Source organism: Pseudoalteromonas rubra (genome assembly GCF_005887095.1).
Taxonomy (GTDB): domain Bacteria; phylum Pseudomonadota; class Gammaproteobacteria; order Enterobacterales; family Alteromonadaceae; genus Pseudoalteromonas; species Pseudoalteromonas rubra_E.
Genome location: NZ_PNCI01000044.1, coordinates 1 through 57,671, shown reverse-complemented (window position 1 = coordinate 57,671; position 57,671 = coordinate 1). Strand labels below are relative to the sequence as shown.

Genomic DNA, 57,671 nt, shown 5'->3' with positions numbered 1-57,671 from the left:
ACCCGAGACCACATAACCTACGGAGCCAAACAGCGCAATCACGATACCACTGACTGCGGCACAACCAATTGCCTTGCGCATATCGACAGAAAAATAACTGAGCAGCGGCACAATTAACACGCCCCCGCCGATGCCAATCATGGCAGACAATGCCCCCATTAAGGTCGTGATGCTTGCCAAAACAGGGCCGGACGGCAAACTGCGCAGCTTTTCTGGCGCATGTGATTGTGAACTGAATACCATTTTAGCGGCGATTAACAACACAGAAATGACAAACGTCCATTTTACCCAATGTACCGGAATAAGGGCGACCATAAAGCCACTGATCAAAGCCCCCACCGCGACGCCTGCCATCACCCAGGGGGCGATGTCCCAGGGCACATTGTGATTACGATGATGTGCCAGTGCAGAAGAGGTTGAGGTAAACAAAATTGAAGCCAGCGAAGTCGCAATCGCGACAACAATCACATAGTCACTTTCCAGCACGTTGAAGTACAACAGAATAGCCGACAATACAGGTACAATGATCAGCCCTCCGCCAATACCGAGTAGCCCAGCCAGAAAGCCAACAACACAGCCAAGTAAGGCACAGCATAGAATGAGTAACACACTGATTGTCATATAGACACTCTTATTATTATGGGCGCGTTATAGTAGCGTATCTGCGCACGCGCCTCCAGTCGCTGTTCAGGCTGTATCGCTTTTGGTATAAAGTAGCTCGCTCAGCCCATGCGCTATCAGAAACTCACGCAACAGGCGATGAACCTGCTTGGCACTGGATGCCATGAGGCATTGATTCAATAAGGCTTCCATATCTTTGACGGCCAGGCGGCGTAAGGTCCATTTTATTTTGTTTAGAGATGAAATGTTCATACTGAGGCGGCGAAATCCCATCGCAACAAGTAAAATAGCGCCTTCCGGCTCTCCCCCAAGCTCCCCGCATAGACTAAAGGGCAGCTCCAACTGCTGACAGTCATCGGCTATTTTTTTTAGCACGCGCAAGACACTCGGATGATAGGGCTCAAACAGTTCCGCTACCTGCGCATTGGCGCGGTCTACAGCCAACAGATATTGGGTCAGGTCGTTGCTACCCACCGAGCAAAAGTCGACCTTTTCGGCCCACTCCGGCAGTAAAAAGATACTCGATGGCACTTCCAACATCACACCGATGTCGGGCTTATCTATAGTATAAAACTGATCGGCCCACTCTTCTTGCAGCTCAAAGTATGCCTGCTCCAGCAGCGCCAGCGCTTCATCGACCTCTTCAGTGTGACTGACCATGGGCAACATAATTCTCAGGTTACCTAACCCCGCATTGGCTTTGAGCATGGCTTTAAGCTGATCTAAAAACAACTCTGGATGGTCCAGAGTGACTCTGATCCCTCGCCAGCCCAAAAACGGGTTGTCTTCACTGATATTAAAGTAGTCCAGTACTTTATCACCACCAATATCCAGCGTACGCATAATCACAGGTTCAGGGTGATAGCGGGCCAGTACGTCCCGATACCAACTCTCCTGCTCCGCCTGTGAAGGAAATTGCCCTCGCTGCATAAACCAGGCTTCAGTTCGGTACAAACCGACACCATCACAGTATTTGGCACTGAGGTGCTCGGTAGACAGATCCAGGCCCGCATTCAGCAACAGGCTTATCCGCTCACCATCCGCGGTAACTGAAGACAAATGATGCTCGGCTTCAAATTTATCGTGCAGCTGGCCCTCTTTGAGTTTCAGTGCTGAGTATTCATTGCGCAGCACATCAGAAGGCGAAATATAGACACGCCCGGCATAGGCATCGAGGATCATGTCTTTGCCATCGAATTGCAGCAAGGGAATGTCTTCAATCCCCCAGATAGCCGGAATGCCCATTGCCCGAGTCAGAATCGAGGCATGTGAATTCGCCGAGCCATGGACGCTGATCACCCCTTTGAGCTTGTCTTTGGGTACTTCGGCCAGCATCGCCGGTGTCAGCTCATTGGCAATTAAAATGGTATTGTCAGGGTAGCTTTTTACCATGCTTTCTGTGCTGACCAAATGATGCAAAACCCTGAGCCCCAGATCTCTGACATCCACCGCCCGCTCCCGAATATATGGATCGGACATAGCTTCAAATTGTGTCACCAGCTCAATAATCACATGCTTTAACGCCGATTTTGCATTCCAGCCTTGCTCCAGCTGTTGCTCTACGCGCTGCCCCAGGCTTCGTGCATCCAATAGTTGCTGATACACCTCAAAGACAGCCAGGGCTTCTTTGGGCAATGAATCACTAAGGGTGTTTTTTAGGACATGAAATTCTTGTCGAGTGGCGGCCACCGCCTGCTGAAATAATTGCCGTTGCTGATGGACTTGTTCACATTGCTGAGATTCAATACTGGCAAAATCTAGCTTGGGGATCACCACAAAGGCTTCACCCAGTGCAATACCTGGCGCACTAGCCACGCCTTTGAGTACCGATGTTTTGTGGCTGGATGCATCCTGCTTAAGCACCGACTGTAACTCGACCTGTGCAAGCTGAGAAGCCAACTGAGCGGACAGTGTAATTAAAAAAGACTCTTCATCGTGACTAAAGACCCGCTCTTCACGTTGCTGAACAACAATCACACCCAGTACTTTGCGTTGGTGCACAACCGGCACTGACAAAAAGGCGTTGTAGCCTTCCTCATGCACTTCGGCATGCAGTTTAAACCTGGGATGACTTTGTGCATGGGCAATATTGATGGGCTCTTCTCGCTGAGCGACCAACCCAACAAGCCCCTCTGTAAAGCCAACCCGAAAGTGCCCGACGGCATCCGGGTTGAGGCCATCGCTGGCCATCAGTACAAAGTTGTCCTGGCTATAATCGGCAAAATAAACGGAACAACACTCGGTGTGCATTGCGTCCTTTACCATCATCACAAAGCGAGATAAAGCCGTTTCGAGATTATCCTGCTGTGAGACCACCTCTGCGATAGTCCGTAATGTTGCTAACACACCTGACTCCTAAATTGGTAGAAATCGCTCTGTACTGCTCATTTACTCTTTCTGTCTTTTCGACCCTTTATACTGCCCAGGTACGTACTTTTCACTTGTTACTTAACGACGTCGCCAGTGATCTTTATGCGAATGCTCTTTGCGGTTAAACGGCATAGCAAACGGCGCAAACTCTTTCATTACCCGGCGATACACATCGCGCTTGAACGAGACCACCTGACGTACAGGATACCAGTAGCTGACCCAGCGCCAGTCATCAAATTCAGGATGATGAGTACGCATCAAGTCTACATCTTCATCTTTGCACTTGAGTTTCAGTAGAAACCACTTTTGCTTTTGGCCAATACAGACAGGGCTCGAATCTTTGCGGATCAGCCGCTTTGGCAGTTTGTAGCGTAACCAATGTTTTGAGCTTGCAACGATTTCTACATCTTCCGGCCGCAATCCAACTTCTTCATGCAGTTCTCGGTACATGGTTTGTTCTGGCGTTTCTCCTTCATCCACACCACCTTGTGGAAACTGCCATGAATGCTGGCCATAGCGGCGCGCCCAAAATACCTGCCCCTGATTGTTACAAATAACAATACCTACATTGGCACGAAATCCTTCGGCATCAATCACCTTAAGTGCCTCGTATACTTTTTTATATGAATTTGATTGTTCCACAACTCTGGGCACTGGGCAAATTTAATTCCTGCTTTTACGCAACTTACCCACAACTTGTGCATAAGTTTGATTATTCATGATGATTTTACAAACAAATCCACAATATGATGGTGAATTTAGTATTTTCTCCACAGAATCTGTGGATAATTGTGTTTATATACTTGTATTTATCCAAAGCATGACTGTTTTTACGTCAAAAGCATATTGATTGAAATTTGAAAAACTTATATAAATCATGACATTAATTAGATAAAGCCAGAATATCACAGCCTAAAGAGTAACCCACAACGAAGGCGTTCAAAAAACGCACAAAGATATTTTAATCCACATCGATGATTTGATTTTGGTACCATACACCAACACCACAACAAAGTGAGCCAGACCGTGCAAAAACCCACTCCCCCACGCTCAATTGCTGAACTCATGACTCGTGTTGATGCCATTGCCGGACAAACTCTGGGAGAGGTAGCCGCGCAGTTTCATTTTAAGACCCCTCAGGATTTAAACCGCGAAAAAGGCTGGCCAGGTCAGCTGATTGAATATGTGCTTGGCGCCAGCGCAGGCTCGAAACCCGTGCCTGACTTTGAGTTTATTGGTGTCGAGCTAAAGACTTTACCCATTGGGTATAACGGAAAACCACTCGAAACCACTTATGTGTCTGTGGTACCACTGACTAACCTGACTGGATTACGCTGGCAGGACAGTACCGTTAAGAAAAAACTGAATCATGTCTTATGGCTACCTATTTTGGCCGAGCGGGATATTCCCCCTGTGAATAGAACTATCGGCACGGGATTTCTCTGGCAACCCAATAAACTCCAGGAATACCAGTTACAGCGTGACTGGGAAGAGCAGATCGAATTGATCGCACTTGGCCGTGTAGATGAGATCAGTGGTAAGCTAGGCGAGGTCATGCAAATCCGGCCGAAAGCCGCCAACAGTAAAGCCCTGACCGATGCCATTGGCCCACAAGGCAAACTCATTAAAACCCTGCCCCGCGGGTTTTATCTGAAAATGCAGTTTACCCAGGGGATCCTGGCTGAACAGTTTGTGGGGTGAGCCTGGTTAAAAACGCCAGGCTCAGCAACTACCTTTTCAAACTGAAATGATAGAACCCGTGATCTTCAAAGGTCACCCAGCTTCCTTTGTTACAATTTGCTGATGTCCCCTTGCTGAAATAAACTACCACCTCTTTTTGCGCACTTAGCGCAACTAACAAGCTACTGTAAACCGCATGACAGAACTTGCCTTTTTCAGAATCATTTAGAAAGCAGATCCCGCCATTACTTACAACACCGTCTATGGAAGCATACAATCGACTATTTTCTCTCAGCGATACTGAGCTGACTTTTCCTTTACATGAGTAATTTGCAAATACAGGAGTGCTCACGCTTGCAGCAATTAGCGAGAAAGAAGCAATAAGTTTTTTAAATGTCACGATGACGTCCTTCAGTCATTTTTAACGAGGCGGGTATAATACAGAAACATATTGCGTGTCGCACACAAAAAAGCCGCGTAAATTACGCGGCTTTTCAGTCAGTTAATATGAATTACTGACCTTTGATCTCGCTGCGACCTTTGTAGACAGCCTTGTCGCCCAGCGCTTCTTCGATACGTAGCAACTGGTTGTATTTAGCAACACGGTCAGAGCGGCACAGTGAGCCAGTCTTAATTTGGCCAGCAGCAGTACCCACAGCTAAATCAGCGATGGTTGCGTCTTCTGTTTCGCCTGAGCGGTGAGAGATAACCGCAGTGAAGCCTGCGTCCTGTGCCATCTTGATTGCGTCCAGTGTTTCAGACAGTGAACCAATCTGGTTAAACTTGATCAGGATAGAGTTACCGATCTGCTCATCGATACCACGCTTAAGGATCTTAGTGTTGGTTACAAACAGGTCATCACCTACCAGCTGTACTTTGTCACCGATCTTATCAGTCAGGATCTTCCAGCCTGTCCAGTCGCTTTCGTCCAGACCGTCTTCGATAGACACGATTGGGTAACGTGCCGCTAAGTCTGCCAGGAAGCCAGCGAAACCTTCTGAGTCAAACGCTTTACCTTCGCCTTGCAGGTCGTATTTACCATCTTTGTAGAACTCAGAAGCCGCACAGTCCAGTGCCAGTGTCACGTCTTTGTTCATTTCATAGCCCGCAGCTGCAACCGCTTCAACGATCACTTCCAGTGCTTCTTCGTTTGATTTAAGGTCTGGTGCAAAACCACCTTCATCACCTACCGCAGTATTCAGACCACGTGATTTCAATACTTTCTTCAGGCTGTGGAAGATTTCCGCACCCATGCGCAGTGCTTCACGGAAGCTTTTTGCTCCCACAGGCTGAACCATGAACTCCTGGATATCAACGTTGTTGTCAGCGTGCTCGCCGCCGTTCAGGATATTCATCATAGGTACTGGCATAGAGTACTGGCCTGCTGTGCCGTTGATGTCTGCAATATGCTCGTACAGCGCCACGCCTTTTTCTTGTGCCGCCGCTTTAGCCGTTGCTAAAGACACAGCCAGAATCGCGTTTGCACCCAGCTTTTCTTTGTTTTCAGTGCCGTCTAAGTCCAGCATAAGCTGGTCAATTGCGCGTTGTTCCAGGGCATTGTGTCCGTTCAGGGCTGCTGCGATTTCGTTGTTAACATAGTTTACCGCGGTCAGTACACCTTTACCCAGGTAACGAGCTTTATCACCGTCACGTAATTCAAGTGCTTCGCGAGTTCCTGTTGATGCACCTGATGGTGCACATGCGCGGCCCCATGCGCCCGACTCTAAATGAACATCGGCTTCAACGGTAGGGTTACCACGTGAGTCCATAACTTCACGGCCAATCACTTTTACGATTTTTGACATCTTGATTCCTCTTTTCCCAAAGTGGTGAGTGTGTTGTGTGTCTGCTTTCGCATTGCTATATACCCGCTTGTGCAGTTGCATAGCAATGCGCTACTTATCTTTGTGGCGATTAAAAAAGCCGTGCACTAAGGCACGGCTTTTCATTATTAAGAATCAGCTTTTTGATAGCTGAACGCTGCTGCAACGAACCCTTCAAATAGAGGGTGGCCGTCACGCGGCGTTGAAGTAAACTCAGGGTGGAACTGAGCCGCAATAAACCAGGGGTGATCTTTATTTTCGATGATCTCAACCAGTTTTTTGTCTTCCGACAGACCAGTGAATGCCAGGCCTGCCTGCTCGAGGCGCTCAACGTAGTGGTTGTTTACCTCGTAGCGGTGGCGGTGACGCTCAGTGATCTCGGCATTGCCGTATACGTCGCGTACTTTTGAGCCTTCTTTAAGATGACACAGCTGCGCACCCAGGCGCATCGTACCACCCAGATCTGACTCTTCAGTACGGGTCTCAACGTTACCATCAGCATCTAACCACTCAGTGATCAGACCAACAACCGGATGAGGCGATTTAGCATCAAACTCAGTTGAGTTAGCACCTTCCAGACCTGCCACGTTGCGCGCGTATTCAATCAGCGCAACCTGCATACCTAAACAGATCCCCAGGTAAGGCACTTTGTTTTCACGGGCGTATTTGGCCGCCAAAATCTTACCTTCAACACCCCGGTTACCAAAACCGCCCGGTACCAAAATGGCGTCCAGGTGGTCCAGTAATTCAGTGCCTTTGCTCTCGATATCCTGTGAATCAACATATTCGATATTCACAGTTACTCGATTCTTCAGGCCGGCATGCTTAAGCGCTTCGTTTACTGACTTGTAGGCGTCTGGCAATTCAATGTATTTGCCAACCATACCAATGGTCACTTCACCTGTTGGGTTTGATTCCTGATATAACACCTGTTCCCACTCAGCCAAGTCTGCTTCAGGTACATCCAGATAGAAACGACGACAAACCAGGTCATCCAGTTCCTGTGACTTAAGCAGTGCCGGGATTTTGTAGATGCTGTCTACATCCTGCAATGAGATTACCGCTTTCTCTTCCACGTTAGTGAACAGCGCAATCTTGGCACGCTCATTAGCAGGCAGCTTGCAGTTTGAACGACACACCAGGATATCCGGCTGAATACCAATTGAACGCAGCTCTTTCACTGAATGCTGAGTTGGCTTGGTTTTTACTTCGCCTGCAGCGCCCAGGAAAGGCACTAAGGTCAGGTGCATAAATAAGGCATGCTCACGGCCCAGCTCTGTGCCCAGCTGGCGAATGGCTTCAAGGAAAGGCTGTGATTCGATGTCGCCCACAGTACCACCAATCTCAACGATGGCGATATCATGGCCTTCAGCACCTTCCAGTACACGACGTTTAATGTCGTTCGTGATGTGTGGGATCACCTGAATGGTCGCGCCCAGGTATTCACCTTTACGCTCGCGACGCAGTACATCTTCAAAAACACGACCCTGCGTGAAGTTGTTGCGGCTGGTCATTTTGGTGCGGATGAAACGCTCGTAGTGACCTAAGTCCAGATCAGTTTCTGCGCCGTCTTCCGTTACAAAGACTTCACCATGTTGGATCGGGCTCATTGTGCCAGGGTCAACATTGATATAAGGATCCAGCTTAAGGATAGTGACGTTTAAACCACGCGCTTCTAATATCGCAGCCAATGAAGCAGCTGCAATACCTTTACCCAAGGAGGAAACAACTCCGCCCGTTACGAAGATAAATTTTGTACTCATGCGAACCCTAGAATATCAGGAAAAATGGAATTTAAATAAGAATCAAGACGGGGCAATAGTATAGCAAAAGTGCAAGGGGCAATCCAGCGAAAAATCGCCCCCTTTAATTATTCTCACCTGAACGCTGACGTCGTTTGACTTCTTCCCAGGCCTCATCCATTTGCGCCAGGCTGGCGTCCGACAAGGCAATTTCCCGCTCCGCCAGAATGCCCTCGATGGCACTAAAGCGGGCGATAAATTTGTCACTGGCGCGGCGTAGCAACTGCTCCGGGTCGCGTTTGATGTGGCGCGCCACATTCACCGTAGCAAACAGCAGGTCGCCGAGCTCCTCCGCACTGTGCTCGGAGTCAGGGTCGTGACTGAGTGCCTCACTGACTTCGGCCACTTCCTCGGCCACTTTGTCCAATGCGCCCTGATAGGTGGGCCAGTCAAATCCCAAAGACGCAGCGCGCTTTTGAATTTTCGCAGCGCGCGATAAGGCGGGCAGATTTAAAGGTACATCATCGCCAAACCGGGTAGGCTTTGCTCCGCGCTCCTTATCTTTGATCGCCTGCCACTGCGCATGTAATTCAGCATCGCTCAAAGTGCTATCCGGAGTCTCAAAGACATGAGGGTGGCGGCGCACCAGCTTATCATTCAGTCCTTTCACTATGTCTTCAAACTCAAAGAGCCCGGCTTCTTTGCCCAACTGAGCATAAAAAATCACCTGAAACAGTAAATCACCCAGCTCATCTTTTAGCCCGACAAAGTCTTGTTGCTCTATGCTGTCAGCCACTTCGTAGGCTTCTTCCAGTGTGTGAGGCACTATGGTTTCAAAGCTTTGTTGTTGATCCCAGGCGCAACCCTTTTGCGGGTCGCGCAGGGTCGCCATAATCTCCAGTAATTGCTGCAATGAGGCACTCATACTCAGTGTTGCCTCCGGGCTTCAAACACCCCTTCTATTTGCATCAGCTTGGTCAGCAAACGGTTCATTGCGGATAAGTCTCCCACTTCGAGTTTCATAGTGAAAATGGCAATGTGCTTATCATCCTGCGTGTTGACGTTCATATTCATCACATTGAGCTTTTCGTTGGCCAGCACCGAACTGATATCGCGGATCAGGCCGTGGCGGTCATTGGCCTCAATATGTAAGGTAACCGCATAACAGGCACGTACATCATCTGACCAGCTGACGGCAATTTCCCGCTCCGGATGCTGCTCACAAATGTGGGCAAAGGAATCACAATCGGCACGATGCACGGCAATGCCCCGCCCCTGTGTGATATAACCGACGATCTCATCCCCCGGAACCGGCTGACAACACTTGGCAACATGGCTCATCAGGTTGCCAACACCTTCGACCACAATGCCATTGCTATCGCCTTTGTGCTTTTTCGGCGTACTCATTTTGAGCTTGGGCATTGGGTCCGGCTTGTCCTGAACATAATTCAGGAACTGGTTGATGCGAATATCTCCGGCACCAATGGCCACCATTAAATCGTCAAGCTCTTTAAAATTAAAGCGCTCAATGGCTGAGTCCAGGTCTTTGTATGTTAAATCCAGCTTTTGCAGATGGCCATCGAGGATCTCTTTACCCGCCTGCAGGTTTTTATCTCTGTCTTGCTGCTTAAACCAGTGGTGGATCTTGCTGCGCGCTCTGGATGAGTGCACATAACCCAGCGACGGGCTGAGCCAGTCTCGACTTGGCGAGGGGTTTTTCTGGGTCAGTATCTCGACCTGATCGCCGGTTGATAACTTATGGGTAAAGGGCACGATTTTGCCAAATACCTTAGCACCGATGCAGCGGTGGCCAACATTGGAATGAATGTAGTAGGCAAAATCCAGTGGCGTAGCACCCAGTGGCAAGTCAAAAATATCGCCTTTGGGCGTAAAAACATACACCCTGTCTTCTACAACCTGGTTTTTAAGCTCTTCGGCCAGCTCGCTGCCATCAACGACCTCTTCTTGCCATTGCAGCAGTTTTCTCAGCCAGCTGATCTTCTGCTCATATCCCGAACCACGGCCCGGCAAAGCCCCTTCTTTATACATCCAGTGTGCCGCCACGCCCAGCTCGGCATCCTGGTGCATTGCCTGGGTACGGATCTGGATCTCAACGGTTTTGCCTTCAGGACCAAATACCACAGTATGGATAGACTGATAACCGTTCTGCTTTGGTGTGGCAACATAGTCGTCAAATTCTTTATGCAGATGACGCCAGTTGGTGTGCACTATGCCCAGCGCGCCGTAACAGTCCTGAATTTCATTGACCACCACCCGCATCGCGCGGATATCAAAGAGCTGATCGAATTCATAATTCTTCTGCATCATTTTTTTATAGATGCTGTAAATGTGTTTGGGTCGGCCATACACTTCAGCCTCAATGCCCGCTTCCTTAAGCTTACTCTGGACCAGGTCGACCATATTGGTCATATAGGCTTCACGATCAAGGCGTTTATCCGACAGCTGCTTGGCGATGCTCTTATAAGTTTTCGGGTGTAAATAGCGAAATGAGAGATCTTCTAGCTCCCACTTAAGCTGCCCGATCCCCAACCGGTTCGCCAGTGGCGCAAAAATATTGGCTGTGGCTTTAGCTGCCACCACCCGCTCTTCCTCAGAGGCATTTTTAACGGCCCGCAGGTAACAGATCTGCTCTGCCAGCTTGATCACCACAGCACGAACATCTTCCACCATGGCCAATAACATGCGCCGGATTTTGTCTATTTGCAGGCTGCCTTTGCTCTGATGTGCCAGGGTGCTGATTGAGGCCATCTGCTCAACCCCTCTGAGCAATAAGGCAACATTTTCGCCTTGTGCTTGTTCTATCGCATCTATTTCAACCTGGCCGGATAAAAAGTAGGGCGTCAGGAATGCGCCGGCCAGTGACTCTGAATCGAAATTCAGTTCCGCCAGGATCTCTACCATCTCAATGGCTTTGGCCAGGGTCGTTGTCGCTTCTTCTTCCGGACACAAGGCATAGACCTGATCCAGCCTGTCTCGCTTTTCCTGCGATAAGTTGAGCAGTGCAAGCCGGGCATGAAAGTCTGCCGGAAGACCGGATTGATGAGACTGGCGAGTCGCAACCATATGACTACCTCCTTTGAAACAACGCCATGGTTTCTATATGTCCAGTGTGCGGGAACATATTCATTAAACACACTTTATCGACCACAAAGCCAGCTTCCAGTAACAGCGCCGCATCTCTGGCCATAGTCACCGGATCGCAGGACACATATAAAACCTGTTTAAATTGCGTCAATGGTAACTGACGTAATATCTCATATGCCCCGGTACGTGAAGGGTCCAGTACTAATACATCCAGCGACGAGTGAAACCAGTCGGCTTCAGTCAGTGGCTGGGTGAGGTCGAACTGATGAAAGCTAACCGTGTCGATGTGGTTAGTGTGCGCATTTTGGCGTGCCATTGCAACCGAGGCTGCGACCCCTTCTACTGCGACCACTTCGTTTGCATGTTTTGCCAGCAATAAAGAGAAATTACCAATTCCACAGAACAGGTCCAATACTTGTTCGTCGCCAGTAAGTTCAAGCCACTCTAACGCCCTGTGAAGCATTTGCTCATTGATATCGCGGTTAACCTGAATAAAGTTATCGAGTTTAAATTCAAACGTCACCCCGGCACTTTCATAGGCAGGTAATAACGCATACTCAGGTTGCGACTTTCCATCATCCCAGACAAACTCCCAGTTCTGAACAGCAAGACGCTCTGCAAATTGTGCTTTCACCTGAGCGCTGATTGAACGGGTATGACGCAACAACACAAATGCACCATTATCTGCTGCACAAAACTGGATATGGCTGACACTACGCAGCTCCGGATGCGCATTTAAACTCTGGCGTAATGCTTCAAAGCCACCAGCAAAGACATCGACCATGACCGCGCAGTGATCAATTTCTACAATCTTCTTTGACCCGGCAGCACGAAATCCCAGTTTGAGCTGGTTATTTTGTTTGTCATATATGCAGGCAATGCGCCCGGCGCGGCGATAATGGTGAACAGGCCCTGTCAGTGGTGGTAGCCAGGGCAACTCAGTTGCTTTGGCGAATTTGTCAAATAAGGCCGAAACCGCCTGCTGTTTGTGCACCAACTGAGCACTGGCATTCAGGTGTTGTAATGAACAGCCACCACATTGCTGATAGTATTCACAAAACGGCGTAACCCGCTCCTCACTTGGTTCAAGCACTTTCATGGTATACGCTTCGAAAACACGACTTTTTTGTGCCTTGATACGTGCTTTAACCCGCTCTGAGGCCAGTGCGCCGTCCACAAAGCCGACTTTCCCCTGATGCCTGCACACGCCCCGCCCCTGATGATCCAGCGAGTCGATTGTCAGCTCAACTGTTTCTGCTTGTTTACTGCGTTGTTTAGAAGATTTTCCAGCACGAAATATTTGTGCCATATTGCCGCCCCTATAAGATTGCTAAACACCTGTTAACTCGATACTCTAGGACTCAGACTACTTACTGTTTTACATCCAATTTATGTCTAAATTGAGTTTGCGCGACAGCGTATTAGTGTTGACCCTGATCCCAACGGTGTTAATCGGCCTGGTACTTGGCGGCTATTTTACTATAAATCGCTACGTTGAGCTTGAACAAATCCTCAAGCAACAAGGCACCAGCCTGGCCAACACCCTGGCAATGACGGTGGAGCAACCTCTGGCAGAACGAGATAAAGCCAGGTTACATCGGGTGATCACCACCACCCACAATCAACATGGCAACTTCGTCAATAGCATCGCGCTGTTCAATGAAGACAATCAACTGCTGCTAACCAGTAATTATCACAACGATTTTGACCAACTGCATTATCGTGGCAATGTGACAGAGCTACACGCCACGGAAATTGTGCAGTATCTCGACAGATACATCATTTTTGCGCCGGTTAAACTACAGCAACAACCCGCCGCTGACTGGCAAAATGCCCACACTCGCACCACCGCAGTACTCATGATTGAGCTCAGTAAAGACCAGGCCATCATTGGTCAGCAACAAGCTCTGCTGTTCAGTGGTGCCATCATTATGGTGGCCTTGTTACTCAGTGCCTTTGTGTCGACCCGACTCAGCCGGATGTTCTCCACCCCCCTTTCTCATCTGTTACTGGCAACAGATAAACTGCTTGAGGGCAAAACTAAAATTGGCGTAGATCAGCCCATGCAAGGGGAGTTTGACTTGCTCCGTGAAGGGTTGATCACCATTAGCGAAAAAATGGTGCTGCAGCGGGATGAAATGCAAAAACACATAGATCAGGCCACCTGCGATTACCGTGAAACCCTGGAACAGTACGAAACCCAGAACATTCAGCTTAATATCGCCAAAAAAGAAGCACAGGTAGCCAACCGGGTTAAGTCTGATTTCCTCGCCAAGATGAGTCATGAATTGAGAACCCCGCTAAATGGCGTGATTGGGTTCACCCGACAGCTCTATAAAACGCCCCTTAACAAACACCAGAAAGACTACCTTGATACCATTGAGCTATCGGCTAACAGCTTGCTGACCATCATCAGTGACATTCTCGACTTTTCGAAACTCGAAGCCGGTGCCATGGAGCTTGAAAGTATTCAGTTCCAGCTCAGGGATGCAGTAAATGAAGTGATGACCCTGCTTGCCCCCAGTGCTTATGAGAAGCAACTGGAGCTGTCGATTGCCATAAATCGTCAGGTCCCGGACAATCTGGTTGGCGACCCCACACGCTTTAAGCAGGTGCTGATCAACCTGATCAGTAATGCCATCAAGTTCACTGAGAAGGGCTCGGTTAAAGTCGATATCAGCCACAGATTAAAGGGCGACAGTCAGACATCGCTGCTTATTTCCGTCAGTGATACCGGGCTGGGCATTGCACAGGAAAAGCAGGACACTCTGTTTACCCCGTTTGCTCAGGCTGATTCCAGCATTACCCGCAAATTTGGCGGCACAGGCCTTGGCTTAATCATCACCAAACATATTGTCGAAGCCATGAGTGGCCGCATTACGCTAAACTCTGCGCCGGGCAATGGTTCGTGCTTTACCTTTAACGCCATTTTTAATCTGCCAAGCCGATTGTTCGACGACGACCTGCCAACCAAACCACTGGAAAACAAGCGTGTGCTGTATTTTGAGCCGCAAGAACACACCCGCAATGCCGTTCAAGCTCAGCTTGAAGATTGGGCAATGCAGGTGACTTGCTGTAAAAATGAAGAAGCATTCTTCGAGGCTCTCGAGCAGGAGTTTAAATACGACATCTGTGTGATCGGTAATATGGCAACCGTAGATGATATGCAAACGGTTAAAGCCTATATTGCACAGGCCAGAGAAATGGCGGATTATCTGTATCTGATGGTCAATACCATTTCTCACAATATGCGCGAATCCTTAATCGGTAGCGGTGCCGATGCCTGTATCAGTAAACCCATGCACCACCGTAAACTGTGCGATATGCTGGCAGCGCCGTACCGGTTAGATCATCCAAGCGTATCGATTGACGACACTGACTTGGCACACCTGCCGCTCAAAGTGCTGATCGCCGACGATAACGATGCTAATTTGAAGCTACTTTATACATTGCTCGAAGAGCAGGTTGATACCATAGATACCGCACACAATGGGGCGCAGGCTGTCAGCTTATGTAAATCGCAAAAGTATGATCTGATCTTTATGGATATTCAAATGCCCATTATGGACGGCATCACCGCATGCAGAATGATTAAAGAGTCTTCCTTAAACGACGATACCCCAATCATTGCGGTCACCGCCCACGCGTTGACCGGTGAGAAGGAACAATTGATCAAAGATGGCTTTAACGGTTATATGACGAAACCCATAGATGAAGACATGCTGCGTCAGATTATTTGCGACTATAGCCCTTCATTACCGCCGGAGAAGCAAAAAGCACAACAGCCCCAGGTCGCCAGCATTGCCCCATTTGAGAGCCACTTACTAGATTGGGAACTGGCATTACAGCGCGCAGGTAATAAACCAGAGCTGGCCCTGGAGATGTTGGACATGTTGTTACAAAGTGTGCCGGAGACGCTTGGTCAGCTGAATGAATCGGCGCAGCAGGAAGACACCCAAACATTGCTGACCGTGATCCATAAGTTTCATGGTGCCTGTTGTTATACGGGCGTGCCGACGCTTAAAAACCTCGCCGAAACCCTGGAGACCGCTTTAAAACAGTCACGTGACTTTGATTATATTGAGCCGGAGTTGCTGGAGCTGATTGATGAGCTGCAACATTTAGAGCGAGATTCACAAGCCGTATCGGGACCGACGCTTACGCATTAGCAAACGTAAAGAGGTTGTCCGCTATGGCTCGACAATCCTACAGGCATTAAAAAAGGCGCTGACGCGCCTTTTTCTGTTTTAGCATGACATCTTATGCTTATAGTGCTGCAAAGATCTCGTCAGTTTTCGCTGCACAGATGAAGTCATTTTTGTGCAGACCTTTGATAGAGTGGCTCCACCAAGTTACTGTTACTTTGCCCCACTCAGTCAACAGGCCTGGGTGATGGCCTTCGTCTTCGGCCATATCACCTACTTTGTTGGTAAATGCGATGGCTTGCTTGAAGTTCTTAAACTTGTAAACACGCTCAAGCTGCATAATGCCATCACGTACTTCTGGCACCCAATCCGGGATCAGCTTGATCAGTTCAGCTAATTCGGCATCTGACACTTTAGGCGCATCCGCACGACACGCTTCACATTTTTGTGCACTTAAATCAGACATCAATAAATCCTTAACTTGCTAGTTTGTTTTTAGGTGGGAACTTAGGTTCAAACAGACCCAGTTCTTTGGCCTTACGTACCTGCGCCATAATATCCATTTGTGAGATATCAAACAAATCGTCAATGGCGTTAATGGTGTAGTACAAAGGCTGCATAATATCAATTCGGTATGGTGTACGCAGTACATCCAGTACTTCAAGAGCGTTGATCTCTGGCTCACCGCTATAGACATACTGAGTTTCTCCTGGGCTGGACAGGATACCACCGCCGTATATGCGCAGACCATCTTTGGTTTGCATCAGGCCAAACTCAACGGTAAACCAGTACAGGCGGGCCAGATATACGCGGTCTTTTTTCTCTGCCGCGTAACCCAGCTGACCATATTTGTGAGTAAACTCTGCAAACGCGGGGTTGGTCAGCATGGCACAGTGGCCAAAAATTTCGTGGAAAATATCCGGCTCCTGCAGGTAATCAAACTCCTCGCGACTGCGGATAAAAGTGGCAACCGGGAACTGCTTGTTAGCAAGCAGGCGGAAAAACTCATCAAAGTCGATCAACGCAGGTACTGGCGCGACCTGCCAGCCCGTTTCACGCTCCAGTACCTCGTTCAGCTCGTGTAGCTGCGGGATACGGTCGTGGGGTAAATTGATTTTTTGCAGGCCTTCGAGATACTCATCACACGCTTTGCCTTTGATGCACTCAAGCTGTCTGGCAACCAGTTCTGACCAGATCTGATTTTCTTCTTCTGTCCATTCGATCAGGCCCTGCTCGTTGGGCTGTTTAGACGTGTATTTACTCGATTTAGCCATAGTAACCTTCTTGGTAATGCGTCGCATCTGAACAAAAACAACGCGTCAAAGTGTTACCCGGATACTATGTAAAAGTGAGGAAAAGTTTAATAGCCAGGCCTGAAATCGGCCCGGCCAGAAAGGTCCATTTTGTACCAATTAATTTACACAATTGAACACCAAAAAACACACCCCTTTATTTACAGGGCATTCAAAGCGATTCACTGTAAATATTTATATACAAAAAAACGCTTTTTCCAGGTCTTCGATGATATCTTCGACGGCCTCAAGCCCAACGGAAATACGGATCAGGCCATCCGAGATCCCGGCTGCCTGACGCTCTTCAGGCGTGTAAGGAGAGTGTGTCATCGATGCCGGGTGCTGGATCAGCGTTTCCGGATCGCCCAGGCTTACAGCCAGGGTGCACAGCTCAGTCGCATTGATGAACTTTTCACCTTCACTGACCCCGCCTTTGATTTCAAAAGCGATCACACCACCAGCGCCTTTCATCTGCTCTCCAAGGAAGCGGTAGCCAGGATGAGATGGCAAGCCTGGGTAATAAACAGTGTCGACCTTAGGATGATTATCGAGAAACTCGGCTACTTTCTGCGCATTTTCACAGTGCCTTGCAACGCGCACATGTAAGGTTTTGAGCCCCCGGTTGATAAGCCAGGCATCGTGTGGGCTGATAGTCGCGCCGATGTCTTTTAGTACGGTGAGCTTGATTGTCTCTATGTGCTCAGCACTGCCACAGACAATACCGGCTACGACGTCACCATGACCATTGAGGTACTTAGTCGCACTGTGGATCACGATATCGATACCAAAGTGTTTGGGCTTTTGCAGTAGTGGCGTCATAAAGGTGTTGTCGACCACACTGATCAACTTATGCTGCTGAGCAAACTGTCCCAGCATGGCTAAATCCAGTACCGTCATATTGGGATTGATCGGTGTTTCGGCAAACAACATCTTACTGTTAGGCTGCAGCGCATCGGCCAGTGCTTGCGGGTCCGTCATATCTACAAAAGTCACCTCAATGCCGAACTTAGGTAACATGTGTGCAAACAAAGCAAAGCTACACCCATACAGCGCTTTAGAGGCAATTAGATGATCGCCCTGCTGTAAAAAGCTCAGCACTGAGGCAGATACTGCGCCCATGCCTGTTGCCGTAGCGGCAGCATCTTCCATTTCTTCGAGCTGCGCCAGCTTTTCTTCCAGCTCACGGGTGGTCGGATTGCCAAGGCGTGTATAGATATAACCGGCTTCTTCGCCAGCAAAACGCGCTGCGCCTTGTGCCGCATCCTTGAACTTAAACGTCGAACTCTGATACAGAGGTGCTGTCAGGGCACCGTGCGGGTCATCAAAGTGGTGTGGACCATGAATACAATTGGTCTGATCATGTAACTTCTTCATTGCTTGCCTATTTTTGTTATTCGGACGAATACCAATTAGATATTCCAAGACACCGCAATGTACAAGCGTGCCGGACGCGCAGATGGCTAACCCGGGCCGGTTAAATTAACCCGGGTGTACACATAAGTTGTCAAAAGGCAGAAGGATATAAGTAAAAACACAGTCAATTCAATAACAAAGATGAAAGCAAGTGCTCACACACTACTTTTTAGTTGTCTCATCCGATCTGTCGGTGGACTGACGGATTAACAGGTTCGCCAATTTACGTGCCGTCTGTGATAAGTAGCCGGAGGCAGGCGTACTGGCGGGAATAGGTCGACATAAGGCCATGGCTTTGTATCCCAGTCGAGCGGTGAACACGCCTGCACTGAGTCCCTGTGCAGAGCGCGCCGACAGTTTACCCAGTAATTCGGCACCCAGGCTGGTGGCCGCCAGGTCGCTCAGTAACTCACTGGCCCCGACAAAAACGATCTGTTTGAGCAGCAACCGGTAAAGTTCAATGCGGCTGCGATAACCCAGTTTAATGCCGTACAACTGGCTGATCTTTTCTATCAAAACAACGCCTCTCCACAACACGGCCAGCATATCGGTGATGGCCATCGGGCTTATCGCCACCATCAAGGCTGACGTACTGGCAAACTGTACAATGAGCGCTCGGGCGCGCTCATCTACATCCTGAAGTAAGGTTTTGTCGTACAGTGCCAGTACTTCCCTATCAGTGAAATGAGGTTGTATGGTCGCCATAAACTGGCTGACCTGCTGTTGGTCGTGTTGCTTCAGAAGTGGCTTTAACCAGGTTTGTGCCTCTCCAATTTGGTTGCTGCTCAACAACCTTTGTGCCCCGGCGCGTTGCTGTTCGAGCTTTTTTAACCTGCCAAGGGCGCGGACTTCAGACCAGCCGAACTTGCAAAGCACGGCCAGCGCACTCACAATCACAACCCCATATAGTGCGGCCAAAACCCAGCTGCGGTTTAGCGCATCCAGCAGGGTCAGGGTCATTTCTACCGGGATCAGAATAGCCAATCCCAGCAGCAACAGTTTGCGCCAGGTCAATCCAGATCTGGCCGGTTGTGTAACTGGCTCCATGGAAAGTGACGGCAACTGGGTATCAAAGGTCTGCTCGGACGCTGGTGGCGTACCTACACTCTCCTGCTCAGGGTTTTGTTCGATGCGTCGTGCCTGTTGTTCGGCTTCGGGTGCTGTCGTTGACTGGGGAGCCTCGGGATCCGCTTCAACCTGAACTCGTCGTCCGCGATGTGACTGGGCTGGCTCACTCATTGAAGTTTATCTCCCAATAAAAACTGTAATACATGATCGAGTCGAATATGCTCGATTTGCCCCTGGTAGGCCGGATAAGGCTCAAAGGACAAAAATTCATACCCCTGTTTGGGCCATTGTTGTGCTCCGGGCAGATGTTCTGGCGGGATCGGCGGTAAATAGCTGATATACTTAGATTCACCGACCGGCTTGCCATAAACGCAGGATAAAGTTTTCCCCTGCTCAGTTACCTGCTTCGGCTGCGTGCTTTTCACCGACGAAATTGCCATCGTATCGATCTCCACGCCTGAAAATTTCAATTCGTTTTCGCTGGGTAAGAGCAACGAATGTAATAGGCGTGTCAGCTTATCCTGATCGGCCAGCGCCACACTGTCGCATTTGTTTGCTGCAAACAGCACCTTGTCTATGCTGGGGCGAAACAACCGTGACAGGAGCCCACTTTTACCATGGCGAAACATTGCCAGCGTATCACTTAATGCGCTTTGAGTTTCCGCCAGCGTGGTATGGCCATCGTTTAGTGCACTGAGCAAGTCCACCAGCACCAGCTGACGGTCAAAGCGGCAAAAGTGCTCTCGATAAAATGGTGTGATCACTTGCTTTTTATACGCTTCAAAGCGCTGCTCAAGGTGACGATACTGACTCTGCTCAGCAGCATTATCTGGCGCGGTCAATGGGAAAAACTGTAAAATCGGCGCACCATCGAGCTCTCCGGGGATCAGCATGCGCCCGGGCTGCAGCTGCGCCAGCCGGGTCTGAGCCTTGAGTTGTTTTAAGACATCCGCGTAGACACTGGCCATTGCCGTCAGTTCGCTTTCGTTGACTTTTGCGTGCGCATCAAACTGAGCCAGTTGCTGCAAAAACGGGGCGCTTACCTGTGCATAATCAGGTTGAGCCAGCCTCCTGAGCTGCTGTACGCTCCACTGAGCAAAACTTTGATTGAGCATAGGCAAATCCATCAACCACTCACCCGGATAATCAATCAGTTCAAGATAGACGGTATGGGTTTCGCTCAGATGCTGCCTGACGCCCTTCGCGGATCGAAATTTCAATGCCAGTGTAAGTGTATTGATCCGCTGTGTTGAGGGCGGCCAGCGGGGAGGATCCGCTAATAAATGACTTACCGCATTGTGGTATTCAAAACTGGGAATATCCAGCGCACTTTGTGGCACCTGTTTGCAGGCTACCAGACGCTGTTCTCGCACCACCTCCAAAAAAGGTAAGTTTTGCGCCGTGGCCTGAGTGGTTAGGTGTTTTACCAAAGCCGTGATGAAAGCGGTTTTACCGCTACCACTGAAACCAGTTACAGCCAGTTTGACATGTCTGTCCAGGCTTCGGGTAAGGGTTTTGTGGGTAGTTTGCTGTAATTTTTGCAGCGCTCTGGCAGTCAGGCCCGATACACTCATAAAGGCACACATTCCTTATTTTGTCAGCAAAGGTGACTGGGCTGCCGACGCCCGGGCAGCGCCCCTTTGCGTATCTGTCAGTTACTATATGTCAGTTACTATAGTTTATTGATTTCGCGTTTTACCGTGTACTCGCTCGACGTCACATACGTTTCCATGTGCTGGATACGACCATCGAGACGCGTTAAACGCTCTTTCAGGTCAAACAGCGCCTGGCGTGGCGGCTCGCCTTTTTGCCAAACTTTAAATTTCACTGACACAGGATCTTCGTCTTTGCTTGAGTAATTGCTGTCTGCACCTGGCGTCTGTGACGTCTCTGCTTTTTTATCCAGAATAAACCAACAGGCGATGTAGACTACGATAAACAGTGGGCCACCGGATAACAGTACCGCAGTGACAAACAGGATCCTGACCAGCCATAACTCCATATCAAAGTAGTCGCTCAGCCCCGCGCACACCCCAGCTAATTTTCCCCTTTTCGGGTCACGGTATAATTCTCGTCTACGTTTACTCATACTTTGCGTCTCCACTCTGGTGACTCTTGATCAAGCAGGGCCTCCAGCGTTTCAACGCGTTGCGCCATTTTCTCTGCTTTATGCGCTAACTCAACCAGCTGGCGGTGTTCGTGTTCGCTCAGCCCCTGACTGACCTGCTTTTTGCTGCGATAGTGCAGGATCAACCATAGCGGTGCCACTACAATCATAAAGATGATGATCGGGGCGACTAAAATCTCTGCATCAAACATATTCCTCTCCTGTCTAACCTGGCACGTTGTTCTTTTCATTATTGCACCTACCTTAACAGCAGGTGCAGTCAAATTCACTTGTCGGCCAATTTTTTCTTCAGTGCCGCAAGCTCGTCGTCTACTTTCTCATTTTTTTGCAGATCAGCAATTTCATCTGCCAGTGACTTTTTGCCCAAGTCATAAGACTCCACCTGAGACTCCAGTCCGTCGATTTTGCTCTCGTAGCGCTCAAAGCGGTTCAGCGCATCTTCAACTTTACTGCTATCCAGTGCCTTTTTGACATCCAGACGAGACTCGGCTGAACGCTGACGCAATACAATGGCTTTTTGACGTGCTTTGGCATCAGCCAGTTTTTCCTGCAATGTGGTGACTTCCTGTTGCAGCTTCTCAATGTGCGACTCAACATGTGCCAGCTCTTGTGTCACGCTGTCTGCCGCATCGGTGGCTTTTTGCTTTTCAAGCAAGGCCGCACGCGCCAGATCTTCACGGTCTTTGGTCAGCGCCAGTTCCGCTTTTTGCTGCCAATCATCCGCCTGAGTGCGCAGCTGCTCAACGCGACGCTCCAGCTCTTTTTTCTCTGCCAGCGTTTTTGCGGACGTCGAACGCACTTCAACCAAGGTGTCTTCCATTTCCTGAATGATCAAACGGACCATTTTTTCTGGATCTTCCGCTTTATCCAGAATCGCATTGATATTAGAATTAACAATATCAGCAAAACGTGAAAAGATTCCCATAATCTATTACCTCTTTGGTTAGTAATTTAGTTTGCTGATTAGATGTATCAATTAGCTTGCCAACTTTTCAATAAAATTACTTTATTAAAATCAACAAGTTATAATTAAAGAAAAAGACTTTCGCTTCACTGTTTTTTAAAATACACTAGATGTTAGTCAAAAATACTAAGAGTTAGGCAATATGAGTCAGTTTCGCCAACAGGATAATTTGCTCGGCCAGTCGGATAGCTTCCTTGCTGTATTGGATCAGGTGTCTCAGCTTGCTCCGCTGGAAAAGCCGGTACTGATCATCGGTGAGCGGGGAACCGGTAAAGAGTTGATAGCGGCCCGTTTACACTACTTATCCGAGCGGTGGGACCAGAATTATGTCAAACTCAACTGCGCGGCGTTAAACGAAAACCTGCTGGAAAGTGAGCTGTTTGGTCACGAAAGTGGTGCCTTCACCGGTGCCAGTAAACGGCATGAAGGTCGCTTTGAGCGCGCCAACGGCGGCACCCTGTTTCTTGATGAGCTTGCCAATACCTCAGCTATGGTGCAGGAAAAACTCCTGCGGGTCATAGAATATGGCGAATTTGAACGGGTTGGCGGTAAACAAACGGTCAAGGTTGATACCCGACTTGTCTGCGCGACTAACGAAGACTTGCCATCTCTGGCTGATAATGGCGAATTTCGCCACGACTTGCTCGACCGATTAGCCTTTGACGTTATTACATTACCGCCACTGCGTGAGCGTAAAGAAGACATCCTGCTATTAGCTGAACATTTTGCGATTAACATGGCCCGCGATTTAGGCTGGTCTTTATTCAGTGGTTTTACCCGTAGCGCCACAGAAATGCTGCTCGACTATGCCTGGCCGGGTAACATTCGTGAACTTAAAAATGTGGTGGAGCGTAGTTTGTATCGTCATGGCAGCGAACAACTGGCGGTGCATCAGATTGTATTCGACCCATTTGCCAGCCCCTACAGACCCACGCAAAGAATCAAAAAAGCCGCTGATATCCCAGCTCAGACCACTGCCGCTCCCGTGCTCATGTCAGACGCGCCGCAGACCAAACCGTCTGTTGCCTCATTTCCGTGCGATCTCAAATCGCTCTCTAATGAATTCGAAATCGACTTGCTGCGCAATGCACTAGAGCACAGCCAGTTCAATCAGAAAAAAACCGCTCAGAACCTGGGACTGACCTATCATCAGCTGCGTGGTTATCTGAAGAAATACAACTTACTGGACTCGCAACAAGAGGCTTAGCCGTGGCTAACAGAGCAACTGATAAACCACCCACCCAGACGCCCAGCGTCAGGAAATATTATCGGTATATTGCCAAACTCTGGCTATTACCGATTACAGTCCTGTTAGGTACACTGCTCACTGGCTGCAGCGATAACGCTGCACAGGCGCAGCGTAAGATCCAGGGGATCGTGTACTGCGCTGAAGCCAATCCGGTGTCATTTAATCCGCAAGTGACCACCACCGGCTCAACCATAGATATTATCGCTAATCAACTATATAACACGCTGATTAGTATTGATCCCCTTACCGCTGAGTTTCGTCCTGAGCTGGCAACCAGCTGGGAAATCAGTGAGGATGGCAAGCAAATCACCTTTGCTCTGCGCAAGGATGTGACTTTCCATAGCACGGACTATTTTACCCCTACCCGTACCATGAATGCGGACGATGTGGTGTTTTCATTTAGTCGCCTGTTCGACGTATATAACCCATTTCATTTTGTGGGTGATGCGAACTACCCCTATTTTCAAAGTGTGGGCATGGATCAGCTGATCCGCCAGATAATCAAAGTAGATGACTATACTGTACGTTTTGAACTGTTCAGCAGTGAAAGCAGTTTTTTGTCAAACATCGCCACAGACTTTGCAGTGATCCTGTCACACGAGTATGCCATGCAGCTGGTCGCGCAACAACGCAAACAAGATTTTGATATCTTGCCCGTGGGCACCGGACCCTACAAGTATAAGGGGTTCCTGCGAGATAACCTGATCCGCTACCACAAGCACTCCGGCTACTGGAAACACGACCTGGCCATGGATCAGCTGGTGTACGACATCACCACCAACAATACCAGCCGTATCGCTAAAATGCTGACTAAAGAGTGTGATATTACCGCCCACCCCAGTGCCACTCAGCTTGAAACCCTGGCCGCACGCAAAGACATTCGAGTTGATAAAGCCGTCAACCTGAATGTCGGTTACTGGGCGTTTAACACCGAAAAGCCGCCCTTTGATAATGTCCTGGTTCGTAAAGCACTGGCGCACAGCATCGACTTTCAAAAGATCATGAAAGCGGTATTCTACGGCAACGGGATTCAGGCACGATCGATATTACCTCCCTCGTCCTGGGCTTTCCAGACTCAGGCCATGCCCAGCTATGACCCGGAACGTGCCCGAGAGTTTTTGACGCAGGCAGGGTATCCAGATGGCTTTGAAATGGATTTGTGGGCCATGCCGGTATCTCGCATTTATAACCCGAATGCCCGAAAAATGGCCGAGCTTATTCAGAGCGATCTGCGTGAAATAGGGATCCGTGCGACCATAGTTGAATACGAATGGAACACCTTTCTGGAACGGGTTGGTCGCCACGAACATGACAGTGTCCTGCTCGGCTGGGCTGCGGATACCCCAGATCCGGACAACTTTTTCAGCCCTTTGTTAAGCTGCACGGCCACATTCAGTGGTAAAAATCCTGCAAACTGGTGTAATCCGGAGTTTGACTTACTGCTGACTCAGGCACTCGACACCAGTGATCTGCAGCTACGAAAACAGTTTTATCAGCAAGCTCAGCAAATGTTGATTGCAGAGCTACCCGTTGTACCGATTGCCCATGGTATGCGTTTTCAAGCAAGTAATACCAGTGTGATGGGCATAGAGCTGCGCCCTTTTGGTGGTATTTCTTTGGCTAACGCGAGGAAAAACTGATTATGTTTGCAGACTTTTTGTTTCGTCGCCTTAGCCTGTTGCTATTTATGTTGTTTGCACTCACCGCATTTACCTTTGCATTGAACTATCTGTTTCCGGGAGATCTGCTCACCAACTTCAGTGGTGAACTGAATGCCAGCTTCAGCCAGACACAAATTTTGCAGCAGAAATACCATATCGATGACAGTCTTTTGGTTCAGTATCAAGCCTTTCTGATCCGTCTCTTTCAGGGCGACTGGGGATTGTCTTTATCTTCTGGCCAGGAAGTATTCGGCCATGTAAAACAGCTATTTCCGGCCACCATAGAGCTTTGTGTCTATGCACTGATTGTCGCACTGTGCCTTGGCATCCCAGCCGGCGTGATTGCCAGTGCTTATCACAACAAGTGGCCAGATAAAGTGATCAGTTCACTGACCTTGCTTGGCTTTTCAATACCGGTTTTCTGGCTGGCGCTGTTGCTGATCATGATTTTTTGTCTCAGTTTTGGCTGGTTTCCTATGTCGGGTCGTATCGGTCTGCTCTACGAAATTCCGCCCGTCACGAATTTTATTTTATTGGATATCTGGTTGCATGACTTCCCCTATGGTGGCCAGGCCTTTGCAGATGCACTGCATCACCTGACGCTACCAACGGTCGTATTAGCCATGTACCCTACTACAGTGCTCGTTCGCTTTACCCGGGACTCCATGCTAACCGTACTGGAACAAAACTATATTAAAACGGCGCGGGCCAAAGGCCTTAACCGTCGGCAGTTGATCCTTGACCACGCACTGCGCAATGCATTGCTACCGGTGATAAAACAGATAGGTCTGCAATTTAGCACGCTGATCACACTGGCCATGGTAACAGAAGTAATTTTTTCCTGGCCGGGGATCGGTCGCTGGATGATAGAGAGTATTTATCAGCGAGACTATCCGGCCATTCAGGGGGGCCTGCTGGCAGTTTCCTTTTTTGTTATTTTCGCGAATATGCTGGCAGATGTGATCCACACCCTCCTTGACCCGCTAGCCAGGAACCAGGCCCATGGCAAAGTTTAATCTCTTTACAGAAGAGTCTAACCGCTCTCCGTTATCCCGGCTGTGGCGCAAGTTTAAAGCGAACCACCCGGCACTGGTTGGGCTATGGCTATTTATTGCGTTGACGCTGCTTGCCCTGTTGGCACCATTGTTAGCCCCTTATGGTATCGATCAGCAGCATGCCGATGCCTTATTGCTCCCCCCTTCCTGGCACGATGAGGGGAATGTTAATTTTATTCTGGGTACCGATGATTTGGGCCGTGACGTCTTGTCTCGGCTGATGCGTGGAGCCACTTATACCTTTGGCTTGTCTATCGTTGCGGCACTGCTAACCACTTTATTAGGGGTTGTACTGGGCACCCTGGCAGGGTGTAGCCAGGGCTTTAAGTCTAGCTTGCTCAATCACCTGCTGGATATCACCCTGGCCATTCCATCGCTGTTGTTGGCCATCATCATTATTGCCATTCTGGGCCCCGGTCTTTTTAACACCGTGTGGGCCATTATTTTCGCACTGCTCCCTCAATATATTCATTCAATTCGTAACCTGGTGGTTGAAGAACTTAATAAAGACTATATCAGTGCCTTCAGACTGGACGGCGCAAACCGCTGGCAATTAATCATTCGCGGTGTACTGCCTAATATTTATGAGCATATCGTGGTTATTTTCACCTTGGCACTATCGACTGCCATTCTGGATATTGCTGCCCTTGGGTTTTTGAAGCTCGGAGCTCAACCTCCTACCACTGAATGGGGAGCGATGCTGGCGGAAAACTTGGGGTTGATTTACCTGGCTCCCTGGACCGTAGGCTTGCCCGGCGCGCTGTTGTTTTTATCCGTGCTTGCGACTAACCTTGTCGGTGACGGGCTACGCGACGCATTGCAGGCGAGAAAGGCAGACTAATGCAATTACTTGATATCAAAAACCTCACCATAGAATTACCCACAGACAATGGTGTGATCCGCGCCGTTGACCGGGTCAGCCTGAGTCTTAAAGAAGGTGAGGTACATGCCCTGGTGGGCGAATCCGGTTCTGGCAAGAGCTTGATAGCCAAGGCCATTGTAGGGGTTTTAAATGATCGCTGGCGCATCACCGCTGACCGCATGCACTGGCAAGGGGTAGATCTGATGCGCCTGAGCCCGGAAAAACGCCGTAAGCTGGTGAGCCGGGATATTGCCATGATCTATCAAGAGCCAAGTCGAAGCCTGGATCCGACCGCTAAGATTTTTGAGCAGGTGGCAGAGTCACTGCCCGACAACTGTTTTAAAGGCGGCTTTTTTAGTCGCCGCAATGAGCGCAAAGAAAAAGTAAAAGCTTTGCTGCACAAAGTCGGGATCCGGGATCACCGCCGCGTGTCGAGCAGCTACCCCCATGAGCTTTCAGAAGGTGTCTGTCAGAAGGTCATGATTGCCATGGCCATTGCCAGAAACCCTAAGCTTTTGATTGCCGACGAGCCCACTACCGCACTCGAAACCACCACCCGGGCGCAGGTCTTCCGTTTATTGAAAAGCCTCAACCAGCTTAAAAATATGTCAATTTTGATGATCACCCATGAGCTGGAGGAAATCGCCGACTGGTCTCATGCCATGCATGTACTTTACTGTGGCCAGATGGTCGAAGCGGGGCCCACAACGAAAGTATTTTGTCACCCCTATCATCCCTATACACAAGCGCTGGTGAAATCACTGCCTGACTATGCTCACGGGATTGGCCACAAAGCGTCATTCTTTGCACTTAAAGGCACCATACCACCACTACAACACTTACCAATTGGTTGCCGGCTGGGCCCTCGTTGCCCGCAAGCACAGCGTGAGTGTGTCGTTACACCGGATCAGGTTAAGTCGCACGGTCATGCCTATGCCTGCCACTTTCCATTGCTTCAGGAGAAGAAAAAATGCAACCCGTGTTAAAAGTGCAATCACTGAATAAGACTTTTAACACGCGCGCAGGTCTGTTCCGAAGAAAGCGCGTCAAAGTACTTAAAGACGTTTCCTTCGCAGTTGCTCCCGGTGAAACGCTGGCGGTTATTGGGGAAACGGGGTCCGGAAAAAGTACTCTGGCTCGCGTTCTGGCTGGTGCCGAACACGCAGACTCAGGGCAGGTCCTGCTAAACGGTGAAATGATAGAAGACAACGGTCATCAGAACCATGACTGCCGCCACATTCGCCTTATCTTTCAGGACCCCACTCGTTCACTCAACCCGGGTCTGACCATTGGCGATATGCTCGACGACTGTCTGAGATTGAACACGCAGCTAACCAAACACCAACGCGACAAAAAAATCGTCGCCACCCTGTCTCGTGTGGGGCTTCTCTCCGAGCACTATGATTATTATCCACATATGTTCAGTGGTGGACAATTACAGCGAGTCGCACTCGCTCGGGCATTGATCCTGGACCCTAAAGTCGTGGTACTGGATGAAGCGCTATCATCACTCGATCCCTCAGTACGTGCTCAGACCGTCAACCTGCTGCTGGAGTTACAGCGTGATTCCGGGCTCAGCTACATTCTGATCACCCACCATCTGAGCCTGGTGCGCCATATGAGTGACAAATTACTCGTCCTGAGCCGAGGTAGAAGCGTAGAGTATGGCCACAGCGAGTCTATCTTTCGCGCTCCCAAATCTAAAGTCATGCAAAAGCTTCTGGCTGTATAAAGACATAAAAAAACGCCGGACAATGCCGGCGTTTTTTATTCAGTACAATGAATTACTGAACTTCGTCGCTGAACTGAAGCGTCGGACGAACCACATCCGCGTCAGACTCCAGCGCATTTAATAATGCCAGGAAGTTCTTATTCACGACCGACATTGTAATGTTCTGCTTCTGTTGTGGCTCAACATCACCCGTTACTGCGGTGGTCGTTACGCCCTTCAGTACCAACAGTGCCGCGTCACCACTATTTAGCTCAACTAACGCTGGTAGTGTCTGTTCTGCCTCTGGGTGCGCCAGTTTAAACGCCTGCTGGACAATTTCAGGGGCCACTGCAAAGCTTTGTCGCTTCAACGCCGCTTCACTTTTAACTTCAGCAGACTCTTCAGCAGCAATATCGCTCAGCGCTTTGCCGTCTTCCAGCTGTGCAAATAATGTTTTTGCTTTCTCTTTGATAAGCTCAGAAGCCTTTTCATTCTCAAGACGCGTTTTGATCTGTGCTGTCACTTCTTCCAGCGGTTTAACTGTTGCAGGCTTGTGATCCAGCACACGCACCACAACAATGTGCTCATTACCCGCTTCTAATACTTCTGAGTTTACTCGGTCTTCGATCAGCTCAGGCGTAAAAATAGCATTGGCAATTGTCGGGTTGTTAAGCGGTGCAGGCAACGCCATGCGCGATACCAGCTCTGTGCTTTTAAGCTCAATGTCAGCGACAGCGGCTGCATCTTCAAGAGAGTCCGCGACTTCAAAAGCGACTTCAGCGATCTGAGATTGCTTTTCATAGAAGGCATTTGCTTTAGCGGTGCTTTCCAGCTCTGCACGTAAGTCCGCTGCAACGTCTTCAAATGCTTTAGACTGCTGCGCCTGAAGGTCCGTCAGCTTAATGATATGGAAACCAAATTCAGTTTCTACTACCGGAGAGATGTCACCGACGTTTGCCAGTGCAAATGCCGCCTCTTCAAACTCAGGCTCCATCATATCACGCTCGATCCAATCCAGATCACCGCCCACTTCAGCAGACGCGATATCATCAGACTCGGTTGATGCAAGCTCTGCAAAGTCTTTTCCACCTTGTAACTGCTGGTAAAGCGACTCGGCTTTTTGTTTCGCCGCATCAGCATCTTCTGCACTTTCGATCAGAATGTGTGCCACACGACGACGCTCTTCTTCCAGATACTGTGTCTGATTTTCTTCGTAGTAAGCACGTACCTCTTCGTCAGAGATTGGCTTTTCCAATGTAATATCGCCTGATTTAAGCTCAAGATACTGCAGTGCAATCTGCTCAGGGGCCTGAAACTGCTCCTGATTAAGCTGATAGTAGTCTGAAATCTCTTCCTCAGTAACAGCAACGTCCTGCTTCACTGTGTCTTTGCTCAGCGTCATGTAATCAATGTCCCGAGTCTGCTGCTGCAAAGCCAAGGTATGCTTAAGCTCGTTGTCCAGTACAAAATCAGAACCTGCCACAGCTGAAACCAGTTGATTGCGGGTCATTTCTTCACGCATATATTCACGGAAAGTATCTGGCTGGAAGTTCATCTGACGGATCAACTGCAAGTATCTGTCGTTGCTGAACTCACCGCCAAGCTGGAAGTAAGGCAGTTCAAAAATTGCCTGCTTTACTTGATCATCGCTGACTCTGAGTCCCAGCTCAATCGCTAACTGGTTTTGTAATTCTTGTTGTACCAGACGGTCTATGACCCCACTGCGGACCTGAGCCATATATGCTGGATCAGCAGAGATTTGCGTAAAATACTCACCAAACTGACGTTCCAGACGTGCACGTTCGTTTTCAAAGGCACGTGAGAATTCCATTTGTGTGATCTTAACCCCATTGACTTCTGCTACGGCCTGCTCTGTGGTTTGACCTAGGTAACCACCGATCCCTGCCAACGCAAAAGACAAGATCACTACACCAAGAATAATTTTGGCTGCCAGGCCTTGTGAGCCCTCTCTAATCTTTTCTAGCATTTATTCTATCTCTTATCTAAGTCAAAGCATGTTCAGTACTTTGGGTTTATCGCATATCCAGGTCCGTTGTGCATAGCACATTGGCACCTGTCTTGTCTCTGTACCTATTTATATGGATAAGCGCTGCGATTGCAAGCACATTCATTCGACCTGTAAGCAGGCCGTTTGCACTTCAGTATGATTAGCTCAGTCCAGATTGGAGCAAGCCAATATGCGGCATCATCCAGATGGTATAAAAAAAGCGTATCTTAACAGATACGCTTTTTATCTTGAAGCTTATCTCGCCTAATTACACTATCTTAACATAGGTAGTTCGGCAGATTGAGCTGAATCTGCTTAGTTTACCGCGTCTTTCAGAGCTTTACCGGCTTTGAAAGATGGGATGTTAGCTGCAGCGATTTCGATTGCCGCGCCAGTTTGCGGGTTACGACCAGTACGTGCTGCACGCTCGCGTACTGAGAAAGTACCAAAACCAACTAAGGCAACTGAGTCACCGTCTTTTAGCGCACCAGTTACTGACTCAATGAATGAATCCAGAGCACGACCAGCAGCCGCTTTAGAAATATCAGCATCAGCTGCGATTTGATCGATTAATTGAGATTTATTCACAATATCATCCTCTTACATTGTTATTATCAAGAGCGATGAGGGCTTACCACTAACATCACTTTTGTAGTTAACTCAGAGAAATCTAACGATTCTCTATTTCATCTAATGTCTCAAAGCCTAGTAACTACGGGGGTTTGTGAGCTACCAGGCTAAATACAGTGCTTAAGTTAGCATACCATTTAGATTTGAAAACCCTTTTTACGCACTTTTATGTACTTTTTCTGCTTTACCCGGCCGACTTTTGCGACTCAATGGTAAAACTGTCTACAGGATGAGCAAGTGCCAGCGATAAAACATCGTCAATCCAGCTCACAGGGTGGATTTCCAGACCTTCCAGAACATTCTGCGGGATCTCTTTGAGATCGCGCTCGTTCTTTTTGGGGATAACAACTGTTTTAATGCCACCCCGATGTGCTGCCAACAGTTTTTCTTTTAACCCACCAATTGGTAAAACTTCACCACGTAACGTGATCTCGCCAGTCATAGCCACATCGCTACGCACAGGGTTGCCTGTCAGGCTTGAGACCAGGGCTGTTACCATCGCAATACCGGCACTTGGACCATCTTTGGGCGTCGCCCCTTCTGGTACATGCACATGGATATCACGCTTCTCGTAAAAGTCGTCATTAATTCTGAGCTTGTCGGCACGATTGCGTACAACCGTCGTTGCAGCCTGAATCGATTCCTGCATCACATCACCCAGAGAGCCCGTGTAAGCAAGTTTGCCTTTACCTGGCACCGCTGCGCACTCTATGGTCAGTAAATCACCGCCTACTTCTGTCCAGGCCAAACCAGTCACTAAACCAACACGGTCGCCATCTTCCGCCTTACCATAATCAAAGCGCTGAACACCCAGATAACTTTCCAGATTGTCGGCATTGATCACTACCTTGTCCTTAGACTTACTCAGCAGAATGCTCTTAACAGCTTTACGGCACAGCTTTGACAGTTCACGTTCAAGGTTGCGCACACCTGCTTCACGTGTGTAGTAGCGGATAGTATCAATAATGGCACTATCTTCTATCTCGATCTCATGTTCCTTCAACCCGTTACGTTTAATCTGTTTCGGGATAAGGTGCTGTTTTGAGATATTGAGTTTTTCGTCTTCGGTATAACCAGAAAGACGGATCACCTCCATCCTGTCAAGCAATGGGCCTGGGATATTGAAGCTATTAGACGTCGCCACAAACATCACATCAGACAGATCGTACTCTACTTCCAGATAGTGATCGGCAAAGCTGCTGTTTTGTTCTGGATCCAGGACCTCAAGCAATGCTGAAGCCGGGTCGCCACGCATATCTGAAGACATTTTGTCGATTTCGTCCAGCAAGAACAGAGGGTTCTTCACTCCCACTTTGGTCATGCTCTGGATCAGTTTACCTGGCATAGAGCCTATGTAGGTGCGTCGGTGGCCACGGATCTCCGCTTCATCACGCACACCACCCAGTGCCATACGTACATACTTACGGCCTGTTGAACGTGCAATAGATTGCCCTAAACTGGTTTTACCTACCCCTGGAGGACCGACTAAACACAAAATAGGCCCTTTCAGCTTGTTGGTGCGCTGCTGAACCGCCAGATACTCAATAATGCGATCTTTAACTTTCTCAAGCCCATAGTGGTCTGCATCAAGGATTTTTTGCGCATTCGCAAGATCTTTTTTGACCTTCGAGCGTTTCTTCCACGGCACACCTATCAAGGTATCTATGTAAGAGCGAACCACAGTCGCCTCTGCCGACATCGGAGACATCATCTTAAGCTTGTTCAGCTCAGAGGTCGCTTTCTCTTCCGCTTCTTTGGGCATCTGAGCCTCACCGATGCGTTTTTTCAGCGCTTCAAACTCGTCTGGCACATCATCCAGCTCACCCAGCTCTTTCTGGATGGCTTTCATTTGCTCATTGAGATAGTACTCTCGTTGAGACTTTTCCATCTGCTTTTTGACGCGTGAACGGATTTTCTTCTCAACCTGAAGCAAGTCTATCTCACCTTCCATCAATGCCATCAGATACTCTAGGCGATCTGTGACGTTGTAAAGCTCCAGTACTTTTTGTTTCTCCGGCACTTTAATCGGCATGTGTGCCGCCATAGTGTCTGCAAGGCGTGCCGTTTCATCAATACCAGAAACAGAAGTCAGTACTTCTGGCGGTATCTTCTTGTTGAGTTTTACATACCCTTCAAACTGACTAATGGCACTGCGAATAAAAATATCCTGCTCCGGGCCTTCAATGTTTTCAGAGGCAATAAACTGTGCTTCAGCTAAAAAGTAGTCGTCAGTGACCAGAAACTTTTCAATTTTCGCTCGCTGAGTACCTTCCACCAGCACTTTGACTGTACCGTCAGGCAGCTTTAGTAATTGCAATACCGTGGCGACAGTACCGACCTGATAAATATCATCAGTGTCGGGATCATCAATAGATGCCTCTTTTTGCGCCACTAAAAAAATTTGCTTGTCATTTTCCATCGCAGCTTCGAGGCATTTTATTGATTTTTCTCTGCCTACAAATAGCGGGATCACCATATGAGGGTATACGACCACATCACGCAGTGCCAATACGGGTATTTCGACTCGATCCATTCTCTCAAGCGTCATTATATTCTCTTCGCACTTCATTAATTTCAAGGATTAGGGTGGTATATGGGGATTGTCTTCAAAAAGTTCAACCTATCTACCAACCCGTATCGATTTCTAGTTTGAGTTTATACCAATTTGCTTAATTAAGTGTTCTATTTTGAGGCGAGAAAACAGGCTCGATAACAAGGCAAAAATTTTGCTATTTAGTTGTTCTAAATGAGAAATTTTTAACGCTGTTAGCGTCATATTTGCTCCGTCAAATTGAACAGGTATTAAGTGAAATTAGTATTATAGATTGCTGGTACTACCAAACTGTAGACAAAAAAAGGAGCCTGAGGCTCCTTTTGCGATAAAACGAGGCCGCTATTCCGACGCTGCTTTATCCTGATTGTTATTTTCGTATATTAAAATCGGGTCCGACTCACCTTTAATCACGGTTTCGTCTACCACAACTTTACTCACGTCTTCTATCGAAGGTAACTCATACATGGTATCCAGCAGTACACCTTCCACAATGGAACGTAATCCACGGGCACCCGTTTTTCTCTCCATGGCCTTATGCGCAATCGCTTTGAGCGCATCTTCACGGAACTCAAGCTCAACCCCTTCCATTTTGAACAATGCACCATACTGTTTGGTTAATGCATTCTTAGGTTCGTTTAGGATTTGGATCAAGGCGTCTTCATCCAGTTCAGCTAAAGTAGCAACCACAGGTAAACGGCCAATGAATTCAGGGATCAGACCATATTTGACCAAGTCTTCAGGCTCAACATCTTTAAAGGTTTCACTCAACGAACGTGCACTGTCCGATGACTTAACCTGCGCACCAAATCCGATCCCAGTGTTAGTGTGGCTACGCTGCTCGATCACTTTGTCTAAACCAGCAAATGCCCCACCACAGATAAACAAGATTTTTGATGTATCTACCTGCAAAAACTCTTGCTGCGGATGTTTACGTCCACCTTGTGGCGGAACCGATGCAACAGTGCCTTCAATCAGTTTTAGTAGTGCTTGTTGCACCCCTTCACCTGATACATCCCGTGTAATTGACGGGTTATCTGACTTACGCGAAATTTTGTCGATTTCGTCGATATAAACAATACCACGCTGTGCTTTTTCTACGTCGTAGTCACATTTCTGTAAGAGCTTCTGGATAATATTTTCAACATCCTCACCCACATAGCCAGCTTCAGTCAACGTGGTAGCATCTGCCATAGTGAAAGGCACATCCAGCAAGCGCGCCAGCGTTTCTGCAAGGAGTGTTTTACCACTACCCGTTGGACCAATCAGCAAGATGTTACTTTTGCCCAGCTCAACATCGCCTTTAAGACCCTGATTTTTTAGACGCTTGTAATGGTTGTACACTGCAACCGACAGCACTTTTTTAGCATGCTCCTGGCCGATTACATAGTCATCAAGGTGATTTCGGATCTCTCTTGGTACCGGCAATTTATCAGACGAATCGTGTTGCGGCGCTATATCCTTGATTTCTTCTCTAATGATGTCGTTACACAGTTCGACGCATTCATCACAAATGTACACTGACGGACCAGCGATCAACTTGCGTACTTCATGTTGGCTCTTACCACAAAATGAGCAGTATAAGAGCTTACTATTCTTGTCGCCGTCTGTAGGAGTGTCTGACATTCAGCTACCTCTTAATTTTGGTCAGTTATCTACTTAGATAACACAATACATATTTTAACTATACCAAAGAAATTTGCCTTTAGCATAGCCGGGCCAGGTGCATTTATCTAACGAATCTCACAATGTCCCTGGCCCAAATAGATTACTTGATGTTTCTGCTGCTGTGAACGGCATCAACCAGGCCATAATCTACGGCTTGTTCTGCATTCATAAAGTTGTCACGATCGGTGTCATTCGCAACCACTTCATAAGGCTGGCCCGTGTGCTCAGCCATCAGACGATTGAGTTTTTCTTTGATCGTCAGGATTTCTTTGGCGTGAATTTCAAAGTCGGACGCCTGGCCCTGGAAGCCACCGAGAGGTTGGTGGATCATCACACGTGAATTCGGCAGACAGTAACGTTTGCCTTTCGCGCCACCAGACAGCAAAAATGCGCCCATACTTGCCGCTTGCCCCACACACACAGTGCTGACATCTGGCTTAATAAAATTCATCGTATCATAAATAGACATACCTGCCGTGACTGAGCCACCTGGAGAATTAATGTAGAGATAGATGTCTTTTTCGGGGCTTTCTGATTCCAAGAACAGCAGTTGAGCAACGATCAAGTTTGCCATATGGTCCTCAACCTGACCGGTCAAGAAAATGATCCGCTCTTTGAGCAAACGAGAATAAATGTCATACGAACGCTCACCTTTTGCTGTTTGTTCAACAACCATTGGGACTAAAGCGTTTAGAGGATCAAACATACCGTCATTCATTTTATAGATTCCTTATAAACAGGGAAGTGCACTGCAAAACCTGGCACCTGTCAATCTCATCGGGAAGACAAGCGATATTCGTTTACTCAATTGACTGGGAGTTTATAGACATAAGTTTACACATGAGACGCTGATAAACAAAAGTATACACACAACCGTGTTGCTTTGAGCAAATAAACAAAAATGGCTCGCAGCACTGCAAAACACAGAGCAATACGAGCCATTTAAACGTTAGCTTAACAGTAAGTCAATAATTTCGTCTTTGACGAGATCAAAAGGGCTTACTGAGCCGCCTGTTGTGGGTTCATGATGTCGTCAAAAGACTTTTCAACATCAGCAACCTGAGCAGCAGCCAGAATCGCATCTACTGCCTGCTCTTCCATTGCAACGTTACGCATTTGCTGCATCAGTTGGTCGTTACCTTTGTAGTAAGCAACAACTTCAGTTGGATCTTCATAAGCAGAAGCAACAGTCTCGATTAGCTCTTCAACTTTTGCATCGTCTACTTTAATGTCATTCGCTTTGATCACTTCACCTAACAGAAGACCCGTTTTAACACGTGTCACTGCTTGCTCGTGGAACAGCTCAGCCGGAAGCTCAGGCATGTTCTTAGCATCGCCACCGAAACGCTGTGCAGCTTGCTGACGTAGCGCGTCGATTTCTTGGTCGATCAGTGCTTTAGGCACGTCAACTTCGTTGGTCTCTAGCAGACCTTTGATCGCTTGATCTTTGATCTGAGCTTTTACAGCCTGACCAAGTTCACGCGTCATGTTTTTCTTTACTTCTTCTTTCAGTGCGTCAACGCCACCTTCAGCTACACCGAACTTAGTTGCGAATTCGTCAGTCAGCTCAGGCAGCTCCTGAACTTCAACTTTCTTCACAGTGATCTTGAACTGAGCCGCTTTACCTTTCAGGTTTTCAGCGTGGTACTCTTCAGGGAAAGTCACGTCAGCAACCACTTCTTCGCCTGCTTTCTTACCGATGATACCATCTTCGAAACCAGGGATCATGCGACCTTGACCCAGTTCAAGTGGGAAGTCTTCAGCTTTACCGCCTTCAAACTCTTCACCTTCAACAGTGCCCAGGAAGTCGATTGTTACACGGTCTTTTTCACCCGCAACTGCATCGCTTTCAGTCCAGCTTGCGTGTTGCTTGCGCAGAGTTTCCAGCATGTTAGCCAGGTCATCTTCTGTTACGTCAACAACAGGCTTCTCAACTGAAATCTTTTCAAGGTCTTTCAGTTCAACTTCTGGATAAACTTCAAAAGTCGCATCAAATTCAAGGTCCTTACCCGCTTCCAGTGACTTAGGAGCAAAAGTAGGTGCGCCAGCAGGATTGATCTTTTCAGAAACAATTGCCTCGATGTAGTTGCGTTGCATCAGTTCACCAGCAACTTCTTGCATTACCGCTGCACCGTAGCGCTTTTTGATAACAGATACTGGTACTTTACCCGGACGGAAACCGTCGATACGCTGTGTTTTAGCCAGTTGTTGTAAGCGTTTTTTTACTTCAGTCTCAACGTTCTCAGCTGGAACTGTGATAGTCAGACGGCGCTCAAGACCTTGAGTCGTCTCAACAGAAACTTGCATGATATAACCTCAATTTTCATTTTTGGCGACTACGCGCCTTCCTTACAAACAAGCCGACTTTTTATCAGATCAGATGACAGCAGAGCATCATATCTACCCAATCTTGATTGAGTAAACCACCGCAAAAAACACCCCTACATTTGATGTTTAGAATCAGTGCTGATCCCCGTCAGACTTGCTGCCTGCCCAGACAGGGCGCTATGTTAAATAATAGACGCGGCATTATAACCTATAAAACGGGAGAGTCGAGCAATCACAGCAAATAATTGATGCTACAGGGGGCAAAAATAAAGGGATAAAGCAAGATTTTAATAAAATAGAGAAAAGAAGAGATGGTCGGCGATGCAGGATTTGAACCTGCGACCCCTTGGACCCAAACCAAGTGCGCTACCAAGCTGCGCTAATCGCCGAATTTGTATTTTTTGAAGATGGTCGGCGATGCAGGATTTGAACCTGCGACCCCTTGGACCCAAACCAAGTGCGCTACCAAGCTGCGCTAATCGCCGAACATATAGGTTTTGTAGATGGGGCGACTGACGAGGCTTGAACTCGCGACAACCGGAATCACAATCCGGGGCTCTACCAACTGAGCTACAGCCGCCACTACAAATGTGGATTTAAAATGGCGCACCCGGAAGGATTCGAACCTTCGACCGACGGCTTAGAAGGCCGTTGCTCTATCCGACTGAGCTACGGGCGCGGCGCAAAGAATGCTTCTTCGTGCGTACCACCAACTTTCGTTGATTACTTCAATTCCGTAAGGAATAAAAGTGGTCGGCGATGCAGGATTTGAACCTGCGACCCCTTGGACCCAAACCAAGTGCGCTACCAAGCTGCGCTAATCGCCGATTTTTGTTATTCTCGGAGTTTCTCTTGCGAGCCCCTCGTTGACAACGGGGTGCATAATAGTGATTTGCCTGGATGAGGTCAAACATTTTTTTTAGAAATCATGCCAACTGACTATTTTTACTGCAAAACGTTTAATTTATATAACAAGGCGACTGGTTTTTCAGCAATTTTGCCTGACACGGAGGTAATAAAGATACCCAGTGTCGGATCCAGCTTGGCTATTTGGGGGATTTTTGCGAAAATAGTAGCCGGCTTCCTAAGTTTTTCGGTACTCAGTCCTGAGCAAGCCCTCATGCTGATACAGATGACTCAGTGAACCCCAATAAATAGAGTATCCCCCTTTAATACACTCTATAATCGTTCAAGTAATTAACCCTTAAATTTAAAGGTCAGTCATGACGGCAAACATCATCGACGGTAAAGTCATTGCGAAACAAGTTCGTAATACCGTAGCCACCCGCGTTGCAGCGCGGATCAATCAGGGGCTCAGAGCGCCAGGACTAGCAGTTGTGCTTGTTGGCCAGGACCCCGCCAGCCAGGTATATGTTGGCTCAAAGCGCAAAGCGTGTGAAGAAGTAGGCTTCGTATCTAAGTCATATGATCTACCCGCAGACACAAGTGAAGAGCAATTACTGGAGTTGGTGGACACGCTCAATCAGGATCCAAACGTTGATGGTATCCTGGTTCAGCTGCCATTGCCTGACGGATTAGATGCCGAAAAAGTGCTGGAACGTATCCACCCTCACAAAGATGTTGATGGTTTCCACCCTTATAATGTCGGACGACTGGCACAACGTATGCCAGCACTACGCCCTTGTACTCCAAAAGGGATCATTACGCTACTGGATTCAACTGGTGTCAGGTACAAAGGCATGCATGCTGTTGTTGTTGGTGCATCGAACATTGTTGGTCGCCCAATGTCACTGGAGCTGTTGCTGGCAGGCTGTACGACGACGGTATGTCACAAATTTACCCAAGATCTGGAAGCACACGTGAGACGCGCGGACCTGCTAGTTGTTGCCGTGGGTAAGCCAGAGTTTATTCCGGGTGAGTGGGTCAAAGAGGGTGCCATGGTCATTGACGTCGGTATCAACCGCCTAGAATCTGGCAAGCTGGTAGGCGATGTACAATACGACGTCGCAGCACAACGGGCGAGCTTTATCACCCCTGTCCCAGGTGGTGTTGGACCTATGACCGTTGCCAGCTTGATTGAAAATACACTTGAAGCTTGCGAAAACTATCATAGCTAATGCTTCCATAGCAGGTGCGCACAGCACCTGCCTGCCCTTTCGTCTTGTCATTTGTTTAGCCTCGAATAAAACCTAGCACGTTCTAAAATTTGGTCTACTATTGAGCCGTTATTGCTCTCAATAAAGGACTATAATGACAGCTTTCATCCAACCTCAGCTGCACGCCTATTCGCTACAATGTTATGCACCGGGCACACTTAACGATACAGACAAACTCAGGCTGGGTCAGTTTCGCAGCACAATATGGCGCGAGCAGGGACATACCATCAGTCACTGCGTAACACCCGATTCCTGGCTTGAGAGCGCAGATAGTGAAGCATATATCTGGCTGGCAGAGCATCAGGGTAATATCATCGCCACAGCCAGAATGAATCTATGCACTGAGCTGGCACATTTACCTGAACAACAACTTTACCAACCACTTAAGGACAAGCTGGCTACCCCACTGGCAACCTGGGGACGGCTTGCCGTTGCCACACAGTGGCGAAACCAAGGGTTAGCCAATCAGCTGATTAAAACGCGCCTGATGCTGGCTAAAAAATTGGGGTGTCGGTGTATTGTATTAGACTGTCCTGTTGCACGGGTTGCTGCGATGCAGGCGCATCACTTTGATGCATTGCTACCGCCCCAGGCCGGCATTTTGTTTCCTGACATTCAATTTGTCGTCATGGGCCGCAAGCTTTAAAGCACCAGTCAGATTTAACCGGGCGGGTTTAGGGAACTCACAATATAGCTATGTGGGTGTAAGTCTGAAAAAGTGATCACATCACCGAGGTTAAGCACTCTATCTATATCAGGTGAAATTTTAAGCTGGTTCACGAACACACCGTTTTTGCTGGTGTCTCTGAGCGTCCAATGCGTTCCTGTCCAGACAATTACAGCATGGTGACGTGAGATTTCAATCCCTAACACCTGAGTGTCGACCCCACTCTCTGCGCGACCAAAACGGTGATGAGACTTGAGAAGAATGTGATCATTGGTTTGTGCTAATAAAAGATGTGCCATGCCTGTGCCTATCTGAGTATCCTGACGTCGAATCCTGCTACAGAGCGTATTTCGGGAAGAAGAAATACCCAGCTCCTGAGCATGAGAGTGTAATCGTAACTTCATAATGATGACATTACGCCGCCTTACACTTCGCACAGCTTGCAATATTAATTCTCCATACCAGCCCAACACTGGCATCTGAACAAATATTATCTAAAGTTAAAATAAGATTTACCGCTGGAAATACAGCTGTGTCAGAAGTCCTTAAGGCAAGACAATGCAAGAACCTGCTTCGCGCGTATTCAGGTTTCATACAAACGGTGCGCTTGCTGGTATTATGTGGCTTGTTTACGAGTGCTCTTGTACGTGCCACGAGCCCGATACCAGTCACTATTTTGGCTGACGACAGCTACCCACCCTACTCTTATGTTCAGGATGGCAAACTGGTCGGGATTTATCCCACCCTTATCCTTGAGGCCGCGAAACTCATCAAGGAGGATTACCTGGTTGAGCTACGCCCCATTCCCTGGAAAAGAGGCGTAGCGGCATTAGAGCATGGTGAAGCATTCGCACTGATGCCACCTTATGTCCATCTTGACACACGCCCCTATATCTGGCCTTACTCGGTCGCGCTTAAACAAGAGGAGGTCGTGGCGTTTTGCAACCCAGGTATTACTTTACAAAATATCACTCAGCGTGACAGCGAGCTTGCACCAATTAATATCGGCCTGAACGCAGGCTTTTTGATCCTCGACGATGCGCTCAAACAAGCAAGAAAAACTGGACACATTACTGTCTGGGAAAATAAGAACACCCGCGCTAACATCATCAAGTTATTTAAAAAAAGAATCGACTGCTACATCAACGACAGGCTTTCAACTTTGATTGGCATTAGTGATCTGCAAGACCAATTGCCCGGATTAACAGCGCAATCATTTGTCGAAGATCGTGTGGTGCTGAGCCGCAGTGCCCATATCGGCTACCTGAAAGGGTACGAAGGAAAATACCCATTTAAAGCTGACTTTATCGCAAAAATGGATGAAGCCTTGAATACCATTTTACAAAAAGCGACGCATCCTTGACTAAAACGTGGCATAGCCACTTAGGTTGCACGGTATCAACTTGTACAAAAAAGGCAGCCTCAGCTGCCTTGTCATATATTATCTCGTGTTTATTCAGCGACAACCTGCCAGTCGACGCTAGCACCCGCTTTGATTGGCACAACCTGAGTATCCCCCAGAGGGTAAGACTCTGGTACCTGCCAACTGGTTTTCTCCAGCGTAATGGTGTCTGTATTACGTGGTAAGCCATAAAAATCCGGACCAAAGTGACTCGCAAAACCTTCTAGCTTATCCAGTGCATCGGCCTCTTCAAATGCTTCCGCGTACAGCTCAATAGCGGCATGGGCTGTGTAGGCACCAGCACACCCACAAGCTGCTTCTTTTTTATCTTTGGCATGCGGTGCAGAGTCAGTGCCCAGGAAGAACTTTTTACTGCCACTGGTCGCGGCACGCAATAGTGCTTGCTGATGTGTATTGCGCTTCAATATCGGTAAACAGTAATAGTGAGGGCGGATGCCACCAGCTAGCATGTGATTACGGTTGTACAGCAAATGATGCGCAGTAATTGTCGCTGCAACATTATCTGGTGCCGCTTCAACAAACTCGACCGCATCCTGAGTGGTAATGTGTTCTAACACGATTTTCAGTTTGGGAAACGCATCGACGACCTTTTTAAGCTTAGTGTCGATAAATACCTTTTCACGATCGAAAATATCAATCGAAGAGTCCGTCACTTCACCGTGCACAAGTAGCAACATACCCACTTCCTGCATCACTTCAAGGATAGGGTAAATATTTTCAACGTCAGTCACACCTGAGTCTGAATTGGTAGTTGCACCAGCAGGGTATAGCTTTGCAGCAACTATGTGTCCACTGGCTTTTGCAGCTCGGATCTCTTCAGCACTGGTATTATCAGTCAGGTACAATACCATCAGCGGCTCAAATTGCGCTTTAGGTTGTGCTGCGAGGATACGTTCCCGATAAGCCAATGCACTTTGTGTACAAGTCGCCGGTGGCACCAGATTAGGCATGATAATAGCACGCCCCATATAGCGACTGATGTCGCGCACAGTGTCAACGAGTACCGCACCATCACGCAGATGCACATGCCAGTCGTCCGGACGAGTGATTGTTAAGGTCTGTTTACTTGTCATTGCTCTTTCCCACTACTGAATTTGCCCGATCATAGGCCGAGCCAGCAGGTTAGTAAAGTTTTTAAGGCCAACCCGACATGCTTTGGCGTCCGCAATGTCGCAAAAGTGTCATCAGGTTTACAGCAAATAGCAATTTAATTGCAACATTGACTGTAACGCATGATTTAAGAGCGTTAACATGGTCGAAGATTAAGTAATCAGGCCCATGCCATGCCAATACTGTCAGAAGCAAAACTAGAATCAAAAACCGAACAGTTAAGCATCATCAACCAGTTTTCATCGTCGCTATTGCAGATCACACACCTGGATGAGCTCTTTGACTATGTGACCAGCCAGGTAGTAAGCCGATTAGGATTTGTTGATTGTGTTATTTATCTTAGCGACCCTGCGGGTCAATTTCTGGATGTCGTTGCCAGTATGGGGGTGGTGCACAAAGACATTGGCCATGAAGTGCGCCAACAACGCATTCCTTTTGCTGCGGGGATCACAGGCCACGTTGCGCGTACTAAGCAACCTTTTCTTTCTGGGAACGTCGCTCTTGAACCTATGTACATAGCCGACGCCCGGCCAGCGCTATCGGAACTATGCGTGCCATTGGTGTATGAAAACACCTTATTGGGTGTGATTGACTGTGAGCACCCAGAACCAGATTACTTCACACAAGCGCATTTGCAGATCCTCTCTACCGTTGCCCATTTGCTCAGCGCCAAAATTCATCAGGTGCGGACACTGGACCACCTCACAGCCACTGTAGATCAGCTGCACCAGGCACAACAACTGGAAAAGTGCTTGCTGAAAATCGCGAATATCACTTATCAGTCACGCAATTTAGACGCTTTTTATGATGAGCTCTATGGCATCATTTGCTCACAATTACCGGCGGAAAACTGCTTTATCGGTCTTTACGACACCCAGCTTGATGTCCTGGAGATAGATTATCTGATTGAGGCAGGCGTTAAATGCAGTGCCCACCAAAAAGTCTCCAAAGAGCAGATAAAGCACACTGCCTCTTATTACATTATCAAGCAACAAAAACCCTTGTTGTGTGACCATCAGCAATTTTTAATGCATGTAAAGCAGCAGAACTTTAAAATGGTCGGCCGCTCGCCACGCTCCTGGCTCGGTGTTCCCTTTGTCGTCAATGACCAATATCAGGGCGTCGTAGTATTGCAAAGCTATGACAACGACCAGGCATTCAGCCAACATCATAAAGCCATTTTAACCTACATCAGTCGACAGCTCAGCATGGCCATCGACCGACGCCTTGCCCGCCAGGCACTGGAGCACAGAGCACTGCACGATGACTTAACAGGTCTGGCAAATCGCTACCTGATGCTGGAGCGGATTAAACATGCCATTTTGTCTTTAGGACGGAGTCAGTCTGCACAGCAGCATTGCTTGTTATATCTTGACCTGGATCGCTTCAAAAGCATCAATGACGCGCTGGGGCACGATGTCGGCGATCACTTTTTAGTGGCCATTGTTGATCTTATCCGAGGTTGTATTCGAAAAACTGACACCTTTGCGCGCCTGGGAGGGGATGAATTCGCCATTTTTATGGAAAATATTAGTGACAAACACCAAGTCGAACTAGCCCTGGAGCGGATCACGGGAGCCATCGCCAAACCCATTCATATCGACGGCCACCTGCTGCAGGCTTCAAGCAGCATTGGTGTCGCCTTTACCTCCAGCGACTCAGACAACGCCATTACCTTGCTGCAACAGGCTGACGCAGCCATGTATGAAGCTAAATCTGCGGGGCGCAGCCAGATCCGCTATTTCAATAATGAGATGCGTAAGAAGCTAAAACAGCAGGCTGATATAGAAAACGATCTACAAAACGGGATTAAGAACGGAGAGTTTGAGCTATATTATCAGCCCATTTTTACTCTCACTCACCCCAAGGTCGTCAGTTTCGAATCTCTGGTGCGCTGGCACCACCCTAAAAATGGCCTGGTCACGCCTGACGACTTTATACCCATCGCAGAACAGACAGGTCAAATTATCGACCTCGATTTACACTTACTTGCATTGGCGGCAAAACAAGTAGCGCAGTGGCAGGCAGCCGGCTTTGAGGACATCAGCCTGACCGTCAACGTCTCTTCACGTCACTTTGCCAGTTTGGAATTTGTTGAGCAGATTGCAGCTCTATATCAAACCTACCAACTAAACCAAGGGGCACTCAGCCTTGAGATTACTGAATCTGGTTTGATTGAAAACCTTAGCCTGGCTACCAAGGTTATTAATGGCCTGTCACCTTTTGGCGTTAAGCTGTATCTGGACGACTTTGGTACCGGATATTCCGCACTTGGCTACCTGCACCAGCTACCTATTCATGTACTTAAAATCGACAAGAGTTTTATTAATCAACTAACAGATGAAGAAAACCCGCTGGTTGACGCCATTTTATCGCTTGCAAAATCACTGGACCTGGAAGTTGTGGCAGAGGGCATAGAAACTCAACACCAGTTTCAGCTGTTGAGTACCAAATCGTGTCAGTACGGACAAGGCTTTTTAATTTCTCACCCTCTTAAAGCTTCACAGGCTTTGGCCTTTCTACAAACAGGGCAGATTAAGGTCGCAATGAAAAATGCCCCCTGAGGGGGCATTGGTTGACTGGCTTACACACATTAAGCCAGTATGGCTCTCAACGTTTTGACGCATGTTAAATTGATTATGTCACTCACCCCCTATTAGACCGGCCCGGCAAACTCAAACCCGGCAATGTTTTGAGACAAGTTAACCGACCACAATACGTCTCTTTCATGCCTCATAATTCACTGAGTGTGAAAACCCTTAGCAACGCCTGTTGTATTGGTTGTCTCATTGAATCCTTTTAACTGTTAAGTTGAGGGCACACTGCGTCGAGATATACGAAAATCTCTGAGTGTATCGTGTCAGCATGCCAAGCATTCTTTGAAAGTTTAGATGGCCAAAATTTACGTCTCAGCGCTCATTTTCACAACTGATGCTTTCTCAAAAACAACTTGAGTAAAATTAAATTGTAATTTTTTTAAAAAAAGTTAAATAAAGAATGACAACGCTGTCAAAAATAATGCTATAGTAATTTTGTAAATATTTAGTCAATCGCTGCTGGATTTATAGACGTCTAGACGTTGAATAGCTTGGATTCACAGCGTAGTATGGGTGTAATCTGAGTTTTACTCACGTTTAGAATGAGATTTGTTGATGATGATAGATATAAAGCACTTAAAAACCATAGCGACCCTGAAAGAAACCGGATCACTGGTCAATACAGCGCGTGAGTTATTCCTCACTCAGTCAGCACTTTCTCACCAAATCAAAGATCTGGAAAACAAACTAGACTGTCAGTTGTTTGAGCGCAAGACTCAGCCTGTTCGCTTTACCCCACAGGGCATGCTTTTGCTAGAACTCGCTAATGATGTTTTACCTAAGGTCGAGGCCACCAAGTGCCGTCTTAAAGAAAGTCTCAATCAACCTATCTCACAATTGAGACTCAGTGTTGAATGCCATGCCTGTTTTCACTGGTTGCTACCGACCATTAAAGAGTTCAATAACTTCTGGCCAGACATCAAGGTGGATTATGAACGCGGTTTTAGCTATGACGCGATCCCCGAATTACTCAGTGATGAGCTAGATTTGGTCCTGACCTCGGATATTCGTGAGCCTGAGCACGTAGAATATGCACATATTTTTGACTTCAAACTGAAACTCATTGTTGCACCTGATCACGAACTTGCTAAAAAAGCCTATGTCACCGCACTCGATCTGAAAGACGAAACCATTATTTCTTACCCCATTCCTAAAGAGCGTCAGGATATCTTCAAACACTTTATCCAGAATGCCCGATTTGACGGTACGTTGAAAACCGTGGACCAGGGGTTACTGATATTTCAATTGGTCAGTGCCGGGATGGGTGTCGCGGCGCTACCAGATTGGTTAGTTACTCCCTATGAAAGTCAGGGATTGATCAAGTCTATACCTTTAGGGGCATTGGGCTTGAACCGCCCTATGTATCTTGCAATGAAAAAGAATATGAAGGATAACCCGGTTTACCGTCACTTCCTGAATACATGCAAGCAATCCGTAAATCGCTAAACAAGCATTCAACAAATTTACCCACGCAATTGGGGGATAATAGAGGTAAACTGGGCGCAGACTAATATAAACGGATCATTTTTATGTTTGAGGTAAAAAAGGTAATTGGGTCACTGTTGATGCCCTTACCCGTGACCCTGCTGTTACTGGCGCTCTGCTTGCTGTTTATCGCCAGGATAAATATCAAATCTTACCTCGCTGGCTGGCTGCTGGTAGTCAGCTTGTGGACGATCAGTACCCCTTTCTTTGCGGACATACTGATAACCCCCTCAGAAAAACGGTTAGCTCCGTTTTCAACGAGTAAGCATCAACATATAGACTACGTCGTCGTACTGGGGTGTGGCGTGAGCCCTGCACCTCGATTGCCGGCCAACCTACAATTATCAGGCTGTGCGCTTTCTCGCCTGACCGAGGGGCTCAGACTACTTCATGCCTACCCTCATGCGCAGCTTATAGTGTCAGGCGCCGGAGATGGCAAAACAACAAGCAGCGCTATGATGGGCAAAACAGCAATTGCCCTTGGCATTCGCGCAAATAAAATTATTCAAAACCCAAGAGCCCGGGATACAGCCGAAGAGGCTTTATTGCTCGCAACCAGATTAGTTGACAGTAAGGTTGCCCTGGTCACATCTGCCAGCCACATGGCACGCGCACAAGATTTATTTTCTGCACAGGGTGTGGATACTCTTGCCGCGCCAGTACAATTTTACAGTTATGGTAATTCGCCTGAGTATCGGCGCTTTATCGCCAGTGCATCTGTACTAAACGCTGTAACCACTTATGTCCATGAACTGATAGGACGACAATGGATAGCACTGCGCCGAATGATTGACCCACAAGCTTTGTAATACCAAATTCACTTAATACCTGTTCAATTTGAAGGAGCAGATAGGTATAAATTAGTCCAAAAGTTGGATATTTCCCCCTTGAGCAGGGACTGATTTGCGATGAATCAGAGCTTAAAAACGCAAAAAATTGAAAAATTACTCAAAAATAGGTATAAATATCGTTTAATCTTAACCTGCGTATCCGCGTATAACACGACTGGGATTTACGATGAGTAAACTAGATAAAACTGAAGTTTTAAGTGCATTTGAAGCCGCATATGAAGCCGCACACGGCAAAAAGCCAGAGATCACCACTAAACCTGGCTGGTACAGCATTGACGGTGGCAAAAATATGCGTCTGGCAGATGTAGCAGCTTTGACCGAAGAGCTAACTTCAGGAACAGCCGCGACAGAACAACCTGCGCCAAAGAAAAAAGCAACAACCAAGGCAGCAGCGCCAGCGGTTAAAAAAGCAACCCCGTTCACGGTTGTCAAAGCAAATGAAGATGGCTATACCGCAGAAGAAGCCTGGATCATTGAGCTGGCAGAAAAGGACCATGACTGCCGTTTACCACGCGGAGTAGTTTAACTCTCTGCGTATGGGCCAGCACTTAAGCTGGCTCACCCTCCTTCTAAAGTAACGCAATTTCAAATACCTGCCACATTAAATCTTTGCCATATACGGGCAAGTTCAGCTATGCTTCTGTGCAATAAACCACCACTTGAGCTTTCCGGGTTATGCACCTACTCTATCGCTGCTATCACTTTTTACTGAAATGCATTGTCAGATTTATTGGCATTCCGGCACCCGAGCTGTACAAAGGGTTGGCAGGGCTGACCAGCGCTATTCAAGATCTGACTTTGCCGCGTGATACTCGGGTCTTGCTGGTAACGGACAAAGTCCTGAATGAGCTAAACGTCATTTCGCCCGTCATCACAGCACTGGAGGAGCAAAATCTGCGTCCTGTCGTTTATGATCAAGTTCAGGCTAATCCCACGGTAGAGAACATAGAACAAGGCTATCGGACCTACCTTTCAAATGAGTGCCAGGCGATTATCAGTGTTGGGGGTGGTTCGGTGCTGGACGCCGCAAAGCTAATTGGGGCTCGGGCTGTTCGGCCAAAACGTTCTGTTGATGCCTTTTCTGGCTTGTTTAAAGTGCTTAAAACACTACCACCAAATATTGCAATACCAACCACAGCTGGCACAGGCTCTGAAACAACGGTTGCGGCGGTGTTCAATGACGAAAAAAGAGGGAAAAAGCTCGCTGCCGCAGACTTTTGCCTGGTCCCGCAGCGCGCGGTTCTAGTGAGCCAGCTCACCACCAGTTTGCCAGCCGGGATCACAGCAACCACAGCCATCGACGCACTGACCCATGCTATTGAGGCAATCTTAAGTATCAACGCGACTAAACTGACGAATGAAAAAGCACTTGAAGCATGTGAGCTTATATTCAGCCATCTGCCTATTGCTTACTCTGATGGTCAAAACCTTCAGGCAAGAGAAAAACTGCTCTATGCCTCTTTTCTGGCAGGACAAGCATTCACGCGAACATCAGTAGGCTATGTGCATGCTATTTCACACCAGCTCACAGCCAAATACGGTACCCCACACGGCCTGGCAAATGCGGTATTACTATTACCGGTTTTGCATTGGTATGGCAGCAGGATACACCGTCAGTTAGCGACGATTGCGTGTCATTGTCATCTCACTTCTTTGGATTACCCTATTGAGCGGCAGGCGCAAGACTTCATTACACACATCACAGATTTGCTGGCGCAACTCAACATTCAGGCTCACCTTAGTGAAGTGCTCAGTGACGATATTCAGTCACTGGCGGTCCTGGCACTTGAAGAGGCACACCCCGATTACCCAGTACCACACTTTATGGCGCTGCCAGACTGCCAGCATATCCTGACACAAATACGCGCCTGACAGCCCAACTCAGTTAGACGATTACATATCGTATCTGAATCGCTGGCGCGTCACTGTGCCCCAGTATGGGTCATGGTAGATGTCTTCTTCCATCTCTTCTATGCCGGCTTGAGCGATTGCACGACGCCAAAATTGCGTTGCATAGTCGGCACCAGCAATCTGCTTAATGGTCCACAGACCCGGAGAGTTCGCCCAGATAGCGCGAGCGAACCGAGCGCCGAGCCCGGCTTTGCGAAAACGAGGTACTATATAAAACTCACAAATCTCAAACTCTCTTTCCTGATGCTGCGCTATCGCTGCCAATCCTACCGGCGTTTTGTTGACATAACATAAATATCCCCTGACGTTCCCCTCCAGCAAAGTATCTAATACAAATACGCCGTCAGGGCCAGGGCTTTTATCTGTAAGAGGAGAAAATTCAGCCTCGTAAGCCTGAGCCAGGTTGTGATAAATGGTTTGGTTATGAGAGGTAACTGGGATCAGCATCAGACACTCCGTTATTGGGTAATACACAACAATAAGTATATTACCCAAATAAGGACACAGTATGCAGATAACCCCGATATTAGTACCTGCGCCTTACATTAGTCACTTGGAATGCCAGCTTCATCACTTGGTACAATATCCTGCTCAAGCAGCGCATCTGCACGCCACCTCTGAATGGCAGGGCAAGCAAGTACTTTTTCCATATACGTAGTTGCTTCAGGTCCAGGCTCAATGCCATACGTGATAAACCGCATAACAACCGGTGCAAACATCGCATCGGCTATACTCCATTCACCGAATAACCAGCCACCCTGTTGGCCAAATTCCTGCATTTGTTCTCGCCAAATTTGTGCAATCCTTGCTATGTCTTTTTGCGCTGCTGCAGATAAGTCAACATGACGTTTTGCCCGAATATTCATTGGCATTTCTGCTCTGAGCGCCAAAAAACCGCTGTGCATTTCATTGGCCAGTGACCGTGCGCGGGCACGCAACTCAGGACTCGCAGGCCAGGCTTGCCCTGAAAGATAAGTTTCGTTGATGTATTCGCAGATTGCCAGAGATTCCCAGACAATCACATCACCATCAACGAGCAGCGGTACCTTGTTGGTTGGGCTAATACCAGACAAGGTCTGATAAAAAGCGTCTGTTTCTAGTTTCAACATGGTTTCCTGAAATTTTAATCCATACTTTTCAATTAATAGCCAAGATCTCAAAGACCAAGTCGAGTAGTTTTTATTGCCGATATAGAGCTTCATAGTCGTCCTTATTTCAATAGCGATGATTGTTATGGCCCCTACTTTAAGTTGCTTTATCAAGCTAAACCAACGGATAATTCTAATATCAAACATCAATAACTCTTATGAATATGGACATAGAATCATTGCGTAGCTTTATCGCCTGCGTCGAAAACGACAGTTTTACTCGCGCAGCTAACCAGCTACACCGTACTCAATCAGCCATTAGCATGCAGATGAAGAAGCTCCAGGAAGATGTAGGTAAACCCCTGTTTGAAAAATCGGGTCGCAAGTTGCACCTTACTCAGGATGGGCATACCTTAATGCGTTACGCAAAACAACTGGTTAGATTGCACGATGATACTCTGGCACATATGCGTCAAAGCGAGCGTCCTACGCTTCTCAGACTGGGTTGCCCAGACGATTACGCTGACACTATTTTGCCTTCACTCACCGCTCAGCTGCATCAACTGTGGCAGAACCTCGAGCTTGATATTCACTGCATGTCCAGCAACCGGATAAAAGACGCCCTGGATCAGGGTGAGCTTGATTTGGGTGTGATCACTCGAAGCCCAGACTCCGAGGAAGGGTTATTTCTGTACCATGATCAGGGGGTATGGGTTGGCACCTGGCATCCAGAAACATCTATCTCGCTCGCCGTATTTCAACGAGACTGTCGCTTTCATCAGGCAGCCATCGAGGGCTTAATGAAGCAGGAGCGCACATTTAAAGTCATTGCAAATTGCCAAAGTGCCTCAGCTTTACGCGCTCTGGTTAAAGCTGGATTAGCAATCGGCGCACTTGCCCAAAGTAGCGCAGAGGACCTACCTATCCTGAGTGTTCAGGGTTTACCCCCCTTACCTTCGATAGACGTTGTTCTGATCAGAAGTAATACTCCCTCAAACCCTGTTAAGGAGACAGATCTGCTGCAAATCAGCCGCGGTTTTCACCGTGCCGACTAACTGCTTCATATTTACTCACAGCCATCCTACAAGCGCTTACATTTTATGACACCCCACAAACAGACTCTCACAAGGAGTCTGAATACACTTGTCAGCAAGTTAATCAAACGGAATGACAGCAATGAAATCTTTATCTCTCCTCTCACTGGTTTTTGCAGTTTCAGCCTCTTTTGCATCACAGGCTGCGCAACATGATGAACAACACCGCGTAGGTGCACAACTGTTTGGCGGTAGTGCCTCTTACAATAGCTCAGATCAGGATGGTGATGGTGTTACACACGTATACTTTTACTACAACTATCAATATGACTCGACCTGGGCGCTGGAAGCCGCTTACATCACTGGTATGGAAGCGGATGAATGGGAATGTAAGGACGATAGTGATGACAAGTTCACTTGTACACGCAACGACAAAGCACTATTTGGGCTCGGTGCAAATGAGCTAGACTATGACAACTTTGTATTGGCTGTTAAAGGTCAGTACCAGCTTAGCGATAATAATTACCTATATGCAAAGCTCGGCGCGCATTATTACGACTATGAGATTGGCTACAAAGGTAAAACCATGGTTGAAGAAGATGGCATAAGCTTTCTGACAGAAGCCGGCTGGCAATATGACTGGGACAATGGGATGTCGGTTAATGCCAGTATTCAATATTTGGATATGGGCGACCTGGACACCACCAACTTAGGTTTAGGTGTCAGCTACCGCTTCTAAGTAGAATAACCAAAAGCGCAGCCCTTGCTGCGCTTTATTTTTGTATCAGCTTTTCAGCAATTGCTGCTGCAACAGATGTACTTCATCTCGTATTGCAGCCGCCTTCTCGAACTCCAACTCACGTGCGTATTGCATCATCTGAGACTCTAGCTGCTTTATCTGTTCAGTCAATTCAGTGACACTATGTGTTTGCTTAGAAGGTGCTGTCTTTTTGGACACTTTCGGCAGCGTTTTAGACTGCTCATCCGACACTTCTTCACCCAAGTCCATCACATCTGTGATTTTCTTCACCAGTGCTTGCGGTTTTAAGCCATGCTTTTCGTTGTAAGCATGTTGAATAGCCCGACGTCGCTCCGTTTCATCGATTGCCTGACGCATGGATTTGGTGATCGAATCCCCATACAAAATGGCTTTACCATTGATGTGCCGTGCGGCCCGACCAATTGTCTGAATGAGTGACCGTGCTGAACGCAAGAAGCCCTCTTTATCTGCATCCAGAATCGCAACCAGTGAAACCTCTGGCATATCCAGGCCTTCACGTAGCAAGTTAATGCCAACTAAAACGTCAAACACACCTTTACGCAGATCGCGGATAATTTCCATCCGTTCGACAGTATCAATATCAGAGTGTAAATAACGTACCCGGACATCATGGTCATTCAGGTAGTCGGTCAGATCTTCAGACATGCGCTTGGTCAGAGTTGTGACCAGAACACGCTCCTTAAGCTCGACTCGTCGATAGATTTCAGATAAGAGATCATCGACCTGAGTCGCAACGGGACGCACTTCCAGTTCCGGGTCTAACAGCCCTGTCGGACGGATAACCTGCTCTGCCACTTCACCACTGGACCTATTCAGTTCATAGTCTCCAGGTGTAGCAGAGACATAAATTGTCTGCGGTGCAATCGCTTCAAACTCTTCAAACTTCAGTGGACGGTTATCCATGGCAGAAGGTAGCCGGAACCCGTACTCAACCAAGTTCTCTTTACGGCTACGATCTCCCTTATACATGGCGCCAATCTGTGACACAGTGACATGAGATTCGTCGATGATCATTAGCGCATCATCTGGCAAATAATCCAGCAAAGTCGGTGGTGGCTCGCCAGGTGCACGCCCAGATAAGTAACGGCTGTAATTTTCGATACCTGAGCAATAACCCAGCTCGGTCATCATTTCGATGTCGTACTGTGTGCGCTGCGCAACCCTTTGCTCTTCGACCAAGCGATTGTCGGTTAATAACTTATTGCGACGCTCTTTGAGTTCAAGTTTGATTTTTTCAATCGCATCAAGGATTTTCTCACGCGGCGTGACATAGTGAGTCTTGGGGTAAATGGTGGCGCGCACCAGATGCTTTTCTACCGCGCCGGTCAACGGATCAAACATACTGATACGTTCGATCTCTTCGTCAAACATTTCGACTCTGATAGCATAGGTATCTGATTCTGCAGGGAAGATATCGATCACTTCACCTCTGACCCGATACGTGCCACGACTAAAATCCATATCGTTGCGGGTATACTGAAGTTCAGCCAAACGCCTGAGCATTGCGCGCTGCTCCATGGTTTCGCCCACTTTTAACAACAGCATCATCTTCATATATGAATCTGGATCACCCAAACCATAAATGGCAGACACAGATGCGACGATAATTGTATCCCGACGTTCCAGGAGTGCTTTTGTCGCAGACAAACGCATCTGCTCTATGTGCTCATTGATTGACGCATCTTTCTCTATAAACGTATCACTGGCAACCACATAAGCTTCAGGCTGATAATAATCATAGTAAGAGACAAAATATTCAACCGCGTTATTAGGGAAAAACTCTTTCATCTCACCATATAACTGTGCAGCCAGAGTTTTATTGTGCGCCATAATGATGGTAGGCCGATTCAGGGTATGAATAATATTGGCCATAGTAAAGGTTTTGCCGGTCCCGGTTGCCCCCAGCAGAGTCTGATGGGCCAGACCTGCTTCTAACCCATCACACAGTTGAGCTATCGCTGTGGGCTGATCACCACTGGGTGAAAAGTCAGAAACCAGGTCAAATACATCACTCATACCACTTCCTCCTGTCGTGTGCATTGCTGCATTGCGGCTAACGTACTGGTGAACCATTTATACGCCAATATGGCGGTGAACAGATTACCAAATGCAGCACCGATAAATAGTCCTTGAATGCCCGCAAAATGAGAACCCAGATAGGCACAGGGTATATAGAAGACAAACAATCTAACCACACTTAATACTAATGCGCGCATTGGCTTATGCAATGCATTGAACGATGAATTGGTCAGGATGATTACCCCCTGCAAACCGTAACTTAAGGGTAAGGTGTAAATAAACAACTTAATGATCTCGACGACTTGTGGCTCATCACCAAAAGCCTGACTGATCCAATGAGAAGCCGCAATAAGCAATATATAGATGCCAAATTGCCACGCCATAACAAACTTCAGGGTGGTACGATATGCGTCTTCAACTCGCTGATATTTCTGCGCACCGAAATTTTGACTAACAAAAGGAGGCAGGGTCATAGATAAGGCTAGCACCACCAAACTGGCAATGGACTCAATACGACTGCCTACACCAAAAGCAGCCACGGCTTCTGCACCATAGGTAGCAATGATGGCTGTCATGACTGCCATCGCTATTGGCGTGAGCATGTTGGCCCCTGCAGCTGGCAATCCAATCTTTAATATTTTACTGGTTGCCTGAGCGATGCTTTGCTGTGGGCTGCTAACTTGTAGTAAGCGCTTTTTGACCGCCAGTAAATACAAAATAAACACTACGCCTACGCCCCAGGCAATCACACTGGCAATCGCCGCCCCTTTGACACCTAATTCAGGAAATGGACCATAGCCAAAAATCAACAAGGGATCCAATATGGCATTGATAAGCCCTCCCAGACCCATAATCAGACTGGGCGTTTTCGTATCACCACTGGCTCTGAGGATAGAGTTACCAATCATCGGCATAATCAGAAATATGGCGCCCGCAAACCAGATTGAAATATAGTCATAGATATAAGGCATGGTTTGCGCATTTGCGCCCAACAAGGTAAAAATAGGCTCTATTAATACATAACCAATGGCTGATAAAATTGCCACCATCACCGCAGATACCAGCAATGCAACAAAGCCATCGAATTTAGCTTCTTCCATATTGTTGGCACCCAAGGCTTTTGCAATGACCGCCGATGTACCGATACCCAGCCCGATGGCAAGACTAATAACAGTAAAAGTAACAGGGAAGGTAAAACTCACTGCCGCGAGTGGCTCAGTCCCGAGTAAGCTGATGAAAAAAGTGTCGATTAAGTTGAAACTCATCAGAGTGATCATGCCAAAAATCATGGGAACGGTCATGCGTCTAAGCGTTTCCACGATTGACCCATTGAGAATATCACTACCGGGATTTGATTGACGAACTGCGGACATAGTTTGCTTTACCTCATTTGGAAGCGAGTATTCTAATGGATCACTTTCGATGATGCACTTAATTAAACATCCAGCCTGTGTGGATGAAACGGCTGTTGTGTATTACGTTTGACACTGCCACCTGGGTTTAGCCCAAAACGGCGCATCGCACGACAATATCCTGTTCTTACAATATATGAGCGAACCACTTAAGTTGGCGGATATCTGGCAGCACATTAAAAATTGTTTTATTGGGGTATTTCACACCAACTCAAACATTTTTAGGAAAAAGTTGGTTTTTTAGAAAAATAGAACTTGATTCGGGTCACTTTTTGCACATCAATGGGGCAAGGACGAAATAAATCCGTCATATTGTGCATTTCTCGTTCCAGTATGATGTAAATTTCATAAGTATTTGAAATAAAACAATTAATTATTTTTCATCAAAACGCTTGCATCGTCGCTATGCCGCGGAATATATGGCGTTGTAGCACTTTTTAAAGTTTAATAAACAATGTTATCCACAGATTCCGTGGATAACTTATCACAGCCTTTAAAAATAAAGGCCTAGCCTGCGATCCAAATGAAGGATCGCCCCCTTACACTTGATCATCTACTCATTCGAACGGGATCGAGTTGCTTTTCGGGGAAAGATCCAACGCAGATAGACCAATATCAAAATATTGCAAATTTGCGGCAATGACCCCAATAAACACCTAACCCACTGATATTTATTTACTTTATATATCTCGGAACATTTATATGCAATAATTCTGTATATATTGAGTAATTTTTGTGCAATAAACCCCAATTATACTGGATTGTTATTCGATCATTTTCAGGATCTTCGCGGGATCTCAAACCGCAAACAAATTAGATCTCTGTTAAAGTGCAAAAAAAGTTCGCTTCGAACAAAATAACGACACAAGCATCAAAAATTATACATTTCGTAACTTTGCCCCCCTCCGGAGCATAACCCCTCTGTTTCATTACAGAGTGTCGAAGTCGCGTAAAGGCAGCTAAAAAAGGCGCAAATCGAGCATTAATTCAACGAACGAACTGCTTTTTTACAATTCAATGATTTTTATTGTTGACACCTTGCCTAGCGGTCATTAATATTTCGCCCCGTTGAGAGACATGCTTCCCCCTTAGCTCAGTTGGT

Annotated in this window: 47 protein-coding genes and 5 tRNA genes (1 of these 52 running past the window's edge); 18 read left to right on the top strand and 34 right to left on the bottom strand. The window is 47.7% G+C overall.

Going from position 1 to position 57,671, the window contains the following annotated elements; genetic code table 11:
• The 3 genes from CWB99_RS18565 to rppH all read right to left on the bottom strand — a co-directional run.
• Positions 1-621 carry the 5' portion of a sulfite exporter TauE/SafE family protein gene (locus CWB99_RS18565; RefSeq protein WP_138551546.1) on the bottom strand. 192 nt of this gene lie to the left of the window's left edge, so 621 of the gene's 813 nt are visible here — the first part of the coding sequence; its start codon is at positions 619-621; its stop codon lies off the left edge, out of view.
• A gap of 66 nt (positions 622-687) precedes the next feature.
• Positions 688-2,967, bottom strand: coding sequence for a phosphoenolpyruvate--protein phosphotransferase (gene ptsP / locus CWB99_RS18560; RefSeq protein WP_138551547.1), 2,280 nt, complete (start codon positions 2,965-2,967; stop codon positions 688-690).
• Positions 2,968-3,069: 102 nt separating this feature from the next.
• Entirely contained in the window at positions 3,070-3,588 is a 519-nt protein-coding gene (gene rppH / locus CWB99_RS18555; protein ID WP_054017354.1) for an RNA pyrophosphohydrolase, read from the bottom strand.
• A gap of 429 nt (positions 3,589-4,017) precedes the next feature.
• Here rppH and mutH point away from each other — a divergent pair, with 429 nt between their 5' ends.
• The gene (mutH, locus tag CWB99_RS18550) at positions 4,018-4,692 is read left to right on the top strand and encodes a DNA mismatch repair endonuclease MutH (protein ID WP_082353346.1); all 675 of its coding nucleotides are present in this window, start codon (positions 4,018-4,020) and stop codon (positions 4,690-4,692) included.
• Between the two features lie 28 nt (positions 4,693-4,720).
• Here the strand turns inward: mutH and CWB99_RS18545 are convergent, their stop codons facing one another.
• From CWB99_RS18545 to rlmD, 6 genes are all read right to left on the bottom strand, one after another.
• Positions 4,721-5,071 (bottom strand): hypothetical protein, encoded by a 351-nt coding sequence (locus tag CWB99_RS18545; RefSeq protein ID WP_138551548.1) that lies wholly within the window; start codon positions 5,069-5,071, stop codon positions 4,721-4,723.
• Between the two features lie 112 nt (positions 5,072-5,183).
• The gene (eno, locus tag CWB99_RS18540) at positions 5,184-6,476 is read right to left on the bottom strand and encodes a phosphopyruvate hydratase (RefSeq protein ID WP_138551549.1); all 1,293 of its coding nucleotides are present in this window, start codon (positions 6,474-6,476) and stop codon (positions 5,184-5,186) included.
• A 146-nt stretch (positions 6,477-6,622) separates the two neighbouring features.
• Positions 6,623-8,257 carry a CTP synthase gene (locus CWB99_RS18535; RefSeq protein ID WP_046003479.1) on the bottom strand — a complete coding sequence of 545 codons (1,635 nt, stop codon included), beginning with the start codon at positions 8,255-8,257 and terminating at the stop codon, positions 6,623-6,625.
• 103 nt (positions 8,258-8,360) lie between these two features.
• The gene (gene mazG / locus CWB99_RS18530) at positions 8,361-9,161 is read right to left on the bottom strand and encodes a nucleoside triphosphate pyrophosphohydrolase (protein WP_138551550.1); all 801 of its coding nucleotides are present in this window, start codon (positions 9,159-9,161) and stop codon (positions 8,361-8,363) included.
• A gap of 2 nt (positions 9,162-9,163) precedes the next feature.
• Entirely contained in the window at positions 9,164-11,320 is a 2,157-nt protein-coding gene (gene relA, locus CWB99_RS18525; RefSeq protein ID WP_138551551.1) for a GTP diphosphokinase, read from the bottom strand.
• 4 nt (positions 11,321-11,324) lie between these two features.
• Positions 11,325-12,650 (bottom strand): 23S rRNA (uracil(1939)-C(5))-methyltransferase RlmD, encoded by a 1,326-nt coding sequence (gene rlmD / locus CWB99_RS18520; RefSeq protein WP_138551552.1) that lies wholly within the window; start codon positions 12,648-12,650, stop codon positions 11,325-11,327.
• 82 nt (positions 12,651-12,732) lie between these two features.
• Between rlmD and barA the strand changes: the two genes are divergently transcribed.
• A complete protein-coding gene (gene barA, locus CWB99_RS18515; RefSeq protein WP_138551553.1) occupies positions 12,733-15,510 on the top strand; it encodes a two-component sensor histidine kinase BarA in 2,778 nt (925 codons plus the stop codon).
• A gap of 97 nt (positions 15,511-15,607) precedes the next feature.
• Here barA and CWB99_RS18510 read toward each other — a convergent pair whose 3' ends face one another.
• The 8 genes from CWB99_RS18510 to pspA form a co-directional block, all read right to left on the bottom strand.
• Positions 15,608-15,952 (bottom strand): 4a-hydroxytetrahydrobiopterin dehydratase, encoded by a 345-nt coding sequence (locus CWB99_RS18510; protein WP_010386740.1) that lies wholly within the window; start codon positions 15,950-15,952, stop codon positions 15,608-15,610.
• Positions 15,953-15,962: 10 nt separating this feature from the next.
• On the bottom strand, positions 15,963-16,760 hold the full coding sequence (phhA, locus tag CWB99_RS18505; protein ID WP_138551554.1) for a phenylalanine 4-monooxygenase: 798 nt from the start codon (positions 16,758-16,760) through the stop codon (positions 15,963-15,965).
• Positions 16,761-16,973: 213 nt separating this feature from the next.
• Positions 16,974-18,152 carry a trans-sulfuration enzyme family protein gene (locus CWB99_RS18500; RefSeq protein ID WP_138551555.1) on the bottom strand — a complete coding sequence of 393 codons (1,179 nt, stop codon included), beginning with the start codon at positions 18,150-18,152 and terminating at the stop codon, positions 16,974-16,976.
• A gap of 201 nt (positions 18,153-18,353) precedes the next feature.
• A complete protein-coding gene (locus CWB99_RS18495) occupies positions 18,354-19,430 on the bottom strand; it encodes a TIGR01620 family protein (RefSeq protein ID WP_138551556.1) in 1,077 nt (358 codons plus the stop codon).
• Complete coding sequence (locus CWB99_RS18490) at positions 19,427-20,833, bottom strand: YcjX family protein (protein WP_138551557.1); 1,407 nt, start codon at positions 20,831-20,833, stop codon at positions 19,427-19,429. Before CWB99_RS18490 ends, CWB99_RS18495 begins: the two co-directional genes overlap by 4 nt.
• A gap of 98 nt (positions 20,834-20,931) precedes the next feature.
• Entirely contained in the window at positions 20,932-21,348 is a 417-nt protein-coding gene (gene pspC / locus CWB99_RS18485) for an envelope stress response membrane protein PspC (RefSeq protein WP_138551558.1), read from the bottom strand.
• The gene (pspB, locus tag CWB99_RS18480) at positions 21,345-21,578 is read right to left on the bottom strand and encodes an envelope stress response membrane protein PspB (RefSeq protein WP_010386732.1); all 234 of its coding nucleotides are present in this window, start codon (positions 21,576-21,578) and stop codon (positions 21,345-21,347) included. Before pspB ends, pspC begins: the two co-directional genes overlap by 4 nt.
• 74 nt (positions 21,579-21,652) lie before the next feature.
• Complete coding sequence (pspA, locus tag CWB99_RS18475) at positions 21,653-22,312, bottom strand: phage shock protein PspA (RefSeq protein ID WP_054017327.1); 660 nt, start codon at positions 22,310-22,312, stop codon at positions 21,653-21,655.
• A 181-nt stretch (positions 22,313-22,493) separates the two neighbouring features.
• On the opposite strand from pspA, the gene pspF reads away from it, so the two are divergent.
• The 6 genes from pspF to CWB99_RS18445 all read left to right on the top strand — a co-directional run bounded on the left by pspF (position 22,494) and on the right by CWB99_RS18445 (position 28,910).
• Positions 22,494-23,558 (top strand): phage shock protein operon transcriptional activator, encoded by a 1,065-nt coding sequence (gene pspF, locus CWB99_RS18470; protein WP_138551559.1) that lies wholly within the window; start codon positions 22,494-22,496, stop codon positions 23,556-23,558.
• A gap of 92 nt (positions 23,559-23,650) precedes the next feature.
• On the top strand, positions 23,651-25,240 hold the full coding sequence (locus tag CWB99_RS18465) for an ABC transporter substrate-binding protein (protein WP_138551594.1): 1,590 nt from the start codon (positions 23,651-23,653) through the stop codon (positions 25,238-25,240).
• A gap of 2 nt (positions 25,241-25,242) precedes the next feature.
• On the top strand, positions 25,243-26,277 hold the full coding sequence (locus tag CWB99_RS18460) for an ABC transporter permease (protein WP_138551560.1): 1,035 nt from the start codon (positions 25,243-25,245) through the stop codon (positions 26,275-26,277).
• Positions 26,264-27,157: an ABC transporter permease subunit gene (locus CWB99_RS18455; RefSeq protein WP_138551561.1), complete on the top strand. Its 894-nt coding sequence runs from the start codon at positions 26,264-26,266 to the stop codon at positions 27,155-27,157. The genes CWB99_RS18460 and CWB99_RS18455 overlap by 14 nt, the downstream gene beginning before the upstream one ends.
• A complete protein-coding gene (locus CWB99_RS18450; RefSeq protein WP_138551562.1) occupies positions 27,157-28,164 on the top strand; it encodes a peptide ABC transporter ATP-binding protein in 1,008 nt (335 codons plus the stop codon). Before CWB99_RS18455 ends, CWB99_RS18450 begins: the two co-directional genes overlap by 1 nt.
• Positions 28,149-28,910, top strand: coding sequence for an ATP-binding cassette domain-containing protein (locus tag CWB99_RS18445; RefSeq protein ID WP_138551563.1), 762 nt, complete (start codon positions 28,149-28,151; stop codon positions 28,908-28,910). Before CWB99_RS18450 ends, CWB99_RS18445 begins: the two co-directional genes overlap by 16 nt.
• A gap of 52 nt (positions 28,911-28,962) precedes the next feature.
• On the opposite strand, the gene CWB99_RS18440 is transcribed toward CWB99_RS18445, so the two are convergent.
• The 11 genes from CWB99_RS18440 to CWB99_RS18390 all read right to left on the bottom strand — a co-directional run bounded on the left by CWB99_RS18440 (position 28,963) and on the right by CWB99_RS18390 (position 38,901).
• A complete protein-coding gene (locus CWB99_RS18440; RefSeq protein WP_138551564.1) occupies positions 28,963-30,876 on the bottom strand; it encodes a SurA N-terminal domain-containing protein in 1,914 nt (637 codons plus the stop codon).
• Between the two features lie 336 nt (positions 30,877-31,212).
• Entirely contained in the window at positions 31,213-31,485 is a 273-nt protein-coding gene (hupB, locus tag CWB99_RS18435; protein ID WP_010386462.1) for a nucleoid-associated protein HU-beta, read from the bottom strand.
• Positions 31,486-31,711: 226 nt separating this feature from the next.
• On the bottom strand, positions 31,712-34,075 hold the full coding sequence (gene lon / locus CWB99_RS18430) for an endopeptidase La (RefSeq protein ID WP_138551565.1): 2,364 nt from the start codon (positions 34,073-34,075) through the stop codon (positions 31,712-31,714).
• Between the two features lie 345 nt (positions 34,076-34,420).
• Complete coding sequence (gene clpX, locus CWB99_RS18425; protein ID WP_138551566.1) at positions 34,421-35,704, bottom strand: ATP-dependent protease ATP-binding subunit ClpX; 1,284 nt, start codon at positions 35,702-35,704, stop codon at positions 34,421-34,423.
• Between the two features lie 142 nt (positions 35,705-35,846).
• Entirely contained in the window at positions 35,847-36,464 is a 618-nt protein-coding gene (gene clpP / locus CWB99_RS18420) for an ATP-dependent Clp endopeptidase proteolytic subunit ClpP (RefSeq protein ID WP_054017318.1), read from the bottom strand.
• A 281-nt stretch (positions 36,465-36,745) separates the two neighbouring features.
• Complete coding sequence (gene tig / locus CWB99_RS18415) at positions 36,746-38,053, bottom strand: trigger factor (protein ID WP_138551567.1); 1,308 nt, start codon at positions 38,051-38,053, stop codon at positions 36,746-36,748.
• A gap of 333 nt (positions 38,054-38,386) precedes the next feature.
• Positions 38,387-38,463, bottom strand: a tRNA-Pro gene (locus tag CWB99_RS18410).
• Between the two features lie 19 nt (positions 38,464-38,482).
• Positions 38,483-38,559, bottom strand: a tRNA-Pro gene (locus CWB99_RS18405).
• A 19-nt stretch (positions 38,560-38,578) separates the two neighbouring features.
• Positions 38,579-38,654 (bottom strand) — tRNA-His (locus CWB99_RS18400).
• 22 nt (positions 38,655-38,676) lie between these two features.
• Positions 38,677-38,753: transfer RNA gene (locus tag CWB99_RS18395), tRNA-Arg, on the bottom strand.
• A 71-nt stretch (positions 38,754-38,824) separates the two neighbouring features.
• Positions 38,825-38,901 (bottom strand) — tRNA-Pro (locus CWB99_RS18390).
• A gap of 396 nt (positions 38,902-39,297) precedes the next feature.
• On the opposite strand from CWB99_RS18390, the gene folD reads away from it, so the two are divergent.
• Both folD and CWB99_RS18380 read left to right on the top strand, forming a co-directional pair.
• Positions 39,298-40,152, top strand: coding sequence for a bifunctional methylenetetrahydrofolate dehydrogenase/methenyltetrahydrofolate cyclohydrolase FolD (folD, locus tag CWB99_RS18385; protein WP_138551568.1), 855 nt, complete (start codon positions 39,298-39,300; stop codon positions 40,150-40,152).
• 133 nt (positions 40,153-40,285) lie between these two features.
• Positions 40,286-40,837 carry a GNAT family N-acetyltransferase gene (locus CWB99_RS18380; RefSeq protein ID WP_138551569.1) on the top strand — a complete coding sequence of 184 codons (552 nt, stop codon included), beginning with the start codon at positions 40,286-40,288 and terminating at the stop codon, positions 40,835-40,837.
• Between the two features lie 14 nt (positions 40,838-40,851).
• On the opposite strand, the gene CWB99_RS18375 is transcribed toward CWB99_RS18380, so the two are convergent.
• Positions 40,852-41,262 carry an FHA domain-containing protein gene (locus tag CWB99_RS18375; protein WP_171045390.1) on the bottom strand — a complete coding sequence of 137 codons (411 nt, stop codon included), beginning with the start codon at positions 41,260-41,262 and terminating at the stop codon, positions 40,852-40,854.
• Positions 41,263-41,390: 128 nt separating this feature from the next.
• Here CWB99_RS18375 and CWB99_RS18370 point away from each other — a divergent pair, with 128 nt between their 5' ends.
• Positions 41,391-42,221, top strand: coding sequence for a substrate-binding periplasmic protein (locus tag CWB99_RS18370; RefSeq protein WP_138551571.1), 831 nt, complete (start codon positions 41,391-41,393; stop codon positions 42,219-42,221).
• Positions 42,222-42,310: 89 nt separating this feature from the next.
• Here the strand turns inward: CWB99_RS18370 and pyrC are convergent, their stop codons facing one another.
• Positions 42,311-43,354 (bottom strand): dihydroorotase, encoded by a 1,044-nt coding sequence (gene pyrC, locus CWB99_RS18365; RefSeq protein WP_138551572.1) that lies wholly within the window; start codon positions 43,352-43,354, stop codon positions 42,311-42,313.
• A gap of 210 nt (positions 43,355-43,564) precedes the next feature.
• Here pyrC and CWB99_RS18360 point away from each other — a divergent pair, with 210 nt between their 5' ends.
• The 5 genes from CWB99_RS18360 to CWB99_RS18340 all read left to right on the top strand — a co-directional run bounded on the left by CWB99_RS18360 (position 43,565) and on the right by CWB99_RS18340 (position 50,196).
• On the top strand, positions 43,565-45,955 hold the full coding sequence (locus CWB99_RS18360; RefSeq protein ID WP_171045389.1) for an EAL domain-containing protein: 2,391 nt from the start codon (positions 43,565-43,567) through the stop codon (positions 45,953-45,955).
• 591 nt (positions 45,956-46,546) lie between these two features.
• Positions 46,547-47,434, top strand: coding sequence for a LysR family transcriptional regulator (locus CWB99_RS18355; RefSeq protein WP_054017350.1), 888 nt, complete (start codon positions 46,547-46,549; stop codon positions 47,432-47,434).
• A gap of 83 nt (positions 47,435-47,517) precedes the next feature.
• The gene (locus CWB99_RS18350) at positions 47,518-48,282 is read left to right on the top strand and encodes a YdcF family protein (protein WP_138551573.1); all 765 of its coding nucleotides are present in this window, start codon (positions 47,518-47,520) and stop codon (positions 48,280-48,282) included.
• 208 nt (positions 48,283-48,490) lie between these two features.
• Positions 48,491-48,850, top strand: coding sequence for a hypothetical protein (locus CWB99_RS18345; protein ID WP_054017310.1), 360 nt, complete (start codon positions 48,491-48,493; stop codon positions 48,848-48,850).
• A 149-nt stretch (positions 48,851-48,999) separates the two neighbouring features.
• Positions 49,000-50,196, top strand: coding sequence for an iron-containing alcohol dehydrogenase (locus CWB99_RS18340; RefSeq protein WP_138551574.1), 1,197 nt, complete (start codon positions 49,000-49,002; stop codon positions 50,194-50,196).
• A 21-nt stretch (positions 50,197-50,217) separates the two neighbouring features.
• Here CWB99_RS18340 and CWB99_RS18335 read toward each other — a convergent pair whose 3' ends face one another.
• Together CWB99_RS18335 and CWB99_RS18330 are read right to left on the bottom strand one after the other, a co-directional pair.
• Positions 50,218-50,682: a GNAT family N-acetyltransferase gene (locus CWB99_RS18335; protein WP_138551575.1), complete on the bottom strand. Its 465-nt coding sequence runs from the start codon at positions 50,680-50,682 to the stop codon at positions 50,218-50,220.
• A 98-nt stretch (positions 50,683-50,780) separates the two neighbouring features.
• Entirely contained in the window at positions 50,781-51,437 is a 657-nt protein-coding gene (locus CWB99_RS18330) for a glutathione S-transferase family protein (RefSeq protein ID WP_138551576.1), read from the bottom strand.
• 104 nt (positions 51,438-51,541) lie between these two features.
• On the opposite strand from CWB99_RS18330, the gene CWB99_RS18325 reads away from it, so the two are divergent.
• Positions 51,542-52,378, top strand: a complete 837-nt coding sequence (locus tag CWB99_RS18325; protein ID WP_138551577.1) for a LysR substrate-binding domain-containing protein — start codon at positions 51,542-51,544, stop codon at positions 52,376-52,378.
• Positions 52,379-52,499: 121 nt separating this feature from the next.
• Positions 52,500-53,096: a porin family protein gene (locus CWB99_RS18320; protein WP_138551578.1), complete on the top strand. Its 597-nt coding sequence runs from the start codon at positions 52,500-52,502 to the stop codon at positions 53,094-53,096.
• 45 nt (positions 53,097-53,141) lie between these two features.
• Here CWB99_RS18320 and uvrB read toward each other — a convergent pair whose 3' ends face one another.
• Complete coding sequence (uvrB, locus tag CWB99_RS18315) at positions 53,142-55,154, bottom strand: excinuclease ABC subunit UvrB (RefSeq protein WP_138551579.1); 2,013 nt, start codon at positions 55,152-55,154, stop codon at positions 53,142-53,144.
• The gene (locus CWB99_RS18310) at positions 55,151-56,530 is read right to left on the bottom strand and encodes an MATE family efflux transporter (protein WP_138551580.1); all 1,380 of its coding nucleotides are present in this window, start codon (positions 56,528-56,530) and stop codon (positions 55,151-55,153) included. Before CWB99_RS18310 ends, uvrB begins: the two co-directional genes overlap by 4 nt.
• Positions 56,531-57,671: the final 1,141 nt, after the last annotated feature.

Bases quoted from the DNA above. Each gene is read 5' to 3' on its own strand.
- CWB99_RS18320 (WP_138551578.1), top strand. From the start codon at position 52,500: ATGAAATCTTTATCTCTCCTCTCACTGGTTTTTGCAGTTTCAGCCTCT.
- CWB99_RS18380 (WP_138551569.1), top strand. From the start codon at position 40,286: ATGACAGCTTTCATCCAACCTCAGCTGCACGCCTATTCGCTACAATGT.
- clpX (WP_138551566.1), bottom strand. From the start codon at position 35,704: ATGTCAGACACTCCTACAGACGGCGACAAGAATAGTAAGCTCTTATAC.
- CWB99_RS18375 (WP_171045390.1), bottom strand. From the start codon at position 41,262: ATGAAGTTACGATTACACTCTCATGCTCAGGAGCTGGGTATTTCTTCT.
- lon (WP_138551565.1), bottom strand. From the start codon at position 34,075: ATGACGCTTGAGAGAATGGATCGAGTCGAAATACCCGTATTGGCACTG.
- pspC (WP_138551558.1), bottom strand. From the start codon at position 21,348: ATGAGTAAACGTAGACGAGAATTATACCGTGACCCGAAAAGGGGAAAA.
- CWB99_RS18490 (WP_138551557.1), bottom strand. From the start codon at position 20,833: ATGAGTGTATCGGGCCTGACTGCCAGAGCGCTGCAAAAATTACAGCAA.
- CWB99_RS18455 (WP_138551561.1), top strand. From the start codon at position 26,264: ATGGCAAAGTTTAATCTCTTTACAGAAGAGTCTAACCGCTCTCCGTTA.
- CWB99_RS18335 (WP_138551575.1), bottom strand. From the start codon at position 50,682: ATGCTGATCCCAGTTACCTCTCATAACCAAACCATTTATCACAACCTG.
- clpP (WP_054017318.1), bottom strand. From the start codon at position 36,464: ATGAATGACGGTATGTTTGATCCTCTAAACGCTTTAGTCCCAATGGTT.
- pspB (WP_010386732.1), bottom strand. From the start codon at position 21,578: ATGTTTGATGCAGAGATTTTAGTCGCCCCGATCATCATCTTTATGATT.
- CWB99_RS18330 (WP_138551576.1), bottom strand. From the start codon at position 51,437: ATGAAGCTCTATATCGGCAATAAAAACTACTCGACTTGGTCTTTGAGA.
- phhA (WP_138551554.1), bottom strand. From the start codon at position 16,760: ATGGCTAAATCGAGTAAATACACGTCTAAACAGCCCAACGAGCAGGGC.
- CWB99_RS18345 (WP_054017310.1), top strand. From the start codon at position 48,491: ATGAGTAAACTAGATAAAACTGAAGTTTTAAGTGCATTTGAAGCCGCA.
- mazG (WP_138551550.1), bottom strand. From the start codon at position 9,161: ATGAGTGCCTCATTGCAGCAATTACTGGAGATTATGGCGACCCTGCGC.
- CWB99_RS18460 (WP_138551560.1), top strand. From the start codon at position 25,243: ATGTTTGCAGACTTTTTGTTTCGTCGCCTTAGCCTGTTGCTATTTATG.
- CWB99_RS18350 (WP_138551573.1), top strand. From the start codon at position 47,518: ATGTTTGAGGTAAAAAAGGTAATTGGGTCACTGTTGATGCCCTTACCC.
- rlmD (WP_138551552.1), bottom strand. From the start codon at position 12,650: ATGGCACAAATATTTCGTGCTGGAAAATCTTCTAAACAACGCAGTAAA.
- pspA (WP_054017327.1), bottom strand. From the start codon at position 22,312: ATGGGAATCTTTTCACGTTTTGCTGATATTGTTAATTCTAATATCAAT.
- uvrB (WP_138551579.1), bottom strand. From the start codon at position 55,154: ATGAGTGATGTATTTGACCTGGTTTCTGACTTTTCACCCAGTGGTGAT.
- CWB99_RS18440 (WP_138551564.1), bottom strand. From the start codon at position 30,876: ATGCTAGAAAAGATTAGAGAGGGCTCACAAGGCCTGGCAGCCAAAATT.
- pyrC (WP_138551572.1), bottom strand. From the start codon at position 43,354: ATGACAAGTAAACAGACCTTAACAATCACTCGTCCGGACGACTGGCAT.
- CWB99_RS18355 (WP_054017350.1), top strand. From the start codon at position 46,547: ATGATAGATATAAAGCACTTAAAAACCATAGCGACCCTGAAAGAAACC.
- relA (WP_138551551.1), bottom strand. From the start codon at position 11,320: ATGGTTGCGACTCGCCAGTCTCATCAATCCGGTCTTCCGGCAGACTTT.
- CWB99_RS18325 (WP_138551577.1), top strand. From the start codon at position 51,542: ATGAATATGGACATAGAATCATTGCGTAGCTTTATCGCCTGCGTCGAA.
- CWB99_RS18445 (WP_138551563.1), top strand. From the start codon at position 28,149: ATGCAACCCGTGTTAAAAGTGCAATCACTGAATAAGACTTTTAACACG.
- eno (WP_138551549.1), bottom strand. From the start codon at position 6,476: ATGTCAAAAATCGTAAAAGTGATTGGCCGTGAAGTTATGGACTCACGT.
- CWB99_RS18310 (WP_138551580.1), bottom strand. From the start codon at position 56,530: ATGTCCGCAGTTCGTCAATCAAATCCCGGTAGTGATATTCTCAATGGG.
- CWB99_RS18340 (WP_138551574.1), top strand. From the start codon at position 49,000: ATGCACCTACTCTATCGCTGCTATCACTTTTTACTGAAATGCATTGTC.
- tig (WP_138551567.1), bottom strand. From the start codon at position 38,053: ATGCAAGTTTCTGTTGAGACGACTCAAGGTCTTGAGCGCCGTCTGACT.
- pspF (WP_138551559.1), top strand. From the start codon at position 22,494: ATGAGTCAGTTTCGCCAACAGGATAATTTGCTCGGCCAGTCGGATAGC.
- CWB99_RS18510 (WP_010386740.1), bottom strand. From the start codon at position 15,952: ATGTCTGATTTAAGTGCACAAAAATGTGAAGCGTGTCGTGCGGATGCG.
- folD (WP_138551568.1), top strand. From the start codon at position 39,298: ATGACGGCAAACATCATCGACGGTAAAGTCATTGCGAAACAAGTTCGT.
- CWB99_RS18500 (WP_138551555.1), bottom strand. From the start codon at position 18,152: ATGAAGAAGTTACATGATCAGACCAATTGTATTCATGGTCCACACCAC.
- CWB99_RS18535 (WP_046003479.1), bottom strand. From the start codon at position 8,257: ATGAGTACAAAATTTATCTTCGTAACGGGCGGAGTTGTTTCCTCCTTG.
- CWB99_RS18360 (WP_171045389.1), top strand. From the start codon at position 43,565: ATGCCAATACTGTCAGAAGCAAAACTAGAATCAAAAACCGAACAGTTA.
- barA (WP_138551553.1), top strand. From the start codon at position 12,733: ATGTCTAAATTGAGTTTGCGCGACAGCGTATTAGTGTTGACCCTGATC.
- CWB99_RS18495 (WP_138551556.1), bottom strand. From the start codon at position 19,430: ATGAGTGAGCCAGCCCAGTCACATCGCGGACGACGAGTTCAGGTTGAA.
- CWB99_RS18450 (WP_138551562.1), top strand. From the start codon at position 27,157: ATGCAATTACTTGATATCAAAAACCTCACCATAGAATTACCCACAGAC.